Origin of the sequence: Cupriavidus yeoncheonensis (genome assembly GCF_905397275.1) — a bacterium.
GTDB classification, from domain to species: Bacteria; Pseudomonadota; Gammaproteobacteria; order Burkholderiales; family Burkholderiaceae; genus Cupriavidus; species Cupriavidus yeoncheonensis.
In genome coordinates this window covers 56085-112595 of sequence record NZ_CAJPUY010000005.1, presented here as the reverse complement: position 1 = coordinate 112595, position 56511 = coordinate 56085, and the positions used below count along the sequence as shown (strand labels likewise).

Below are 56511 nucleotides of genomic sequence, written 5' to 3'. Positions count from 1 at the left end.
AGAAATCATCGCCGACCACAGCCTGGGACTGCTTGCACCCATGGAATGCCACATGGACCTTGCACGCCGCGCCCTGATCGCATGACTTGGGCACATAGAGGAATCCCGTGTCTGCCATGCCCGTCCCGGCCGCCGCGAATTCGCGCTGGTCGAACGGCACGATTCTCCCCGTCAGACTCTTTGCGGGCGGCTTCAGCGTGCCGTAGATCTGCTGCAGCAACGCGCCAGCCTGGTCGTACTTCTGCTTGCCGACCGCGCAGTGGCTGATATAAGGGGGCGCGTTATCCGCGCATACGTTGCCGAATGCCGGCGTGATGAATGCATGGCCCGCAGCCACGCTGTTCACATACTGCAGGCTGGCCGCCGGGACACCAGCTTCCTTGAAGAATGACACCGTCGCATCGACCGCCTGCTGGTAGACGACCGTATCCTTGGTGCCACTGAATACATAGATCTTCGCCTTCTCCAGATTCGACAGCGGGTCGATCTGACCGAGCGAGGCGAAGCCCGACGCGGCAGCTACCATCAGCGCTGGATTGGGCGGCACGAACGGTACCTGGCCCATGCAGATCGTCGTGTTGAGGATGTTCCCCGCGGCGCAGTAGTATGGCCCTCCTGCGACCACGCCGGCACCGATTACCGAGCCCGAGTACGCGACCTGATACTGGACTGCCATGAAGGCGCCCGATGACAGGCCGGAGACTGAAGTCTGCGAGGGGTCTCCGGCATAGGAGGACAGCGCATTGGCGGCCAGCGCAGCATGGCTAAATGCAGCCAGTGCAAAGGCAGCAAGGATACAGCGGCGAAGCGATCTCATCACGGTAGCTCCTGTGGCACAACGATCGAGGCAAAGATTGGATTCCTCAGCACGATGCCTTTGAAGACGACCGCGTATTCAACACCCCGCCCCAACTCCGTTTCGGCTGCGGCCATGGGTACGCGATAGGCCAAAGATTGCGATGATCGGATTCACTGCACCACGGCCATGCAACGACGCGTGACGTCGCTGAAAACCGGTGAGCAGTTGGGTTCAATGCACCGCTATTGTGCGAGTCTCGTGGCGTACTGCACCGGATCAAGAGTTGCACAGGCAAGGCTTTGTGCTATGCAGCATTATGGGTGCTGGCGAAGCCCGGTGAACTGATATTTGCGTTCGCGTGCGTCCTTGCAACGGTGTCGTCAGCTTGTCATGAAAGCGCCTGGAAATTCGACGCTCGCCAACTACACTTCGAATACCTTGCGGACAGTCCGCGCCAGATCCTCGATGGAATAGGGCTTGCTGAGCAGAACGACGCCTTCATCGAGCCGGCCCTCATGGAAAATCTCGTCCCGCGTATATCCCGATGCGAAGATGACCTTGGCCTTGTAGGGCGGATGGCTTGCGATCCTGGCAAGTTCGCTGCTCCGGACCGTGCCAGGCATGACGACATCCGTAAACAGCAGGTCTACGCCTTCGACGCGCTGCAACACTGCCAGCGCTGCTTCGCCATCCTTTGCTGACAGGACCCTGTGCCCAAGCTGGGCAAACATGTCGATCGCCGCCAGTCGCACGTCAGGATTGTCTTCCACCACAAGGACCGTCAGTTCATCGGCGCTATTGCCCAGGACCGGCCTCTCAGCATCCGGCGCTTCTTCCTTGTGCGTCCTGGGAAAGTAAAGAGAAACCGTGGTGCCCTGGCCGACGGCGGTCTGCAGATCAATTTGGCCCTGGCTCTGCTTGACGAAACCGAAGACCATGCTGAGCCCAAGCCCGGTTCCATGCCCTTCCGGCTTGGTCGAGAAGAAAGGCTCGAACGCACGCGCCTTTACCTCTTCGGACATACCGGTGCCCGCGTCGACCACTGAGAACCTGACGTAGTCTCCCGGCGGAAGCTCGATTGCCGGTTCCTGAGCGCCATCCTGAACGGTCAGATTGGCCACTTCGATGCCTATCACCCCGTTGCCCCGCAAGGCGTCGCGCGAGTTGATGACCAGGTTCAACAGCGCGCTTTCCAGTTGCGTGAGATCGACGAACAGATTCCAGATATCACGAGGGACGGTCAGCTTCAGTTGAATGCTTTCGGGAACCGCACGCCGCAACAACTCCGACATCCCGTCGATCATCTTGCGCGGATTCGCCACTGTCGGGCTAAGCGGCTGCCTGCGCGCAAATGCCAGCAGTTGCTGGGCGAGCTTGGCGCCCCGCGCCACCGCCGCATTGGAGGCATGGATACGGGCCTGGAGCCGGGGATCATCGCCGACGGCGAAGCTCAGGAGTTGCAAGTTCGAGGCAATCACTTGCAGAACGTTGTTGAAATCGTGGGCGACGCCACCGGTCAGGCCACCCACTGCCTCCAGCTTCTGCATCTGGCGCAGGCGGTCCTCCGCGTTCGCCCGGGCTCTTACCTCCTGGGCGACGCGCTCTTCCAGATGTTGGTTCAACACGAACAAGGCTTGCTCGGCCTTGCTTCGCTCAAGCTCCGCTTCGCGCCGCTTTCGCTCCGCAAGCACGCGTTCGGTAATTTCAAAGACAATGGCGATAACGCCCGCGGGAACGCCATCGTCATCCACGACCGGGCTGTAATGGAGATCCAGCCAGACCTCTTCCGGTCTTCCGTGTCGGTGAAGTGTGAGCGGCTTGTCCTTGTATGACAGGGTACCGCCCGCCAGTACCGTATCCACGACATGCCGGTTGAATGCCGCAACCTCCGGCCACCCTTCTTCAACGGGCTTGCCCAACAGAAACGGGTGCCGGCCTCCGGCGAATGCCGCATAGGCGTCGTTGTAGACCATGACGCCGTCCCTGCCCCAAAGCATCACCAGGGGAACGGGGCATCCGAGGAGAAACTGTATGTTGGCATTCAGGCTGCCCGACCAGCCTTCCCGAGCGCCGAGTTCGGTCCCGCGCCAATCGTAGGCGGCGATGCGGTGAGCCATCTCGCCTCGCCATCCCGGGCACAAATTCGTGGATGACGGCCAAGCTGCGGATGCAATCATGTCACTGAGCCAGAATGCGGTTCTACCTACTATACCGCGCCCCGCGGAACACCTCGCTTCCAGTCCACGGCAGTCGGCCCGATGCCGAAGCGAAGTAAGGAGCCTTTTCAGGATCGGAGTCCCCGTCGCGGTCGCCACACTGCCGGCCGGACTGGTGCTTTTTGCCAACGCAACTGATCAGCCCGGCAATTGGCCGGAAGCCGGCAAGCCGCTAATGTCCTTCCGCAACAAGCACAAAAAGACAATGCAAGGAGACAAAAAGCATGGCATCTAAAGACAAGCAGGCCGACGGTCTGGCGTCCGCTTCCCGGCGTGCGCTTCTGGGGGCCGCGGGGGCCGCTGGAGCCGCGTGGGCCGGATTCGGGGCTGGCCTGGCGCTGGGGCTGGGGCTGATGCCGGCCGCCCTCGCCGCCGGCACCTACCCGGCCCGGCCGATCGAGTTCTGGATCCCCTTCCCGCCCGGCGGACCGACCGACGCCTCCCTGCGCGCCCTGGTAGCCGCCGCCGGCAAGGAACTGGACCAGCGCGTCGTGCCCATCAACAAGCCGGGCGCCGGCGCCACGCTGGCCGCATCGGTGATGGCGCAGACCGCCACGCCGGAGGGCTATGTGCTCTCGATGGTCGCGGCCAATATCTTCCGCATGCCGCATCTGCAGAAGACCAGCTACGACCCGCGCAAGGACTTCACCTACATCATCGGCCTGACCAACTACCGCTACGGCCTGGTGGTGCGGGCCGACGCGAGGTGGAAGAACCTGGCCGAGTTCCTCGCCTATGCCAAGGCCAACCCGGGCAAGGTCTCGTATGGCGCGGTCGGGATCGGCAGCTCCGGGCACATCGCGATGGAAAAGCTGGCCAGGGCCGTGGGCACGCAATTCACGTTCGTGCCCTACAAGGGCGGCTCGGAGGAGTTGATGGCGCTGCTGGGTGGCGACATCGATGCCGTGCTGGACCCGGGCTGGAGCCAGTACGCCATCGCCGGGAAGATTCGCCCCCTGGCCATCGTCGGCGACAGCCGCTTCCCGCGCTTCAAGGACGTCCCGACACTGAAGGAACTGGGCTATGACATCACCGCGTCCTCGCTGGTCGGCATCGTCGGCCCGAAAGGCATGGACCCGGCGGTCGTCAGGCGCCTGCACGACGCCTTCAGGGCGGCGACGAAGGATCCGGCCTACATCCAGTCGCTCGAGGCCATCGACCTGGAATCGGTGTACCTGAGCCACGAGGCGTACACCAGGTTCGCCGCCGAGCAGTACGAGCGCGAGAAGCGCACGGTGCAGCAACTCAACATCAGGCTTGACTGAGGGCTTGAATGAGCGCGGTTTGCGGGCCGGTGGCGCGGGCGGGCCGGCTCAGCGCGGGCGGGCTCAGTCGTCGTGCCGGTGCCACCCGTGCTTGCGGTAGCCCCGCTCGCGCCATCTCCGTTCGCCCTGGTCGTCGTCATCGTCGCGCCCGCGCCAATAGGGTGCATGGACGGGCGCCGGAGCGACCACAACCGGTTGCGGGGCCATATAGACCGGCTGGGGTGCAACGTAGACCGGCTGGGGCGCCACATAGACGGGCGCGGGCTCGGCATAGACGACGCCGGGAATCCCGATGCCGATATCGACATTCACCCGTGCCTGGACGCCCGGGGCAATGGTGAGCAGTCCTGCGGCCAGTGCCGCGACGATTGCAAGCTGCTTCAATTCAATCTCCTACTCTGAACGGCAGCCACTGTAGCGGCTCAGAGCTGGCAACTCGCCCCCTATCCTGTAATCATTCGTAACTGTTGCGCGGAGCACTAAGCCGACGCAGCGCTTTTGCCTGCCTTTGTCGCGCCCCGCGGGGCACGCCGCGCTAGACCAAGCCGAAATCGGCCGCCGTTCCCCCCGGAAACACCTGCGCCAGGCGCGCATCGTCCAGGCCGTACAGCCGCCGGAATATCCCCCCGAGCACGGCGCGGTACTCGTTGCGCACCGGGTAGTCGCGATTCTGGTTGAGCGTGCCCGCCTCCACCGCCACCTGTTCGCCGGCAATGCAGCCGCCGCGCACGGCGCCGCCAGCAACCCAGTAGACCGTGCCGTGGCCGTGGTCGGTCCCGCGCGAGCCATTCTCGCGAAACGTGCGGCCGAACTCCGACACCACCACCACGGTGGTCTTGCCCCACGCCGGCCCCATCTCCTGCGCAAACCCGGCAAGCCCGCGGCCAAGGTTGTCGAGCAGGTTCGCCAGTTGCCCCTGCGCGGCGCCCTGGTTGGAGTGCGTGTCCCAGCCCCCCACGTCGACGAAGCCGAGGTTGAACTTGTCGCGCATCAGCCCCGCCATGCGGCGGGCCTCGACCTCGAAGCCGCGCGCGCTCAGTGAACGGCGGTTGGCGGCCTGCATGTCCTGCATGCGCGCGGCCATGGCATCCGTGCCGCCCGCCACGGCGGCGCGGGCCTGCATCGCCTGCGCCTGTTCGGCAACGGTCTGGCGCAACTCAAAGCCCTCGTCGATCAGTGACTCGAAGCGCGTGCCGCGGTACATCTGCGCGAGCGCGCGCGTCTGGCGCGCGTCGAACGGCGTGCGGCCCGTGCCCTTGAGCGAGACATTGGGCACATCCTGGCTGCCGGTCAGCACCAGCGGCAAGCCGTCGGTGAAGGCCACCGGCGCGGCGCGCCCGCCCATCGATTGCGCCAGCCGGTTCAGGAAGCCGCTGCCGCGCAGCGATGCCGCGTCATGCCGGCCATCGCCGGTGCCCGACGCGCCGGACTCGATGCTGTCCTGTGTCTCGAAGTGGCTGCGGGACATGTCATGGGTGCCGGCAAACGGCACGAAGGCGAGCTGCTGCCGGTTCCACAGCGGCAGCATGGTGTCGGCCAGGGCCGGATGCAGTGCCCAGCCGCCGATGCCGCGGCGGCCGTCGGCCGCAAATGGCGGCGCCAGCGCAACGGCTGCGGCGGGATCGCGTTCGGCGCCGGCGGGCACCGGCCGCCGGATGGCGATATTGGGCCGCGAGGCGTAGTAGAAATCGCTGCCGGCCGGCACCAGCACGCTGGCGGCGTCATAGGCACCGCGCAGGAACACCAGCAGGAAACGCGCATCCGCCTGCGCCGGCAGCGCATACACGCGCGACATGGTCGCGGGCAGGGCCAGCGCCAGCCCGGCACTGCCCATCGTCTTGAGCCATTCCCGACGTTTCATCTCGAAGTCCTTGCGTTCGTGTGCGTCGTGTGCGTCGCCTGTACTGCCGGATCAGCGCTGCATCCACTCTGGCGAGCTGAGCAGCAGCGTGTTCCATTCGGCCTGTGTCTCCGCCTGCGCGAGCGACGCGCGCGTCTGAGGGCCCAAAGTCGCCTCGATGGTGTCGTAGTAGGCCTTGCCCGCGACCACGGGAAAACGCGCCGGCCCCGGCGGCAGACTGGCATCGCCGGCAAACAGCCCCGCCGGGCCGGAGCCGATGGCGCGCGCGATCTCGAAGCGCTTGACCATCTGCCCGGAACTCGCCCAGGCGCCTTCCGCCGCCGGGTAGCCGTCCGGCGTGACATGCCCGTAGAGCGGCTCGCCAAGCTGGTTCAGCCAGTTCATGACCGGACGCAGGTTGCTGACGGTGCGGCCGTCATAGGCCAGGCGCATCGACGCCATCACAAAAGCCATCGGGTCCCGGAACTTGCGCCCTGGCGCGTCCAGCACGCGGTCGAGCTCGGGCGACAGGAACATGGTGGTCAGCACGGCGGCAATGTCGCCGTCGGTGCGCGTGAAGGTAGCGGCCATGCGGTCGACCAGCGAAGCCGGCGGATTGTCCGCGACGAAGTAGGCGGCGAGCTTCGCACTGATGAAGCGGGCCGTGGCCGGCTCGCGCGCCAGGATCGCGACGGCGCGCGCGGCTTCGTCGAAGCCGGTCGGTTCGATGCGCCGTCCGAGCAGCGTCTTGGCGCCAAAGTCGTGCCGGTTCGGATTGAACTCGAACAGCCCATCGCCGCGGTACAGCGCCGCGCGCGCCGGCGCCAGCCGCGGCGGCTCGCCGCGCGCGTTGATGCCGAAGCCCGTCAGCACGCGCGCCAGTTCCTGCACGTCCTGCTGGGTGTAGCGCGAGCCGCTGGGCCCGCCCGACACGCCGAGCGTATGCAGCTCCATCAGCTCGCGCGCGTAGTTTTCGTTGACGCGGTTGGCGCTGCTCTGCATGTTGTCCAGGTATTCCAGCATGGCCGGCGCGGTCACGGTGGCCAGCACCAGGTCGCTGAACTTGCCAAGCGCGCGCGGCCGGATGGTGTGTTCCTCGTAGTCGGGCAAGGCCCAGCGCACCTGCCCCTTGGCGCCATAGACGCTGAAGTGGTTCATCCAGAACCAGGTCATCTGCTCGCGCAACTGGGCCTGGGAATACAGCGCGCGCAGCAGGTGCCGGCGGACGGTGTCGGCAATCGCCTCGCGCCCTTGCCGGTTCAGCGCCTCGCGGGCCTGCTGTCTGGCCATCTCGTCGGGCAGGCCGGCGATGCGCTGGCGTTCCTCGCGTGCCGCGCGCGTGCGCTCGGCGGCGGTGCCCTGCAGGGTTGGCAATGCGGCAACGACAGCGGTCACCGCCGGCGGGTCGGCGGGCGGCATGCGCAGTTGCTCCTCAAGGTAGCGCTTGCGGCCCAGCTCGCGCAGCCGTGCGATGCTGGCCTGGTCGGCACCGAAGCTCACGGTATTGAGCCAATGCAGGTCCGCCGCGCCGAGCGGCCCGGACGCGGCCGGCGGCTGCTGCGCGCAGGACGCCAGCGCCAGCATGCAGGCCGCGGCAGGCAGCATGGCCGTCAGCATCCGCCGCACGCCGCGGATGGCGGCGCCGGCAGGAAAGGTCTGCCGCCCAGGGGTCATGCCAGGCTCCTTGTCTTGCGATGCAGGGACATGGTCCTCTTACGTGGCGGGCGCGCTGCCGGTTGACAGCGCGCCACCTGCCGCACGGTTACGAAAACTTTCACGGCGCCCGGTCCAACGGTCTTATCATGCGTCGCCCAAAGCACCCCATTGCCAGGGCCGATTGCCGGAATCGCCAAGACATCCTCCGGCCCGGGCGTTAGTTTCTGCGGCATGCCGGCACCACGGGTTTCCGTTGCGCCGGGCCCCAGATGAACCACCACCGGCCCCCGGCCGTGAACCCCTATGTCCCGCCCCCAAGATTCCGCCGGCTGGCTGCCCGGCCTGGCCTTTGTCCTGATCTGGTCTACCGGCTTCATCGTCGGCAAGGCCATCGTGCCGCTGGCCGACACCAGCCTGTTCCTGCTCGCGCGCTTTGCGCTGGCCGCGCTCATGTTCTGCATCGCCGCGCTGGCCGCGCGCGCCGCCTGGCCAGCGTGGCATGAAGTCCCGCGCCACCTGCTCGCCGGGGCGCTGATGCAGGGCCTGTACCTGTGCGCCGCCTTCGGCGCGGTGGCGCACGGCCTGCCGCCGGCCGTGATGGCGCTGCTGGGCGCGTTGCAGCCCCTGCTGACGGCATTGCTTGCCATTCCCCTGCTGAAGGAGCTACCTTCCAGACGCACGTGGCAAGGCCTGGCGACCGGCGCCGCAGGCGTGGCGCTGGTCGTGGCGCCGTTAGTGGTGCCGGTCGTGCAGGCCGGCGCCGGCCAGTCCGTATCGCCCTGGGTCTTGCTGGCCGGGCTGCTTGCCATTGTCTCGATCACCATGGGAACCCTGTTGCAGAAAATGTCGATTGCCGCCTCGGACCTCCGTACCAGCTCGGCGTGGCAGAACGCCGGCGCCATGCTGGTGGCCGGCGTGGCCGTGTGGCTGTCGCCGGCGCCGCACTGGCAGCCGGGGCCGGTCCTGTGGACGGCGCTTGGCTGGGCGGCACTGGGAATCTCCGGTGCCGGCACCTGGCTGCTGCTCGGCATCGTGCGGCGCGGGCAGGCGGCCAGTGCCGCGGCGCTGATGTTCCTGGCGCCGCCGCTGGCCGCGGTGCAGGCGTGGCTGCTGTTCGGCGACCGCCTCGGGCCGCTGCAGTGGCTGGGCATGGCCGTCGCCGGCGCGGGGGTCTGGCTGTGCCAGACGCGGGAAAGGCCAAGGCATGCCGCAGCCCACTGAACTGGCGCACGCGGGCGCCGCGAGCCCGCTGGTGGAGTCCCGGCGTTACCACCCGTGGCCCGCGGGGCATGCGCACGACCATCACCAGTTGCTGTTCGGCCTGGATGGGGCCACCGAGCTCGAGATCGATGGCCATCTGTACCGGGTCGATCGCCACCACGGGCTGATCGTGCCGGCCGCCAGCCACCACGAGTTCCTTGGGCTGGCCGGCAACCTGCAGGTGGTTGCGGACTTCCCCGGCGCGTCGGTCGCACTGCCCGCGCGGCTGATGGAACGGCCGCGCGCCTTCGTGCTGGATGGCGCCCTCGGCACGCGCGTCCGGGCACTGGCGGCGCTGCGCCCGGCCGGCACCCGCGCGGCGCACCTGAACTGGACCGTGGCCGCGACGCTGGCCAGCGACCTTGCCGACGCTCTCGGCGCATCGGACGGGCATGGCCCCGCGACCGTGTTCCCGGTCATGGCCATCGATGCCTACCTGCGCGCCAACCTGTCGTCGGCCTTGCATGCGGGCCACCTGGCGGAGCGCTTCGGCTGGAGCGTGCGCCGCTTCCACACACTGTTCGCCGAGGCGTTCGGCGACACGCCCCATCGCTACCAGACGCGCCTGCGGCTGGACCGCTCGGTGCAACTGCTGGCCGGCACCGGCCTGCCGCTGGTGGAGGTGGCGCTGGCCTCGGGCTATCCCGACCAGACCACCTTCACGCGCAGCTTCACGCGCCGCTTCGGCCAGCCGCCGGGGGCATGGCGCGCGGCCGCCGGCCGCTTCAGTCCTCGTCGGAAGCCAGGGCCCGGTTGATCCGCAGCGCGAGCAGCGTGCAGAGCGCGCCGGACATCAGATAAGCACTGACCGCGATCAGCCCGAACTTGGCCGACAGCCCCAGCGCCACCAGCGGCGCGAAGGCCGCGCCGAACAGCCACGCGAAATCCGTGGTCAGCGCGGCGCCGGTATAGCGGTAGCGGCGCTCGAAGTTGGACGTGACCGCGCCCGCCGCCTGTCCGTAGGACAGGCCGAGCAGGCCGAAGCCGATCAGGATGAACAGGTCCTGCGCGACCGGCCCGCCGCCCATCAGCAGCGGCGCGAACAGCGCGAAGACGCCGATCAGCACCGCCATGGTGCCGAGCGTGGTGCGGCGCCCGATACGGTCGGCGATGCGTCCCGAGGCAATGGTGCCCAGGATGCCGATGAACGCTCCGGCCACCTGCACGGTCAGCACGTCGGTGATCGGCTGCGTCTGGTGCAGCTCCACCCACGACAGCGGGAACACCGTGACCAGGTGGAACAGCGCAAAGCTGGCCAGCGCGGCGAAGGCGCCAAGGAAGATGTTGTAGTCCTGCTTGCTGATGAGCTCCAGGGTGCTGATCGGTTCCAGCTCGTCCTCGTCCAGCAGTTGGGTGTACTCATGCGTCACCACCAGCCGCAGCCGCGCGAACAGCGCCACCACGTTGATGGCGAAGGCCACGTAGAACGGGTAGCGCCAGCCCCATTCCAGGAACTCGCCACGATCCAGGCTCAGGTTCAGGAACAGGAACAGCGAGCCCGCGACGATGAAGCCCGTGGGTGCGCCGAGCTGCCCCATCATCGCGTACCAGCCGCGCCGCTCGGGCGGCGCATTGAGTGCGAGCAACGATGGCAACCCGTCCCACGAACCGCCGAAGGCAATGCCCTGCAGCGCACGAAACACGGCCAGCAGCACGATGGCGGTATGCCCCAGCGTGGCATAGCCGGGCAGGAAGGCGATGCCCACCGTGGCCGTGCCAAGCAGGAACAGCGCCGCCGTCAGCTTGATGCCGCGTCCCCAGCGCCGCTGGATGCGCATGAACAGCGCCGTGCCGAACGGCCGTGCGACAAAGGCCAGCGCGAAGACCGAAAACGAGTAGAGCAGGCCGTCGAGCCGGTCGGCGTACGGAAAATACACGCTCGGGAAGACCAGCACCGACGCGATGCCATAGACGAAGAAGTCGAAGTACTCGGACGCCCTGCCGATCACGACGCCGGTGGCGATTTCCGCCGGCGCGATATGCGCGGCCCCTGGCGCGGGAGGTGCAGAAGGAGACGCACGATGCTGATGGGTCACGCTTGCCATCCGTATACCTCCACAGAGAGTAACGGGGCTAGAGAGCAATTTGCCCCCTGGCGATTAGCCCCTGAGCGCCTAAACTGCCATAGTTGCTCAGACCAGTCTAAGTCACGTACGCTTAAGCGTACAGGATGGCAACAGAGGACCCAAGCCTATGCGATCCGACCGTTCGACTCAGGCAGTACCGCGCGCGCCGCGCTGGATCCTGCTGGTTCCGGCACTGGCTGTCCTGTGTGGATGCAGTACGGTGCTGATGTCGCCGAACGGTGATCTCGCGGTCCAGCAGCGCAACCTGATCCTGATCTCGACCGGACTCATGCTGCTGATCATCGTGCCGGTGATCGTGCTGACGCTGCTGTTCGCGTGGCGCTATCGGGCCTCCAATACCGGTGCGCCCTACAACCCCGACTGGGACCACTCCACCGTGCTGGAACTGCTGATCTGGTCGGCGCCGCTGCTGATCATCATCGCGCTGGGCGCGGTCACCTGGGTCAGCACCCACAAGCTCGATCCGTACCGGCCGCTGCAGCGGCTCGATGCGCAACGGCCGCTGCCCGCCGATGTGCAACCGCTGACGGTCGAGGTGGTTGCACTCGACTGGAAGTGGCTTTTCCTTTACCCAGAGCAGGGCATTGCCAGCGTCAACGAAGTCGCCGCGCCGGTGGACCGGCCCATTCGCTTTCGCATCACGGCCTCGAGCGTGATGAATTCCTTCTTCATTCCGTCGCTGGCCGGCCAGGTCTATGCGATGCCTGGCATGGAAACCAAGCTGCATGCGGTGATGAATCAGCCTGGCGACTATGAAGGTTTCTCCGCCAACTACAGCGGCGCGGGCTTCTCGCACATGCGTTTCCGTTTCCACGGCCTGAGCCACGACGACTTTGACCGCTGGGTCCAGCGCGTCAAGAACAGCGGCACGCCGCTGTCGCGCGACGGCTACCTGCAACTGGAGCAGCCCAGCGAGCGCGATCCCGTGCGCCACTACGCCAGTGTCACGCCCGACCTGTTCGATGCCATCCTGAACCGCTGCGTGCGCGCCGGGCAGGTGTGCCAGAAGGACATGCTGGCCATGGACGCACGCCGCCAGCAAGGCGGCGCGCTGGGCGCCGTCTGCACGGCCAGCAATACGCCGAAGGCGCCGTTCGACCCGGCCGCCCCGTACAGCGAGCGCAGCGCGGTGGCGCTGCGGTAGCACAGCCGGGACGCGAGCGCCCCGAGACGAGAGACCTTCACCCTGGCCCTGGAGAACAACATGCAGGAGCGATCCGAACTCGCCACGCTCATCTTCGGCCGCCTGAGCTGGGAGGCCATACCGCTGCACGAGCCGATCCTGCTGGGCACCTTCATCGTCGTGGTCCTCGGCGGCCTGGCGCTGCTGGGCGCGGTGAGCTACTTCGGATTGTGGGGCTATCTGTGGCGCGAGTGGTTCACGAGCATCGACCACAAGCGGATCGGCATCATGTACGTGATCCTCGGGATCATCATGCTGCTGCGCGGCTTTGCCGACGCCGTGATGATGCGCCTGCAGCAGGCCGTCGCGTTCGGCGACAACCTTGGCTACCTGCCGCCGCACCACTACGACCAGATCTTCACCGCCCACGGCATGATCATGATCTTCTTCGTGGCCATGCCGCTCGTGACCGGGCTCATGAACTTCGTGGTGCCGTTGCAGATCGGCGCGCGCGACGTGGCCTTCCCCTTCCTCAACAACTTCAGCTTCTGGATGACCACCGGCGGCGCGGTGCTGGTGATGATGTCGCTGTTCGTCGGCGAGTTCGCGCGCACCGGCTGGCTGGCCTATCCGCCGCTGTCCGGCATCGTCCACAGCCCTGACGTGGGGGTGGACTACTACATATGGTCCTTGCAGGTGGCGGGGGTGGGGACCGTGCTATCGGGCATCAACCTGCTGGTGACCATCGTCAAGATGCGCGCCCCGGGCATGACGCTGATGCGCATGCCGGTCTTCACCTGGACCGCGCTGTGCGCCAACGTGCTGATCATCGCCGCGTTCCCCGTGCTGACCGCGGCGCTGGCCATGCTGGCGCTGGACCGCTACCTGGGCATGAACTTCTTCACGGCCGACCAGGGCGGCAGCGCCATGATGTACGTGAACCTGATCTGGATCTGGGGCCACCCCGAGGTCTATATCCTGGTGCTGCCCGTGTTCGGGGTGTTCTCCGAGGTGGTGGCGACGTTCAGCCAGAAGCGGCTGTTCGGTTATGCGTCGATGGTCTACGCCACGGTCGTGATCACGGTGCTGTCCTACCTGGTCTGGCTGCACCACTTCTTCACGATGGGTTCGGGGGCGAGCGTCAACTCGTTCTTCGGCATCACCACCATGATCATCTCGATCCCGACCGGGGCCAAGCTGTTCAACTGGCTGTTCACCATGTACCACGGGCGCATCCGCTTCGAGGTGCCGATGCTGTGGACGGTCGGCTTCATGATCACCTTCGTGATCGGCGGCATGACCGGCGTGCTGCTGGCCGTGCCGCCCGCCGACTTCTCGCTGCACAACAGCCTGTTCCTGATCGCCCACTTCCACAACGTGATCATCGGCGGCGTGCTGTTCGGGCTGATGGCCGGCATCACGTACTGGTTTCCCAAGGCCTTCGGCTACCGGCTCGAGCCGTTCTGGGGCAAGTGCTCGTTCTGGTTCTGGCTGGTCGGCTTCTACTTTGCGTTCATGCCGCTGTATGTGCTCGGCATGATGGGCGTGACCCGCCGCATGAACCATTTCGAAGACCCCTCGCTGCGAATCTGGTTCCTGCTCGCGGCCTTCGGCGCATTGCTGATCGCGCTGGGCATCGGCAGCTTCCTGATCCAGCTCGTGGTGAGCTTCATGCGCCGCGAATCGCTGCGCGACGTCACCGGCGACCCGTGGGATGGCCGCACGCTCGAATGGTCGACCTCGTCGCCGCCCCCCACCTACAACTTCGCCTTCACGCCCATCGTCCATGACACCGACGCCTGGTGGCAGATGAAGGCGCACGGCTTCCAGCGGCCGTTGCACGGCTTCATACCGATCCACATGCCGAAGAACACGGGCGCGGGCATCATCCTCGCGGGTCTCAGCACGGTGTGCGGCTTTGCGCTGATCTGGCACATCTGGTGGCTGGTGGTGGCGGCGTTCGCGACGCTCATCATCAGCGCGATCGTGCATACCTTCAACTACAAGCGCGACTACTACATCCCGGCCGATACGGTCGGCAACACGGAGGCGGCGCGCTCGGCGCTGCTGGCCCGCCATGCCTGATACCGCTGCCCCGTTCCCCGCCGGCCGCGCGCAGGCCGTACCGTCCGCCCCGCCGCCCGCCGTGCAGTCCGGCCATGGCACCGAGGAAGGCGAACTGCGCTTCTACATGACCAGCGAGTACCACGTGCCCAACGGCACGTTGCTGGGGTTCTGGGTGTACCTGATGAGCGATTGCCTCATCTTCGCCTGCCTGTTTGCAGCCTACGGCGTACTGGGCCGCAACTATGCGGGCGGGCCGACCGGCGCCGAGCTGTTCGACCTGCCGCTGGTGGCGCTCAACACGTCGTTCCTGCTGCTGTCGTCCATTACCTATGGCTTTGCGATGCTGCAGATGCAGCAGGGCCGCGTCGGCGGCACGCAGGGGTGGCTGGCGATCACCGGCCTGCTGGGTGCGGCCTTCCTTGGCGTGGAGATCTTCGAGTTCGTCCACCTGGTCGGCGAAGGCGCCGGCCCGTGGCGCAGCGGCTTCCTGACTTCGTTTTTCTCGCTGGTCAGCACGCACGGGCTGCACGTGACCTTCGGCACCATCTGGCTCATCACGCTGATGGTGCAGGTGAGCCGGCACGGGCTGATCTCCGAGAACCGCCGGCGCCTGATGTGCCTGTCGATGTTCTGGCACTTCCTGGATGTGGTCTGGATCGGCGTCTTCACCTTCGTTTACCTGATGGGAGTGCTGCCATGAGCGCACCGGACCACACGCTCGCCCATGGCCATGACGGCCACGACGGACATGGCCATGACGACAGCCACATCCATATCTCGATGAGCGGTTATGTAACCGGCTTCGTACTGTCAGTGATCCTGACCGCGATTCCGTTCTGGCTGGTCATGACCAAGGTGTTCGAGAAATCCAGCACCACCGCGCTCGTGCTGCTGTCGCTGGGCGCCGTGCAGATCGTCGTGCACATGATCTATTTCCTGCATATGAACGCCAAGTCGGAGGGCGGCTGGAACATGCTGGCGCTGATCTTCACGCTGGTGCTGGTGGTGATCACGCTGAGCGGTACCTTGTGGGTGATGTTCCACCTGAACTCGAACATGATGCCGGGGATGGTGGATGTGAAGAGCCTGCCCTGACAGGCGCTGGCGAAGCGGTGCGGCGCAACGCCGCACCGTCGCCCGATTGAACCGGGTCGTCACCAGTTCAGGATCCGCTCAAGAACCACAAGACTGTCGCCTTCCCGCCTTTGGCGGCCTCAGGGCGCGAGCGCTCTCCTCCCTCCTGACCAACGCCTGCGCCCCCTCACGGGACGCGATGTCCCGCCTCGCCTGCAGGCGGCTTGCATGACTGTGCTCGGTAGAAAATGCGAAGACGGGGTCATCCATCGGCTCCCGCGCGCATAAAAGTGCCCCATTCAGCACCAAAGACAATCTATCGAACAATTCCGTTCAAATTGAGCAACAAATGCCAAGACTTTGTCATTAATCTTGCGAGCTATTTTTCGTTTCCGATCCGCCAATTACCAGCACGGGTCAGCGTTCCGGCAGGCTTTTGCGCGACACCATTGCGCGCCCGGCTAAAAGCTGAGCAAAAGTGCGCCGTGCAGACCGGGAACGATCCCTGCACCCGCCACCCCACAAGGGCCAGCGGGCCTTTCAGTTGAACGGAGACAACGACAAATGAGTGCAAGTACCGAGCATTTGCAGCGCGGACTGGGCGAGCGCCACATCCGCCTGATGGCGCTGGGATCGGCCATCGGCGTAGGGCTGTTCCTCGGCTCGGCCAATGCGATCAGGATGGCGGGCCCGGCCATCATGCTGGCTTACCTGATTGGCGGCGCCATGATCTTCCTGATCATGCGCGCGCTCGGCGAAATGGCCGTCCACAACCCCGTGGCGGGATCCTTCTGCCGCTATGCGCAGGACCACATGGGCCCGCTGGCCGGCTACCTGACGGGCTGGAACTACTGGTTCCTGTGGCTGGTGACCTGCGTGGCCGAGATCACGGCCGTGGCCATCTATATGGGCGTCTGGTTCCCGGACGTGCCGCGCTGGATCTGGGCGCTCGCGGCACTGGGAGCGATGGGCTCGGTCAACCTGCTGGCGGTCAAGGCCTATGGCGAGTTCGAATTCTGGTTCGCCATGATCAAGATCGTGACCATCGTGCTGATGCTGTTCGGCGGCGGGGCCATGATCGCGTTCGGCCTGGGCAACGGCGGCGTGGCTACCGGCATCAGCAACCTGTGGGCGCATGGCGGCTTCCTGCCCAATGGCGCCAGCGGCGTGCTGATGTCGCTGCAGATGGTGATGTTCGCCTACCTGGGCGTGGAAATGATCGGCCTGACCGCCGGCGAGGCGAAGAATCCGCGCAAGTCGATCCCGGATGCCATCAACTCGGTGTTCTGGCGCATCCTGATCTTCTACGTCGGCGCGCTGTTCGTGATTCTCTCGCTCTACCCGTGGAACGAGATCGGCGCGCAGGGCAGCCCGTTCGTGATGACGTTCGAGCGCCTGGGCATCAAGACCGCCGCGGGCATCATCAACTTCGTCGTGCTGACCGCGGCGCTGTCTTCGTGCAACGGCGGCATCTTCAGCACCGGCCGCATGCTCTACAACCTGGCGCAGCAAGGCCAGGCGCCCGCCGCCTTTGCCAGGGTGGACGGCAACGGCGTGCCGCGCCGCGCGCTGCTGGTCTCGATCGCCGCGCTGCTGTGCGGCGTGCTGCTGAACTACCTGGTGCCCGAGAAGGTGTTCGTGTGGGTGACGTCGATCTCCACCTTCGGCGCGATCTGGACCTGGGCCATCATCCTCGTCACGCAGATCCAGTTCCGCCGCGGCCTGTCGGCGGCCGAGCGCGACAAGCTGGCTTTCCGCATGCCGTTCTGGCCGTATGGCTCGTGGATCGCCCTGGCCTTCCTGGCGCTGGTGATCGCGCTGATGGCCTACTTCCCGGACACGCGCGTGGCGCTGTACGTGGGCCCGGCCTGGCTGGTGCTGCTGACGGTGCTGTACTACCGCCTGGGCGTCCGGGCGCGCGGCCCGGTCACCTACCAGGCCTGACCGGCGCTTGCGACGGGTGCGCCAGCGGGCGCCCGCCGCTACAATGGCCCCCGGGCAATCCACTGCCAGGGGGCCAGATGTCCGAACTCTACGCTGCGCCGCCCCGCCATGACGGGGCCACCGACCCGGACGCCGGCCACGCCGGCGTCATCGCAAATTCAGCCGAAGATGCCGTGGCGCGCGCCACCGCCGTGGCCGACACGGTCGCACGCACGGCGATGGAGCAGGCGGACCACGCCATGCGCCACTGGACCGACCCGACGCCGGGCCCGGTACGCATCGGCTCCCCGCAGCACCTGCGCATGTTCTGCAACATGCTGCTGCAGACCCACAACCCCTACAAGCCGGCCGTGATCGAATGGCCGAAGCTCTCGCCGGACGCGCTGCAGCGTGTCACCTCGTTGCCGATCTGGGACATTGCCGTGCAGACCGAGGGCCGTGCCTCGATCCGCGTGAAGACCTTTGCCAAGGCGGTCACCGACCCACTGCTGCGCAGCGCGCTCGACATGAACGGCGGCGAGGAAGCGCGCCACAAGGTCGTGCTGTCCAGGCTGGTGGAGGCCTACGACATCCCGCTCGCGCCGGAGCCCGACTACCCGCCCCCGGCCGACCCCGAGTGGGGCTGGCTCGTGACGGGCTACAGCGAGTGCATCGACAGCTTCTTCGCCTTTGGCCTGTTCACCATGGCAAAGCGCTCCGGCTATTTCCCGGCGGATCTCGTGGAGACCTTCGAGCCGGTGATCCAGGAAGAAGGCCGCCATATCCTCTTCTTCGTCAACTGGGCGGCCTGGTATCGCAGCAACCTGCCCTGGTGGCGCCGGCCGCTGTTCGCGCTGAAAGTGGCGCGGGTGTGGGCCTTCCTGGTCTGGGAGCGCATCGGCATCGCGCGCGGCATCGACGCCGACGGCGCGGCGCAGGATGCCAACTTCACCATGAACGGCTCCGAAGCGCTTGGCGAATCGCTGTCGCCGGGCGCGATGATCGACCTGTGCCTGGCCGAGAACGACCGTCGCATGGCCGGTTACGACGAACGCCTGCTGCGGCCCGAGACGGTGCCACGCCTGGCCCGGCTGGCGCGCCGCTTCCTCAAGTGACCATGACTGCCGCGTTCGCGCTATCCCTGCTGTCGCTGGCGGTCTGGTGCGGGCTGCTGTGCGGCCGCGCGGGCTTCTGGCGCGTGCGCAAGCCTGCGCCGGCCCCGGCACCTGCCGCATGGCCCGAGGTGGTGGCCATTGTCCCGGCGCGCAACGAGGCCGACGTGATCGGCCGGTGCGTGGCGGGCGTGCTTGGACAGCAGTACCCGGGAAAGCTGTCACTGGTCGTCGTCGATGACCACAGCCACGACGGCACCGCGCAGATCGCAGCCAGCGCGGCGGCCGGGACGCCACGGTCCGGGGCCCTGACCGTCGTCCCCGCCCGCGATCTGCCGGCAGGATGGAGCGGCAAGGTCTGGGCCCAGTCGGAAGGACTCGCCGCCGCAGGCCATGTGGCGCCCGGGGCCGCCTATGTCTGGCTGACCGATGCCGATATCTGGCACGGCCCCGGCGTGCTGGCCGGGCTGGTCGCCCGCGCCGTGCAGGAGCGGCGCGACCTGGTCTCGCTGATGGTACGGTTGCGCTGCGCCTCGCCCTGGGAACGGCTCATCGTGCCGGCTTTTGTTTTCTTCTTTGCCAAACTCTATCCGTTCGAGCGCGTCCGTGACCCGCGCAGCAAGGTAGCTGCCGCGGCGGGCGGCTGCATGCTGGCGAGCCGCGCCGCGTTGTCGCGTATCGGCGGATTCGCCGCCATCCGCGGCGAGTTGATCGACGATTGCAGCCTGGCCGCGAAGATCAAGCCCGGCGGCCCGATCAGCCTGGATCTCGCCGATGACAGCGTGTCGCTGCGGCCCTATGACGACTGGCGCAGCCTGTGGGACATGATTGCCCGCAGTGCGTATACCCAGTTGCGCTACTCGCCGCTGCTGCTGGCCGGCACGGTCGTGGCGATGACCCTGACCTATCTGGCGCCGCCGCTCCTGGCGCTGGCCGGCGGCGCGCGGCAGTGGCCGGCCTGGCTCGCCTGGGCGGCCATGACCCTGGTCTACCTGCCGATGCTGCGCGAATACCGCCAGCCCCGCTGGCTCGCGCCGCTGTTGCCGCTGACGGCGCTGTTCTACCTCTGCGCCACGCTGGATTCGGCGCGGCGCTACTGGCTGCGCCGTGGCGGGCAATGGAAAGGCCGCAGCCAGGCGCCGGTGCGGTCCTGACGCTTCAGCGCAGGTATCCCGCCTCGCGGAACCAGGCCAGCGCGTCGCGCAGGCCTTCTGTATAGGGGCGCGGCTGGTAGCCCAGTTCCCGCCTCGCCTTGTCGCAGCGGAAGAACATCTTGTACTTCGACATCGTCAGCCCGTCCACGGTGATGAACGGCTCCTTGCGCGTCAGGCGCGCCACGGCTTCGGCCGCGTGGGCGAGCGGATACAACGGCCAGCGCGGCAGCTGCACGGTCGGCGGCCGACGGCCACAGAGACCGGCGATATCACGCAGCATCTGCTGCAGCATGACGTCATCACCGCCCAGGATGTAGCGTTCGCCGGTCCGGCCGTGCTCCAGCGCCTGGATATGGCCCGCGGCGACATCGTCCACGTGGGCCAGGTTGAGCCCGGTCTCGACAAAGGCGGGGATCTTGCCGGTGGCGGCTTCGACAATGATGCGGCCCGTCGGCGTGGGGCGTACGTCGCGCGGGCCAATCGGCGTGGAGGGGTTGACGATCACCGCCGGCAGTCCACGCTCGGCCACCATGCGCTCGACCACGCGCTCGGCCAGCACCTTGCTGCGCTTGTAGGCGCCGATGGCCTCGTGCGGGGTCAGGGCGGCCGTCTCGTCGACCGGTGCGCTGGCTCCCGCCACGCGCAGCGTGGCCACGCTGCTGGTATAGACCACGCGCTCCACGCCCGCCTGTTGCGCGGCCTCCATGACGGCCATGGTGCCATCGACATTGGTCCGGACGATCTCCTCGGGGTCGGGCGCCCACAGCCGGTAATCGGCCGCCACGTGGAACAGGTAACGCACGCCCTGCATGGCGGCCGCGACCGCGGCCGGGTCCCGCATATCGCCCAGCACGACCTCGACCGGCAAGTCCGCAAGGTTGGCGCGCGGGCTCGATGCGCGCACCAGCGCGCGCACGCGCCAGCCACGCGCCAGTGCCTGCCGCAGCACCGCGGATCCGAGAAAACCCGATGCACCCGTCACCAGAACGTAATCGTTTACTGTCATAAACCCGCTTCACGATGAGATGGAAACGCCGCGTCGGGAAAACGCCTGCCAGACATTTCCGGCGCGACCGGTATATAGTAACCACCATGTGTCGGAAATGTGATTTCTGTACACCTTCCCAATCACTGAAACCCGTTGAAGGGTCGGGGGGCCTAACCGTATGCAGGTGATTCTTGCTCAACCCCGAGGCTTCTGTGCCGGCGTCGTGCGTGCGATCGAGATTGTCGACCGCGCGCTCGTCAAGCATGGGGCTCCGGTGTTCGTGCGACACGAGATCGTGCACAACAAGCATGTTGTGGAGGGATTGAAGAACAAGGGCGCGCGCTTTGTCGAAGAACTCGACGAGGTCCCCGCGGGCGCCGTGACCATCTTCAGCGCCCACGGCGTTTCACGCGCCGTGGTGGCGGATGCCGGGCAGCGGCAGTTGCACGCGATCGACGCGACCTGCCCGCTGGTGATCAAGGTGCACAACCAGGGCCGGCAGTACGCGGCCAGCGGCCGCACCGTCATCCTCATCGGCCATGCCGGCCACCCGGAGGTCGAAGGCACCATGGGCCAGATCCCCGGCAAGGTGATCCTGGTCCAGAACGAGGCCGAGGTCGCCAGGCTGGACCTGCCCGCCGACACCCCCGTGGCCTATGTCACGCAGACCACGCTCAGCGTGGACGACACGCGCAATATCATTGCCGCGCTGGCGCGCCGTTTCAGCAACCTGGTCGGCCCCGACACGCGCGACATCTGCTACGCCACGCAAAACCGGCAGAGCGCCGTGCGCGACCTGTGCAAGCTTGCCGATGTGATCCTGGTCATTGGCGCCACCAACAGCTCCAATTCCAACCGGCTGCGCGAGATCGGCACCGAAAGCGGCGTACCGAGCTATTTGATCGCCGATGGCAGCGAACTCGACCCGGCCTGGGTTGCGGGCGCCAATATCGTCGGCATTACCGCCGGCGCCTCCGCACCTGAAGAAATGGTCGAGGACGTCATTGCCGCGCTGCGCCGCCTGGGCCCCGTGGAAGTCACGACCATGGAAGGCCGCGAGGAGCATGCCGAGTTCCGCCTGCCCGCCGAGCTGGCCGATGTCCGCCCCACGGCGGCCGCGCCCGAGCCCGTCGAGAAGGTCGCCGGCTGAACCCATAAAAAAGAAGGAAGTCCCTTTGCCTATTCCGTTCCTGCAGGTCGCCCGCGTGGGCGCCTACATCGTCGGCAAGCATCTGGCGCGCCAGAAGCGCTATCCGCTCGCGCTCATGCTGGAACCGCTGTTCCGCTGCAACCTTGCCTGCAATGGCTGCGGCAAGATCGACTACCCGGACCCGATCCTGAACCAGCGCCTGTCCGTCGACGAGTGCCTGGGCGCGGTCGACGAATGCGGCGCGCCGGTGGTGTCGATCGCCGGTGGCGAGCCGCTGCTGCACAAGGATATGCCCGAGATCGTGCGCGGCATCATCGCGCGGCGCAAGTTCGTCTACCTGTGCACCAATGCGCTGCTGATGGAGAAAAAGCTGGACCAGTACGAGCCCAGCCCCTACTTCGTCTGGTCGGTGCACCTGGACGGCGACCGCGAGATGCACGACCACTCGGTCAGCCAGGAAGGCGTCTATGACCGCGCTGTCGAAGCCATTCAGGCGGCCAAGGCGCGCGGCTTCCGCGTCAACATCAACTGCACGCTGTTCAATGATGCCAAACCCGAGCGCGTGGCCGCATTCTTCGACACGGTCAGGGCGATGGGCGTGGACGGCATCACGGTTTCGCCGGGCTACGCCTACGAGCGCGCGCCGGACCAGCAGCACTTCCTGAACCGCGGCAAGACCAAGCAGTTGTTCCGCGACATCCTGAGCCGCGGCCGCGGCAAGAAATGGTCGTTCAGCCAGTCGACCATGTTCCTCGACTTCCTGGCCGGCAACCAGACCTACCACTGCACGCCCTGGGGCAACCCCGCGCGCACGGTGTTCGGCTGGCAGCGGCCCTGCTACCTGGTCGGCGAAGGCTATGTGCAGACCTTCAGGGAACTGATGGAAGAGACCGACTGGGACGCCTACGGCACCGGCAACTACGAGAAGTGCGCCGACTGCATGGTCCACAGCGGCTACGAGGCCACCGCCGTGGCCGACACGTTCGCGCATCCGCTCAAGGCGCTCGGCGTGAGCCTGCGCGGCGTGAAGACCGATGGGGCGATGGCCCCGGACATCTCGCTCGACAACCAGCGCCCCGCCGATTACGTGTTCTCGCGCCACGTCGAGATCAAGCTGGCCGAGATCGGCCGGGCCCAGCCGCGCAAGGAACGGCCCGCCAGGGCGGAGACCACGGCGACCCACTGATCACCGATGCCCGCGGAAGCTGCGGCCATGGCCGCGACCCTGCTTGGCAGCGCGCTGACCTGCGTGTCGGCGGGCTATGCCATGGCCGCCGCCGTGCTGACGCGGCGCGCGAGCACGCGCGCCGCGCCCCCGGCCAAAGCCGGCGAAGTGCGCGCCAGCGTGCTCAAGCCGCTGTGCGGGGACGAGCCGCGCCTGTACGACAACCTGGCCACGCTGTGCCGGCAATCGGTCACTGGCCAGCAGATCGTATGCGGCGTGCGTGACCCGGACGATCCCGCCATCGCCGTCGTGCGGCGCTTGCAGCAGGACTTCCCCGGCACCGACATCCAGCTGGTCATCGACCCGCGCGTGCACGGCAGCAACCTCAAGGTCAGCAACCTGATCAACCTGGCGGCACAGGCGCGCCATGACCTGCTGGTCGTGGCGGACAGCGACATCGCCGTACCGCCCGACTACCTGGCGCATGTCACCGCGCCGCTGGCCGACGCCGGCGTCGGCATCGTCACCTGCCTGTATCGCGGGCGCCCCGTCGATGCCTTCTGGGCAAAGCTCGGCGCGCAGTTCATCGACGACTGGTTCGCGCCGTCGGTGCGCATCGCGCACGCCGGCGGTTCGCGCCGCTTTGCCTTCGGCGCCACCATCGCGCTACGCCGCGACACCCTGACGCAGATCGGCGGCTTCGCGTCGCTGTCCGACCGGCTCGCCGATGACTTCTGGCTGGGCGAACTGACCCGGCAGGCGGGACTGCGCACGATGCTGTCCGACGTGGTGGTCAGCACCGACGTGACCGAGACGCGGCTGTCCGAGCTCTGGACGCACGAACTGCGCTGGCTGCGCACCATCCGCTCGCTGAACCCGGCGGGCTTCGCATTTACCTTCATCACCTTCACCTGGCCGATGCTGGCGCTGGGCTTGGCGTTGTCGCCGACGCCGGCGTTATTCGCCGTCGCGCTGGCCGGCGTCATCGCGCGCGGCTCGACGGCCGGCACGCTCGCGGCCGCCCTGCGGGCGCCGCTGCGCGACATGCTGCTGTTCGCGGGATGGCTTTGCGCCCTCGCCGGCACACGCGTGCAATGGCGCGAGCAGGTGATGTCGGTGCGGGATCCGCAATCCGCCGAGCGGACCAGATCCCCGTCCCCCCTATCGTCATCCAACGGCATCACGAAAAAGCGGCCGCTATGAAAAAAACACTGTTCCTCCAGGCCCCCTCCTTCGATGGCTTCGACGGCGGCGCCGGTTCGCGCTACCAGGCCAAGCGCGAGATCAAGTCGTTCTGGTACCCGACCTGGCTGGCACAGCCCGCCGCGCTGGTGCCCGGCAGCCGCGTGCTCGACGCGCCCGCCGACGAACTGACGCCGCAGCAGACGCTGGACATCGCCGTCGACTACGACCTGGTCATCCTCCACACCAGCACGCCGTCGTTCCCGACCGACGCCAGGTTCGCCGAGGAATTGAAGAAGCGCAAACCCGGCGTGATGATCGGCATGGTCGGCGCCAAGCCCGCGGTCGACCCGGGCGGCACGCTCGGCGCGAGCGAAGCGATCGACTTCGTCTGCCGCGAGGAATTCGACTACACCTGCCAGGACGTTGCCGCCGGCAAGCCGCTCAAGGACATCCTGGGGCTGTCGTACCGGCTGCCCGACGGGTCGCTCGAGCACAACGGCCAGCGCCCGATGATCGAGAACATGGACGAGCTGCCCTTCGTGGCGCCTGTCTACCAGCGCGACCTGAAGATCGAGAACTACTTCATCGGCTACCTGAAGCACCCCTACGTGTCGATCTACACGGGGCGCGGCTGCCGTTCGCGCTGCACGTTCTGCCTGTGGCCGCAGACGGTTGGCGGGCACCGCTACCGCACGCGCTCGGCCGAAAGCGTGATCGCCGAGGTGAAATGGATCAAGGAGAACATGCCCGAGGTAAAGGAGATCATGTTCGACGACGATACCTTCACCGACTTCAAGCCGCGCGTGGAGGAGATCGCGCGCGGGCTCGGCAAGCTGGGCGTGACCTGGTCGTGCAACGCCAAGGCCAACGTGCCGTACGGCACGCTCAAGATCATGAAGGAGAACGGCCTGCGCCTGCTGCTGGTCGGCTATGAGTCGGGCGACGACCAGATTCTGCTGAACATCAAGAAGGGCCTGCGCACGGACATCGCGCGCCGCTTCACCGAAGACTGCCGCAAGCTTGGCATCCAGATCCACGGCACCTTCATCCTTGGCCTTCCGGGCGAGACACAGGAGACCATCGAGAAGACCATCGCCTACGCCAAGGAGATCAACCCGCACACCATCCAGGTGTCGCTGGCGGCGCCCTACCCCGGCACCACGCTGTACCGGCAGGCGGTCGACAACGGCTGGCTCGAGGAGAACAAGGTCATCAACCTCGTCAACGACAAGGGCGTGCAGCTGGCGGCGATCAGTTACCCGCACCTGTCGAAGGAAGAGATCTACGGTGGCGTGGAGCGCTTCTATAAACAGTTCTACTTCCGTCCCGGCAAGATCTGGGAGATCGTGCGCGAGATGCTCGGCAGCTGGGACATGATGAAGCGGCGCCTGCGCGAAGGCGTGGAGTTCTTCCGCTTCCTGCGTTCGCGCGAGGCCTGATCCTGCTGCCGCAAAGCACCGCCACCGCCGCGCGTCCCGCGCGCGGCCTGATCATCACCGCCGACGACTTCGGCCTGCATACCGCCGTCAACGAGGCGGTGGAGCTCGCGCATCGCGACGGCGTGCTCAACGCGGCCAGCCTGATGGTGTCCGCGCCCGAAGCCGCCGACGCCGTGGCGCGCGCGCGGCGCCTGCCTTCGCTGCGCGTGGGCCTGCATGTGGTGCTGGCCGATGGCCCGGCGATGCTGCCGCGCGCGGCCATTCCCGACCTCGTCGATGCGCACGGCCGCTTCGGTTCGGCCATGGCGCGCGACGGTTGCCGTTTCTTCTTCCTGCCGCATGTGCGCCGCCAGCTCGCCGCGGAGATCCGCGCGCAGTTCGAGGCGTTTGCCGCGACCGGCCTGCCGCTGGACCACGTCAATACGCACAAGCATTTCCACCTGCATCCGACCGTGCTGTCGCTGATCCTGTCGATCGGCCGTGAATTCGGCCTGCGCGCCGTGCGGCTGCCGCTGGAATCCGACGCGCCGCTGCTGCTGCGCCCGTGGCTGGCGCTGCTGCGCCGGCGGCTGCGGCGCGCCGGCATCGCGCACAATGACTACGTGGTCGGCATGGCGCGCAGCGGTGCCATGGACGAGGCGGTGCTGCTCGCCACGCTGGCGAAGCTGCCTTACGGCATCGGGGAAATCTACCTGCATCCGGCTGTCACATCGGGCGCGGCCATCGCGCCGACCATGGCCGGCTACCGCCACGCCGACGAACTGGCTGCGCTGCTGTCGCCGCGCGTGCGCGCGGCCCTCGATGCGGCCGGGGTGCGGCGCGGCGGCTTTGCCGACGTGCTGGCCACGGCCTGATTCCTCTCACATGAAACGCATCGCCTATCTGACTGGCCTGCTGGGCCTGCTCGCGTTCACCGCCCTGGTCGTGCACGAGGGCATCGGCGACATCGCCACGGTGATGGCGCAGGGCGGCTGGCTGCTCTTGCTACTGGTGCCGCTACATGCGCTGCCCCTGGCGCTGGACGCGCAGGGCTGGCGCGTGCTGCTGACCTCGGCCGACCCCGAGGAAAAAGCGGGCCTCGGCTTCCTGACGTGGGTAGCCGCCGTGCGCGAAGCCGTGGGCCGCCTGCTGCCCACCATGAGCGTGGGCGGCGAACTGGTCGGCGTGCGGCTGAGCCGCCTGCGCCTGCAGGACACCACGGCGGTCACGGCCACCATCGTCGTTGAAGTGATGATCACGATCTTCGCCCAGTACCTGTTCTCGGCGCTGGGCGTGCTGATGCTGCTCGCCGCGCTGCAGGACCGTGCCCAGGCGTGGGTCATCCTGACCGGGCTGGCGCTGTCCCTGCCGGTGCCGGTAGCGTTCGCGCTGTCGCTGCGGCATACGTCGGTGTTCGAGAAACTGGAAGGCGCGGCGCGCAAGCTGTTTGGCGAGGATCACCGCATCGTCGCGATGATCGACGGTGCACGGCTCGATGCCCAGATCCGCGCGCTCAACCGGCGCCGGCGCGAACTGCTGGGGGCATTGGGCTGGCAACTGGCCGGAATGGTCAGCGGCACGCTGGAGGTCTGGTTCGCGCTGATGCTGCTGGGGCACCCCGTGCCGTTCTGGCAGGCCATCGCGATCGAGGCGCTGACCCAGGCCGTGCGACACATGGCCTTCTTCGTGCCGGCCGGGCTGGGCGTGCAGGAAGCCGTGGTGATGCTGCTCGGCCAGGCGCTGGGCCTGGACGCCCAGGTGTCGCTGGCACTGGCCCTGGTCAAGCGCGCGCGCGAAGTCCTGTTCGGCGTGCCCGCGCTGCTGTCGTGGCAATGGGTGGAACTGCGGCGCTGGCGGCGTGGGACGGCCGGCGGCACCGCGCAGTGAGCGCTGCAGCCTAGCCCGCCTGCCGCGCGTTATGGTCGACGAGGTACTTCACCAGCCCGTCGACACCGCCGCGCGCGACGATATCGGCAAACTGCTTGCGGTACACCTCGATCAGCCACGCGCCCATCATGTTGATGTCGTAGATCTTCCAGCCGCCGGGCGTACGCTGCAGGCGGTAGTCGATCTGCATCTCGTCGCCGTTGTTGAGCACGCGCGACTCGACCACCATGTCGCCCGATCCGCCCCCGGCCTGCGCCGGCTTGAAGCGGAACTTGACGTTCTGCTCGCGCAGCTGCGACAACGACACCGCGTAGCTGCGCACCAGCAGCGTCGTGAATTGCTCGTGGAGTTGCTTCTGCTGTTCCGGCGTGGCATTGCGCCATGCGCTGCCGACCGCCAGCCGCGTGGTGCGGCCGAAATCCGTATAGGGCAGGAATTGCTTCTGGACCACCGCGGTGATCTTCGCCAGGTCGCCGCCGCGGGTTTCGGGGTTGGTCTGGATCGTCGTGATCGTGCCTTCCACCGCCGCCTGCACCAGTCGTTCCGGCGCGGCCTTGAGGTCGCCGGGCTGCACCGTCTGCGCCTGCACCGTGGCCACCATGGCGACCGCCGCAATCGGCGCAAGGGAAATCAAACCGAATCTGTTCATGCCGATGTGTACTGCAAGATGCGTTTGAAAAAGGCTCCGGGCCCCGCTCCGCATGGCGCCCGGGGATGCCGGGCCAGTATAGCGGAACGAGGTTGCCGCTCCGGCTGCGCCGCATGCGCCACGCGACCGGGCCAACCGCGCGCCAGCCGGTATACTCGCGGCTCAAGCCCTGTCCCGAGCACTCCATGCTGACTTCGCTGCTGACCCGCCTCGTCAGGCTCGCCACGATCCGCGCCTGGCTGGTGATCGTGGCGGCCCTGCTGCTCACCGCCGCCAGCGGCTTCTATGTGGCCCGGCACTTCGCCATCAACACGGACATCAATCGCCTGCTCGAATCCGACGCGCCGTGGGCCAGGCGCGATACCGCCATTGGCGCGGCCTTTCCGCAGCGCGGGCAGATGGTGCTGGCCGTGGTGCAGGCGCCCGCGTCGGAACTGGCCGATGCCGCGGCCAACGAACTCGCCGACGCGCTGCGGCGCCATCCGGAGCACTTCCATTCGGTCAGCCAGCCCGGCGCGGGTGAGTTCTTTGCCCGCAACGGCCTGCTGTTCGCACGCACGGCCGAAGTCGAACAGGTCACGCAGCAACTGGTCCAGGCGCGCCCGCTGCTGAACCAGCTGGCGCACGACCCGACGCTGCGCGGGCTTTCCGACACGCTTGCCGCCACGCTTGGCCTGCCGCTGACGATGGGCCAGGTCAAGCTGGCCGATATGGACGACCTGCTGGGCGCCAGCGCGGGCGCGCTGGAGCAGGTGCTGGCGGGCAAGCCGGCCGCGATGTCGTGGGCCGGACTGCTCGACGACAGCTTCAAGCCGGACAAGGAAGGGCGTGCCTTCAGCTTTGTCTCGGTCAGCCCGGTGCTCGACTACAGCGACCTGCAGGCAGGCGCGGCCGCCGCCGATTCCATCCGCGCCGCGGCTGCCGAACTGAAACTGGCCCAGCGCTACCAGGCCAGCGTGCGCCTGACGGGCCCGCAGCCGCTGGCCGACGACGAATTCGCCTCGGTCAGCGATGGCGCCGCGCTCAATGGCCTGCTGACGGTGCTGGTGGTGGTGCTGATCCTCTGGATGGCGTTGCGCTCCGTCCGCCTGATCCTGGCGGTGCTGGCCAGCCTGTTCACGGGCTTGCTGATGACCGCCGCGCTGGGCCTGGCCATGGTGGGCGCGCTGAACATGATCTCGGTCGCCTTCGCGGTGCTCTTTGTCGGCCTCGGCGTGGACTTCGGCATCCAGTTCGGCGTGCGCTATCGCGCCGAGCGCCACGACCGCGACCATATTGCCGAGGCGCTGGAGCACGCCGCACAGGCGACCGCGCTGCCGCTCACGCTGGCGGCCGCGGCCACGGCGGCCGCCTTCTTCTGCTTCCTCCCGACCGACTTCCGCGGCGTCGCGGAGCTGGGGCAGATTGCCGGCGTCGGCATGATGGTGGCGTTCCTGACGACGTTCACGATGCTGCCCGCGCTGATCCAGGTCCTCAAGCCCCGCGGCGAAGCCGAGGCACCGGGCTTTGGCTGGCTGGCTCCGGCCGACGCATTCTTCGAGCGCTACCGCAAGCCGGTGCTGCTGTTCACCTGCGCCGCCATCCTGCTGGCGTCGCCGCTGCTGCTGCGCCTGCGCTTCGACTTCGACCCGCTGCACCTGAAAGACCCGCACTCGGAATCGATGGCGACGCTGCTGGCGCTCAAGGATGCGCCGGAAGCGGGCACCGACGATGTCACCGTGCTGGCACCGTCGCTCGATGCCGCGCGCGCGATCGCGGCCAAGGTGTCGCCGCTGCCCGAAGTGGCGCGCGTTGTCACGCTGCAGGCCTTCATTCCCGACGACCAGCCGGCCAAGCTCGCGGCGATCGGCACGGCGCGCACCGCGTTGATGCCCGTGCTCACGCAGCAGACCGCCACGCCGGCCAGCGACATGGCACGCGTCAGCGCGCTGCGCAACGCCTCGCGCCAGCTCGCCATCGCGGCCGACGAGCACCCCGAAACCGGCGCCGCGCAGGCAACGCGCCTGTCCAAGGTGCTGAAGCGGCTCGCGGACGCCGATGCCGCCACGCGCGACCGCGCCGAGCTGGCCATTGCCCTGCCCTTGCGCCTGGCGCTGGGCCGCCTGCGCCAGATGCTCGACCCCCGGCCCGTCACGCAGCAAACCCTGCCGCACGAGATCGCGCGCGACTGGCTGACCCCCGATGGACGCGCGCTGGTCAGCATCACCCCAAGGCTGCCGCAAGAGCACGGCATTGAACGCGAAGCCGCGCTCAACCTGTTCATGGATGCCGTGCTGCGCGTGGAGCCGAACGCCACTGGCGGCCCGATCGCCATCCGCGGCTCCGCCGATACGATCATGGGGGCCTTTGCGCAGGCCGGCGCCTGGGCCGTGCTCTCCATCACGGTCCTGCTGTGGATTGCACTGCGCCGTTTCGGCGATGTGCTGCGCACGCTCGTGCCGCTGCTGGTGTCGGCCATCGTCACGCTGGAACTGTGCGCGGCGTTCGGCATTGCGCTGAACTTCGCCAACGTGATCGCGCTGCCGCTGCTGCTGGGCATTGGCGTGGCCTTCAAGATCTACTATGTGATTGCATGGCGCCACGGCAAGACCAAGCTGCTGCAGTCCAGCCTCACGCACGCCGTGCTCTACAGCGCCGCCACCACCGCCACGGCGTTCGGCAGCCTGTGGCTGTCGCAGCATCCCGGCACCGCGAGCATGGGCAAGCTGCTGGCGCTGGCACTGATGTGCACGCTGGCCGGCGCGGTGTTCTTCCAGCCGATCCTGATGGGCCGCCCGCGCGAACCCGCGCACCGGCCTCACGCTACGCCCGCTGAATAACGATAAACAACCCCCGACTCATTCGCCGCACCATGCCGCTCCCCTCACTGACGCGCCGGCCCCTACGGCCGGCTTTCCTCGCTCTCGCTGCGCTGCTTGCGGCCGGCTGCGCCACCGGCCCGCAGGCCAACCCCGACGACCCGCTCGAACCGATGAACCGCGTGGTCTTCAAGGTCAATGACAAGCTCGACCAATACGTCGCCACGCCGGTCGCCAAGGGCTACAAGGCGGTCACGCCGCAACCGGTGCGCACCGCGGTGACCAACTTCTATTCGAATATCGCGGACGTGGGCAACTTCGCCAACAACCTGCTGCAGGGCAAGGGCGTGGACGCGGCCGAAAGCCTGATGCGGGTGGCGATCAATTCCGTGCTGGGGATTGGCGGGCTGATCGACATTGCCACGCCGGCCGGCCTGCAGAAGCATTCGCAGGACTTCGGGCTGACGCTTGGAACGTGGGGCGTGCCATCGGGGCCCTACCTGGTGCTGCCGTTTTTCGGCCCGAGCTCGTTCCGGGACGGCGTAGGCCTGTATGTGAATTTCCAGTTCGACCCGACCACCTACATGGATCCGGCGTGGCGCAATTCGCTGTTTGCCATGAACGTGGTGGACGTGCGCACCAACCTGCTCGGCGCGACCGACCTGCTCTCGCTGGCGGCGCTGGACAAGTACGCGTTCGTGCGCGATGCCTACGTGCAGCGCCGGCGCTACCTGCTCGACGGCGGCAGCGGCAAGCTGCCCAACTATGGCGACGACGAGGAAACGGAAGGCGCCGCCATGCCAGCGCCATCGCCGGCATCCGCGCCGGCCGCGGAGCCGGCAGTGCCTGCGGCGCCCGCCTCCGGGGCACCGCAGCAATAAGGGCGAAAACTCAGCCGCCGATGCCCAGCAACACCACCTCGAACGTAAGCGTGGCGTTCGGCGGAATCGTGCCCGGCACGCCGCGCGCACCGTAGGCGGTAGCCGCCGGGCACGTCAGCTTGGCCTTGCCGCCGACCTGCATGGCCTGCACACCTTCGGTCCAGCATGGGATCACGCGGTTCAGCGGGAACGAGATCGGCTGGCCGCGCTTGTACGAACTGTCGAACTCCGTGCCATCGGCCAGCGTGCCGCGGTAGTGCACCTGGACCGTGTCGGTGGCCTTGGGCGACGGACCGGTGCCCTTGACCAGGTGCTGGATGGTCATGCCCGAAGGCAGCGTCTGCGGCGCTGCGGCAGCCGCCGGTGCCGAGGCGCCCGTGGCGGCCGGGGTGGCTGCCACGGCGGCGCAGGCGAAGGTCATGGCGCTGAGGAGCAGAGCGATTCGTTTCATGGGGAATCCGGTTGCGGCGGCGTAGTGGAATGAGCGGGCAGTGTAACCGACACTCGCGCCAGCGGCGCTTGGCGCACAGGCTGCCGGCCCATGCGCCGCCGAGGCGGCATTCGCGTTGCCGCACGTTGCATCCTGCGCATGCCGGCCTAGGATGGTTCCACACGTACGGAGGATGCCATGGCAACAGTCGATTCCCGCGGCCTGGAAGTCTCGACGGGCAATGCCCGTTCGCTGGAACAGTTCGACGCGGCGCTGCACCTGTTCAACGGCTACTACGGCGATCCGCTCGCGCTCATCGATGAGGCGCTGGCCGAGGCACCGGACTTTGCCATGGGCCACGCGCTGCGCGCCGGGCTGGTGGTGACCTCGGGCGATGGCACGGCCGCACCGATGCTGCGCGAGAGCGTCGAGGCCGGCGAGGCGCTGCATGAAGGCGCCAACGAGCGCGAGCGCCGCCATATCGCCGCCGCGCGTGCGTGGCTGGACGGGTCGTTCACGCGCGCCATCGAGCGCTACGGCGATATCGCCATCGACTATCCGCTCGACCTGCTCGCGGTGCAGGTCGCGCACATCGGTGACTTTCTGCTTGGCCAGTCCGGCATGCTGCGCGACCGCATCGCCCAGGTGCTGCCGCACTGGGACGCCGAGATGCCGGGCTTCAGCTACCTGCTCGGCATGCATGCGTTCGGCCTGGAGGAAACCCAGTTCTACGAGCGCGCCGAGGACCGCGGCCGCAGCGCGCTGGACCTGAATCCGCGCGATCCGTGGGCCATACACGCGGTCGCGCACGTGATGGAGATGCAGGGGCGGCTCGACGACGGCATCAACTGGCTCGCCTCGCACCGCGAGGACTGGGCCGAGGACAATATGCTGGCCGTGCACAACTGGTGGCACCTGGCCCTGTTCGAACTGGAGCAGGGCGATACCGACGCGGTACTGGCGCTCTATGACGCGCATGTTTGCCGCCCGGCGCCGGCCATTGCGCTGGACCTCGTCGATGCCTCGGCACTGCTGTGGCGGCTGCACCTGCGCGGCGTGGACGCGGGCGCGCGCTGGCAGCCGCTGGCGAGCGACTGGCAGACACGCGGCGCCGCCGGCTACTACGCGTTCAACGATGTGCACGCGATCATGGCCAGCCTTGGCGCCGGGCAGCCCGAGGCCGCGGCGGAGTTGCTCGCCGCCCTGCTCGGCGCCGCGGCCGGCGCGGGCACCAACGCGATGATGGCGCGCGATGTCGGCGTGCCCGTGGCAGAGGCGCTGATTGCCTTCGAACAGGGCGACTACGACACCACCATCGAGCGGCTGATGCCGGCGCGCCTGATCGCCAGCCGCTTCGGCGGCAGCCATGCGCAGCGCGACGTCATCAACCTGACGCTGATCGAGGCCGCCTTGCGCGCCGGCCGCAGGAGCCTGGCCCAGGCGCTATGCGCCGAACGCGCGGCACTCAGGCCGATGAACCCGAGCCTGCGCCGGCTGATGCATCGCGCCGACGCTGGCGGCGCGGCCGCCGCCAGGCATTGAGGAGAGGCGAGCACCGACCCGGTTCCTGCAGCGGCCCTGCAGGCTTACGCCAGGAACATCCGGTAGGCCGGATTCGCGCTCTCGTCCCAATGCGGATAGCCGAGTCCGGCCAGCACGCTGTCGCAGGCGAGCCGCGCGGCCTCGGGCACCTGAATGCCGACCAGCACCGATGCCGCATCGCCACCATCGTTGCGGTAATGGAAGAGGCTGATGTTCCAGTCTTGCGGCAACGCGCGCAGGAAGGTCATCAGCGCGCCGGGCCGCTCCGGGAACGCAAAGCGGAACAGGCGCTCGCCGCCGGCCAGCGCGGAACGCCCGCCCACCATATGCCGCAGGTGCTGCTTGGCCAGTTCATCGCCGGTGAGGTTCACGGTGGCAAACCCCTGCGTGGTGAACGCCCCGGCGATCTGCGCGGACTCGGCGCGGTCACGGATGCGCATGCCGACGAATACATGCGCGGTGTGCGCATCGGCGATGCGGTAGCTGAACTCGGTAATGCTGCGGCTGCCCGCGAGGTCGCAGAAGCGCAGGAAGCTGCCACGCGCCTCGGGCATCGTCACGGCGAACACGGCCTCGCGCGCATCGCCGATCTCGGCGCGGTCGGCAACGAAGCGCAGGCGTTCGAAATTGATATTGGCGCCGGACGTCACCGCCACCAGCGTCCCGCCCTGCATGCCGTGCTGTTGCGCGTATTGCTTGGCGGCGGCAACGGCCAGCGCGCCGGCGGGCTCCAGCACGCTGCGCGTGTCCTCGAACACGTCCTTGATGGCGGCGCACACGGCATCCGTGCTCACGGTCATGACATCGTCGAGATAGAGGCGGCACAGGCGGAAGGTTTCCTCGCCGACCAGTTTCACGGCGGTGCCGTCCGAGAACAGGCCGACATCATCCAGCTCCACGCGCCGGCCCGCGCGCAGCGATTGCGCCATCGCGCACGAGTCCTGCGTCTGCACGCCGATCACGCGGACTTCCGGGCGCACGGCCTTGACATAGGTGGCCACGCCCGCGGCAAGGCTGCCGCCGCCGATCGGTACGAAGATGGCATCCAGCGGCCCGCGATGGCGCGCCAGGATCTCCGCGCCCACCGTGCCCTGGCCCGCGATCACGTCCGGATCGTCGAAGGCCGGGATAAAGGTCAGGTCCAGTTCCTTCTGCAATTGCATGGCGTGGCGCCACGCCTCGGTATAGGACGCTCCCGCCTGGACCACCTCGACCGTGGGACCGCCGTGCGCGCGCACGGCATCGACCTTGACCTGCGGCGCCGTGGTCGGCACCACGATCACGGCGCGCACGCCCAGGTGCGCCGCCGACAGCGCGACGCCCTGCGCGTGGTTGCCGGCCGAAGCCGTGATCACGCCGCGCTGCAGTGCCTGCGGATCCAGGTTGGCCATCCGGTTGTACGCGCCGCGGATCTTGAAGGAGAACACGGGCTGGTTGTCCTCGCGCTTGAGCCAGATCGCGTTGCCGGTGCGCGTGGACAGGTTGCGCGCAAGCTCCAGCTCGGTCTCGCGCGCCACGTCGTAGACGCGCGCGTTCAGGATGCGCTTGAGATAGCTGTTCTGGTCAAGGACGTCTGGCGAACAGGCATCACGGTGTTCGGTGGCGGGCTCGACGGCGTGTGCCGGCATGACGGGACTCCTGTGCTGGATTCGTGCCCAGGAGACGGAAACAAAAAACCCGCCTCAGGGGCGGGTTTTTGCGGAAACTGATCTGAGGACGCGCGCTAACCCACCATTCCAGGAATGGTGATAATAATCTGCGCGATGTCGTTGTGACGGCGGTCCATGGACGAAAGCTTGTCGGACCCGGGGCGATTTGTCAATCTTCCGATCGACAAGTGATATGGCGATGTGGCCCGCCGCGAAACGCGCGGGCCGGTCGGAGACTCAGGTAAGGACGTTGAAGACCAGGCCCAGCGCAATGGCCGCGCCGATCGTTTCCACTGCTGCCAGCGCGAGCAGATTCTTCACAATGAACGCATCTTCCTGCTTGGTCACCATGTTGTAGTCTCCGTAGGAATCCATATCCGACCAGAAAGCGATGGGCCAACACTTGCAGCCCGATCTTCCATCCAGCCACGTCTTGTGCGTGATTCCAGTAGACTCCAACGCCATCGCTCGCGAAAGCTGGCACAAACCCGAATACTGCGGCGGCGCGAATGGGCAGAAAGTATGGTGATGCCGCAAGACGCCTGGCATCAAGAATTTGCCGGAAAGACCGTAATTGTTTGAGGCGGCCTCTGGCCTGTATTTGCCCTTCCCGATATTCCAACCGGCATGGAACCCATCCCATTCGAATTCGTTTCCGTCGAGGAAGCGAAACAGATCCTGGACGGCGCACCGCCTGCGCAGGCGCAACCGGACTGGCCCAGCTTGCGGCGGCCCGTGCCGCCCGACACGATGGCGCTCACCCCTACGGCCATGCGCTGGCTGGCCTCGCTGCCGGCTGAAGCACGGCCCCTGGAACTGTGCCGCCGCTATCCGCGCATCGGCAACCAGCTCGCTGCGTTGTGGAGCCATCCCGATGGCATCCTCGCCTATCTCGAAGACCTGCTGATCGACAAGCGGGGGGACCGCCGGGGTTTTCCGGGCGGCATCGCACTGGAGCTCTCGCGCCTGCAGGAACACCTGCAACAACAACAGCCTTAGCGCGCAGATTGGTCTTCGCGGCGCACCGCTTGCATTCTCCGAATCCTCTGGTAGAATGCGCAGCTCACTTGCCCAGGTGGCGGAATTGGTAGACGCACTAGGTTCAGGTCCTAGCGGTGGCAACACTGTGGAGGTTCGAGTCCTCTCCTGGGCACCAAGATTTGGAAAAGGCTTGCTTCGGCAAGCCTTTTTTCATTGGCGCGCGCGATATCGGCAGCCCCTTAACTGCCACCCTCCCCCCTGCGAATTCCCGTTCTGCGCCGCCATAGCCGCAGCACTCGCTACCTGCCTCTCCACGACCCCCACCGCCTGCTTCGGTTGAATTTCAACCTTCCCGGCAACACCCGAAAGCCGATCCGGCATGCCGCCAAAGGTGTCGGATCGCGGCGGTTACGCCAGCGTCGCATGTTGGCTCGCGACCATCACCATGCCGCGATCTCGCCCCGATTTGCGCCAGCACCGGCACTTTCCGCCATCGCATCCGGTGGCACGCGGCGTGCGTAAAAGGAAGAGAACGTTCGATGCGTTCTGCCCCCTCTCCTCCTCCCTTCCAAGCCAAGGAGTTCCGACATGACCCGCAAACTGGCCACGATGTTTCTCGCCGCCTCGACCATCGCCACCGCGCTCGGCATAGCGTCCGCCCATGCAACCGATCCACGCGACAGCCCGTTCCCCGGCGACAAGTACGGCTACAACTTCCGCACCGACGCGCGCGACGTGTATGGCAGCGGCGCCCGCGTCGGCCGCTACGACCCATACACCGATGGCGCCCGCGATGTCGCTCCCGCCACACGCGATATCGACAACTCGCGCTCGCTGTCCGGCATGGACCGCCGTGGCGTGTCCGCCGAGCCGTCGCGCGCGCTCGACCTCTATACCGACGGCGCACTTGCCGGCATGGACCGCCGCGGCGTGTCCGCCGAGCCGTCGCGCTCGTTCGACATCCACACCGACAGCACACTTGCCGGCATGGACCGCCGCGGCGTGTCCGCCGAACCGTCGCGCTCGTTCGACATCTACACCGACGGCACACTTGCCGGCATGGACCGCCGCGGCGTGTCCGCCGAGCCGTCGCGCATGGTCGATGTCTATACCGACGGCGGCATCGCCTGATGTGCCTGCCGGGCGCCTGGTTCCGGCGTCCGGCCCTTTCGCCGACTTCCCGGCACGTGAGCGCCGCGCGCGGCTAAGCGCGGCTAAGATAGGGGGCCCCGTCCCCACCACGGCCACCCCAATGAGAATCCGCATCGGCGAAGAGATCACCTTCCGCAAGCTTGAAGCGCTGCTGGCGTTCATGGAGTCGGGCAACCTGGCCAAGGCCGCCGAGATCCTGGAAACCAGCACGGTCAGCGTGCACCGCGCGCTGCACTCGCTGGAGGAAGGCACGAGCTGCGCGCTGTTCCGGCACGAAGGCCGCAACCTGATCCCGACCGATGCGGCCCATGTGCTGGCGGACACGGCGCGTGAAGTGCTCAAGGCCATGGCCGACGGCATCCGCGCCACGCGCGAGGCCGCCGGCTATCTGGCCGACCGTCTCAAGATCGGCTCGCTGTATTCGCTGACGGCGCATACGGTGCCGCGGATCGTCATCGACCTCAAGGCCCGCCGCCCGGAGCTGCACACCGAACTCGTGCTGGGCTCGAACGCCGACCTGCTGCAGATGCTCAAGCAAGGCTCGATCGATGCGACCCTGATGGCCACGCCCGAGCCGGACCCGGAGATCGAATCCATTCCGCTGTTCGAGGACGAGATCTTCTTCGCCGCGCCGGCCGACTCGCCCTACGCCGCGATGCCGGCCGTGGACCTGCGCACATGCCGAGACGAGCCCTTCGTCTCGCTGAGCGAAGGGTTCGCCACCTCGCGCGGCTTCGTCGAAGCGTTCCGGATCGCGGATTTCCAGCCGAAGCTGGTGATGAAGGTCGGCGACATCTTCTCCCTGATGAACCTGGTCGGCGGCGGCGTCGGCTACACGCTGCTCCCGGGCCGCGTGAAGGGCGTGTCGCCGCGCAATGTGGCATTCGTGCCGCTTACGGCCGACTACGACAACATCCGCCAGACCATCGCCCTGAGCTTCCTGCGCCGGCGTGAGCGCGATCCCAATCTGCTGGCGCTGGCCGCGGTCTGCCGCATGGCCATGCGGCAAGGACAGTAGGCTCCGGCTCGCTTCCGCCAAGCGTAACGATCCTGCCGCCCGCGTGATTGTTCCGCGGTCTCCGCCTGTTTATGGTTGACACCATCAGACAGACCCAAGCCGGAGACACGATGACCAGCACCACCCCGGGGCGTCAGTGGAACACCCGCAGAGAAGCCAAGGCGCGGCGCAAGCAGCAAGGCGCCGCCATCGCGCAGGGCAAGCGCATACCGACCGGCGATATCGTGGCCTTCCTGGAGGCCGTGCTGCTCCCGGGCGATCGCGTGGTGGTCGAAGGCAACAACCAGAAGCAGGCCGATTTCCTGTCGCGCTCGCTGGCGCAGGTCAGCCCCGGGCGCGTCAACGGCCTGCACATGATCATCCCGAGCGTCAGCCGCGTGGAGCACCTGGACCTGTTCGAGCGCGGCATCGCCCGCAAGCTCGACTTCTCGTATGCGGGCGCGCAGAGCATCCGGATCTCGCAGTTCCTGGAAGACGGCCTGCTCGAGGTCGGCGCGATCCACACCTACATCGAGCTGTACGCGCGCCTGTATGTGGACCTGGTGCCCAACGTCGTGCTGATCGCCGGCTACAAGGCGGACCGCGACGGCAACCTGTACACCGGCCCGAGCACCGAGGACACGCCCGCGCTGGTCGAAGCGGCGGCGTTCCGCGATGGCCTCGTGATCGCGCAGGTCAACGAGATCGTCGACGACCCGGCCGACCTGCCGCGCGTGGATGTGCCGGGCTCCTGGGTCGACTACGTGGTGCAGGCCGACCAGCCGTTCTTCTGCGAGCCGCTGTTCACGCGTGACCCGCGCCTGATCAAGCCGGTGCACGTGCTGATGGCGATGATGGCGATCCGCGGCATCTACGAGCGCCACCAGGTGCAGTCGCTGAACCACGGCATCGGCTTCAATACGGCCGCGATCGAACTCATCCTGCCGACCTACGGCGAGTCGCTGGGCCTCAAAGGCAAGATCTGCAAGTACTGGACGCTGAACCCGCACCCGACGCTGATCCCGGCGATCGAGACCGGCTGGGTCGAAAGCGTGCACAGCTTCGGCAGCGAACTCGGCATGGAGCCGTATGTGGCGGCGCGGCCCGATATCTTCTTCACCGGCGCGGACGGCTCGATGCGCTCGAACCGCGCGTTCTGCCAGCTTGCGGGCCAGTACGCGGTGGACCTGTTCATCGGTTCGACGCTGCAGATCGACGGCGACGGGCACTCGTCCACGGTGACGCGCGGCCGGCTGTCCGGCTTTGGCGGCGCGCCCAATATGGGCCACAACCCGGGCGGCCGCCGCCACCCGACGCCCGCGTGGCTGGACCTGATCGAGACCGACGATCCGCTCGCGCGCGGCCGCAAGCTCGTGGTGCAGATGGTCGAGACCTTCCAGGCCGGCGGCAAGCCGACCTTCGTCGAATCGATGGACGCCGTGGACGTCGCGCGTGAAAGCGGCATGCCGCTGGCGCCGGTCATGATCTACGGCGACGATGTCACGCATGTGCTGACCGAGGAAGGCATCGCCTACCTCTACAAGGCGCAATCGATCGAAGAGCGGCGCCGGATGATCGCCGCGGTCGCCGGCGTCACGCCGATCGGCCTCAAGCACGATCCCGCGCAGACGCGCCGGATGCGCAGCGATGGCCTGATCGCGCTGCCCGAGGATCTTGGCGTGCAGCGCAGCCAGGCCACGCGCAGCCTGCTCGCGGCCAGGAGCATGGCCGACCTGGTCGAATGGTCCGGTGGCCTGTACGCGCCGCCGGCCCGCTTCCGGAGCTGGTGATGGGCGGCGCAGCGGCAAGAATCCTGTGGACCGCGGACGCGGTCCCGGCAACGGCCCCGGCAATGGGTGGCCCGTCCGCGCACGCGCGGATGCTGGCCGGTCTGGCGGTCGACGCCATCGTCGAAGAGGCGCGGCTGTCGCCCAAGCCCGGGCTGGTCGACAGCCGCGGCAGCGGCGCGCACGCCGACCTGACGCTGGCACTGATGCTGCGCTCCGCGCAGGCGCTGGGGCCAGCGTTCGCCGCCATGGCCATGGCTGGCCAGCGTGCGGCACGCGTCGGCTACGGGCTGCGCGAGCGGCTCGGCGCGCTCGGGCGCGAAGCCGAAGCGGCCATGCTGGCTGCCACCGGCGGCGTGAACACGCATCGCGGCGCGATCTGGTGCCTCGGCCTGCTGGTCGGCGCGGCCGCGCAGGTCGCGGCCACCGGCGAACGGGCCAGCGCCAGCGCCGTCACCCATGCGGCCGGCGCGATCGCGCGGCTGCCTGACCGGCATCGCCCCGCCATCACCGGCAACAAGGGCGAGCTGGCCTGCCTGGCGTATGGCGTGGGCGGAGCCAGGGCGCAGGCGCGCTCGGGCTTTCCGCATGTCATGCGGCGCGCATTGCCCGTCCTGCAACACAGCCGCGCGCGTGGCGACGGCGAAGCCGCCGCACGGCTCAATGCCTTGCTCGCACTGATGAGCGGGCTGGACGATACCTGCGTGCTGGCCCGCACGGGCCGCGCGGGCCTGGCCTATATGCAGGCCGGTGCGCAGGCCGTGCTGGCGGCGGGCGGCACCGGCACGGTCGCGGGACGGCGCCTGCTGCGCGAACTCGACGCCGGCATGCTGGCCCGGCGCGCCTCGCCGGGCGGCGCGGCGGACCTGCTCGCCGCGACGATCTTCCTCGACCGGCTGCCACGGGTAAGCGACATCGGCACCGGCACCGGCACCGGCACCGGCACCGGCACCGCGCAAATTTAGGAGGCACCATGGAACAACTGCGATTTGAATTTCCGGCGGGACCGCCCGCCGCGACCCGCGTGCTCGTCGGCGTGGTGGGATCGGGCGATCTCGAAGTCCTGCTCGAACCCGGCGCCGGCGGCGTCACCACCGTCGATATCACCACTTCCGTCAACGGCTACGCACGCGTCTGGGACGCGCAGCTCGCGCGCGTGTTCGCGGCGCAGCCGCGTGCATCCATGCAGATCCGCATCCATGACTTCGGCGCCACGCCGGGGGTGGTTGGCATGCGGCTCGCGGAGGCCTTTGAGGCGCTCGATGCGCACGGACAGCAGGAGCGCCCATGAACACGCCGACCAGCACCGCATCCTTGCTGACCCGCGACAGCTTCATCGAACTGGGCGCGCGCGAACGTGCCCGCGCGCTGCTGGACGCCGGCACCTTCCGCGAGCTTGCCGGGCCGTTCGACGGCCTGCAGTCGCCGTGGCTTGCGCGCCAGGGCATCGTGCCGCAAAGCGACGACGGCGTGATCGTGGCGAAAGGGCAGATCGACGGGCAGCCCGTGGTGGTGCTCGCCATCGAGGGCGCGTTCCAGGGCGGCAGCCTCGGCGAGGTCGGCGGGGCGAAGCTTGCCGGCGCGCTGGAGCTTGCCGCCGAAGACAACCGCCGCGGCGTGCCGACGCGGGCCGTGCTGCTGCTCGAAACCGGTGGCGTGCGGCTGCAGGAGGCCAACCTGGGCCTGGCGGCCATCGCGGATATCCACGCCGCCATCGTCGACCTGCGGCGCTACCAGCCGGTAGTCGGCGTGATTGCCGGGCAGGTCGGATGCTTTGGCGGCATGTCGATCGCCGCCGGGCTGTGCACATCGCTGGTGATGACGCAGGAAGGCCGCCTGGGCCTGAACGGGCCCGCCGTGATCGAACAGGAAGCGGGCATCGCGGAATACGATTCGCGAGACCGGCCGTTCATCTGGAGCTTCACGGGAGGCGCGCAACGCGTGGCCACGGGCTTCGCCGACGTGTACGTCGCCGACGACTGCGCCGCCCTGCGCGACGCGGTTGCCAGCGAACTGCGCGCACCGGCAGGCGCCACGCCGCGCAGCGAGCGTTGTCGCGAAGCGCTGGCCGCGCTGCAGGACTATGACGCCGGCGTCCAGCCGACGCCGGCCGAGGCGCGGCGCCTTTTTGTCCGTTTCCATCGGGAGTCCGACGCATGAACGCCACCGTCCAAACCTTGCCCCAGCAGGACCCAAGCCGCGGCGCGCACTGGTTGCGCGCGCTGGCGCCAGCCGCGTCGTATCGCGAAGGCTTTCCGCACTCGGTGACGGTCGCCGATGGCGATCTGGCCGGCACGCTGGTCCGCTGGATCGCCGTGGTGCCCGATGCACAGAGCCGCTTCCCGCGCGCGCGCAACGGCGAAGTCGGGCTGGTCGAAGGCTGGTCGCTGGCCCAGGCCGTGCGCGAGGTGGTGGAAGCGGACCGCGATACCGCGGTCAAGCGCGCCATCGTCGCGGTGGTGGACACCCCGAGCCAGGCCTATGGCCGGCGCGAGGAAGCGCTGGGCATCCACCAGTCGCTCGCCGCCGCCGCCGCGGCGTATGCGCAGGCGCGGCTGGCCGGGCATCCGGTGGTGGCGCTGATCGTCGGCAAGGCCATGTCGGGCGCGTTCCTGGCCCATGGCTACCAAGCCAGCCGCATCATCGCGCTGCGCGACAGCGGCGTGCTGGTGCACGCGATGGGCAAGGACGCCGCGGCCCGCATCACCATGCGCACGGTCGAGGACCTGGAAGCGCTGGCCGCCACCGTGCCGCCGATGGCCTACGACATCGAGAATTTTTCCACGCTCGGCATCCTGTGGCGGCTGATCGACGTGGCATCGGCCGATGCGCCGCAGCCCGCGGACATCCACCTGGCGCGCGACACCATCCTGGCGGCGCTCGCGGATATCCAGCGCGACCGTGCGCGTGACCTCTCCGGCCGGCGCAACGGCAAGAATCGCCAGGCGTCGCGCGCAGTGCGCGACTGCCTCCAGCGGCAATGGCAAGCCTGAGCACGGCCCGCCCGGCGCCGCACGACCTGCTCTGGCTGGCCGATCCCCGGCGCAGCCTGGCTGGCGTCGCACTGCCGGACTGGGTGTCGCCGGCTGCGCTGGCCACCACGCCGGTGGTCGTGCGCCGCGATGCAGGTCGCGCGGATGCCATTCCGATCGGGCTGCGCGGTGCCTCGCGTGCCGAGCGCTTTGGCACGTGGATTGTCCCCGCCGATGTGGCACGCGTGGTCACGCCTGTGGAGATCGCCAGCTCTCGTGCGTGGCGGCGTCCGGAACTGGCCACCCTCGCGGCCATGCGCACGCTTGATGCAGCGGCCGACGCGCTCGACGCGCACCGGATCCGCTGGGGCGTGGGCGGCAGTGCCGGCTTCACGCTCGCCAGCCGCGTCAATGTCCTCCATGCGCAGAGCGACCTCGACCTGGTGGTCTATGCGGACCATCCGCTGCCGCAGGCCGATATCGACCTGCTGGCCGCGCTGCAGGACGCCGGACCGGCACGGCTCGACATCCAGGTCGACACCCCGCAGGGCGGCTTCTCGTTCCTCGAATGGCGGCGCCAGCGCGGCAAGGTCCTGCTGAAGACAGCGCACGGGCCAAGGATGTGCGCCAACCCCTGGCAGCCAGCGCCATGAACGCGCTGCTTGCCTTCCCGGGCCAGGGCTCGCAGCGGGCCGGCATGCTCGCGGACCTTCCCGGCCATCCGGCCGTCGCCGCCGTGCTCGCGGAAGCGGCCGATGTCCTGCATGTGCCCGCTGCCGACATGGACACGCCTGCGCGCCTGCGCTCGACGATCTGGGTGCAGCTCTGCCTGCTGACTTCGGGCGTGGCCATGGCGCGCTGCCTGGCGCACGAGGGCGGCCACCCCGACGCGGTCGCCGGGCTTTCCATCGGTGCCTACGCGGCGGCCGTCACGGCCGGGGTGCTGTCGTTTGCCGACGCGTTGCGGCTCGTCAGGCTGCGGGGCGAACTCATGGAGCAAGCCTATCCGCGCGGCTACGGCATGACGGCAATCCTGGGCCTGGATCGCGCCCGGCTCGAACCGCTGGTGGCACAGGTCCACACGCCGCAAAGCCCGGTCTATCTCGCGAATTTCAATGCGCCCACGCAGATCGTGGTCGCCGGCAGCCGCGCGGCCATGGAGGCAGTATCGGCATTGGCACTGGCGGCCGGCGCGCAGGCGGCAAAGCCTGTCGCCATACACGTGCCTTCGCATTGCGCCTTGCTCGATGATGCAGCTGCCCGGCTGGCCAACGCCATGGCGGCCGTGCCACTGTCACCGCCCCGCCTGCGCTATTTCAGCGCGAGCCTTGCGCGCGAACTGCGCGACCCGCGCCGGATCGCCGACGACCTGGCCCGCAACATGGCCATCCCCGTGCGCTGGCACGAGACCATGCTGCTGGCCCGCGCCACCGGTGCGCGCGTGGTGATCGAAGCGCCGCCGGGCGATGTGCTGACGCGGCTGGCGCAGCCGGTATTTGCGGATGGCATCGTCATGGCCGCCGACCGGACGCGCGTGGATACGCTGGCCGCGATCATGCGGCGCGGGCGGCAGATGGAGTGAAGCCGCCTCCCTTAGAACCCATTTCAGAATGAGGAAGGGGCGCGAAGGCTGTTGCCGGGCCGCAGGGCTAGGCGTGGCCGACGCCGCGTGGTCATTCACGCAAGGAGGCCACAACGACGCCATGCGGCCCGGCAACAGCCTTCCCTTCGGGTTCCATCCAGGCGTGGCGCATGATGCGTCGTTGCGGGCCTTGACCTTGGAATGACCAAGGCCGGCGGCCCACGCCTAGCCTGCGCCACGCCTGGATGGAACGCGTCCCCTTCCTCATGCTGAAATGGGTTCTTAGGCGTGCCAGTCCTGCAGCGGATTGCAGGCCATGTACCGCGGCGCCTCGCCGATGCCGAGCCGCGCACGCGCGGCGCCCAGCGGCTCGTGCAGCAGGGCCTCGTAATCCTCGCCCAGCAGCCAGTTCGCCGCGCGGCCAAGGCGGTAGCCTTCCAGCACCGCGCGCGCAAAGGCCAGGCTGCGGGACACACGCAGGCTCTTCAGCGACGCCGCCACCGCGATGAACGCCCAGCCCAGGCCGCCGGTCTGCGCATAGCTGAACGCCACCAGCGCGGCCTCGCCCAGGCTCTCGTCGGCACGGTAGCCGGTCAGGACGTGCCAGATGTCGTGGATATCGCGCGTGCGGCGGCCGAACCACATGTAGGCGTCCTCGACCAGCGGCTCACGGCCGAGGTTGGAGACCTCGGCCAGGCCGTCGGCGCTGTAGCCCGTGTTCCGCAGGAAGTCCCGGTATGCCGCGCCCACCGTGCCAGGCGCAAAGCTCGCCACGTAGGCCGGGTCGCACAGCCGCACCGCCAGTTCGGTGCGCTGGTAGACCAGCCGCCGGCCGTCGGGCGTGCCCAGCAGGCGTGCGAAATTCTTCGGCATGGAAGGACCGTTCAGCGCGCGCATGATCAGGAACACCTGCGTGGTGTCGTGCCCGTCCCTGAGCAGCTTGCGGATGGCACTGAAGGCGGTGGAGAAATCGCGCTTGTAGGGATCAGGGGCAATCGCGGCAGCCATCGGCGTCTTCCTTTCGAAAGTGGTTCAGTGCCACGGGCGGCGGGCGTTTACCGGCCACGCATGGGGTCCGGACGGGCCTGCGCCACACATTCTCATGTAGCATGCAGCGTCGCATCCACAAAGGGAAATTGCATGTCCGCAACCCGCATCCTCCTGCTCGCCGCCGTGGCGGTGCCATGGCTGGCCGCCTGCGCCACCGGCGCCAACGTGGAGTACCTCGAGGCCCAGGACGCCAGACGGATTCACTCCGACGCCAGCGTCGGCGACCTGACGCTGTGCCTGAAAAGCAGGCTCGGGGAAGCCGCCAATATCGTCGCCTACCCGGAACCGGGCAAGGTGGATGTGCGCATCGGTTCCGCAACCCGCGCCGACACCGCCTATTTCTACCTTGTGAACCTGCGCCAGGCGCAACAGGGAACGGATGTCGAGATCCGCGGTTCCGGCGAATGGCGCCCGACGATGAGCCCGAGCCGGGTCGCCGGCTGGGTGCAGGACTGCAAGCCGGGCATGGCGCACTGAGGCCGCACGCGTAGCCCGGCCGCTTGGTTTCCGCTTCATGGGTTCACCACCTCGGCATCGCGCAGCCGCACCGCGGTCTCGCGCACGAAGTCCACGCAAGTGCCGGGCGCCGTGATCGGCAGCATGTGCCCGCCGGACACCATGGTCAGCGTGGCGCCCGGTACCTTGGCAACGAACGCCTCGCCATTGGCCGCCGGATCGAGGATGCGGTCTTCGCGGCCGAACAGAATGCTCACCGGCGCCTGCAACTCCGCGTAGCGCGCGACCAGTGGTGCCAGGCTCGGCGCACCGGCGACCAGGTCCTCCGATGCCGCCACGAAATGGCTGGGCCGCAAGGCCAGCATGCCGCCGCCGCGCATGGCAAAGTCCGCCGGCACGGAATCGGGGCCGAACACGATCTCCAGTACCTCGTCGCGCCGCAGGTCCGACATCGGCACCGCCAGCGTCCATGCCACGAACTGGCGCACCCAGTGCCGCCGCAGCGTCAGCGGCCGGAATACCAGCGGGATCGCCTCGGCCGGGTGCGTCAGCGGCGCCAGCAGCGCCAGCCCTCCGACGCGGTCCGGGTGGTTTGCGGCCAGTGCCAGCGCAATCGCGCCCCCCAGCGAATGGCCGACCACGAGCGGGCGCTGCAGGCCGAGCTTTTCGATCAGCGCCGCCAGCACATCGGCCTGCGCGGCCAGGTCCGCGCGCGCGCCGGGGGTGCGCACGGAATAGCCCGAGCCCGGCCGGTCCACCGCCACCACGCGGAAATCGCGCGCCAGCGGCTCGATCATGCCGTAGCCGAAATTGCCGAGCTGGCCCGAGAGGCCGTGCACCAGCAGCAGCGCCGGCCCCTGGCCACGCTCAACCACGTGCAGGCGCGCGCCGGGCACATCGACAAAGCGCCCGTCGGGCGGCAGCGCGGCCTCGACGCGCCGCACCTTGCGCAGGGTGTAGGCAAAGAGGCCGGCGAACAGCGCCGCCAGGGCCAGCGCCGCGTAGAACAGGATCATCATGACTGGACCTCGCCGGACAGGGTTACCGGCGTTTCGCGCTGCATCGGTGCGCCGCGCGGCATGTCGAACTGCAGCACGCCATCGGCAATGCGGCCGTGGCGGATAGTGAGCATGTCCAGGATGTAGTTCTGGTACACGCGCCACGGCCTGCGGTCGCCCTGCCGGGGCAGCACGCTGGCGGCGCGCTGCACATAGCCCGACGTGAAATCCAGGAACGGCGCGGGCTGCACGGACGCATCGCGCCGCGGCATGGCCACGTGGTGTCCGTGGCGGTCCATGTACCGCAGCAGCCGGCACACGTATTCGGCGGTCAGGTCCGCCTTCAGCGTCCATGAGGCATTGGTATAGCCGAAGGCCAGCACCAGGTTCGGCACGTCATTGAGCATCATGCCCTTGTACGCCATCAGCTCGGCCGGAACCCGGGGCTGGCCGTCGACGCTGACGGCGATGTCGCCGAGCATATTGAGCCTGAGGCCGGTGGCCGTCACGATGATGTCCGCCGGCAGGGTCTGCCCCGAAGCCAGCATGATGCCGCCTTCGGTAAAGCGCTCGATGGTATCGGTGACGACCGACGCGCGGCCGTCGCGGAGCTCGCGGAACAGGTCGCCGTCCGGCACCAGGCACACGCGCTGGTCCCACGGCTTGTAGCGCGGCGTGAAGTGCTTGCCGACATCGAAGCCGGGGCCGAGCTGCGCGGCGGCCATGCCGACCATGCGCTCGCTGACCCGCTCCGGCCGGCGCCGCGCGAGCTGGAAGAAGAACATGCCGAGCAGCACGTTCTTCCAGCGTGTGGCCGCATAGGCCAGCCCTTCCGGCAGCAGACGGCGCAGCCGGGCGGCCATCGCATCCTCGCCGGGTCGGGTCACGACGTAGCTCGGCGAGCGCTGCAGCATGGTCACATGCGCGGCGGTTGCAGCCATGGCCGGCACCATCGTGACGGCCGTGGCGCCGCTGCCGATCACCACCACGCGCTTGCCGGCGTAGTCGAGCGAGGCATCCCAGAACTGTGGGTGGACAATGCGGCCGCGAAAGCTCTCCTCGCCGGGGAAGGCCGGCCGGTGACCCTGCGCATAGCTGTAGTAGCCGGCGCACACGTACAGGAAGCGTGCGCGCCACTGCTGGAGGCTGCCGTCGCCGGTACGCTCCGCCGTGACCGTCCAGCACGCGTCATGGCTGTGCCACGCCGCGCTGACCACCTTGTGCCCGAAGCGGATGTGCCGGGTAATGTCCGCCTCATCCGCGGTCTCGCGGATATAGGACAGGATCGACGGGCCATCGGCAATGGCCTTGGCGCCCTTCCACGGCTTGAAGCGGTAGCCAAGCGTGTACATGTCCGAATCCGAGCGGATGCCCGGATAGCGGAACAGGTCCCAGGTGCCGCCCATGGCCTGCCGCGCTTCCAGGATGGCGTAGCGCTTGCCGGGACAGCGCTGCTGCAACTGCCGCGCGGCGCCGATGCCGGACAGGCCGGCGCCGACGATCAGGACATCGAGCAGCGTGTCTTCGGGTGCAGCAACGGTCATGGCGGGTATCCCGGATGCGGTCACTTCTGACACCATAGGTTGTCAGATGCCATCTGACAATAGGGAATGTCATAATGGCCCATCATGACCGAGCCGACCGAGCCCATGGAGGCCTCCACCGCGCGCCGCTACCGCGGTGCAGCAGCCGACGAGCGGCGCACCCAGCGCCGTTGCCAGCTGATCGCCGCGGCCATCCAGGTCTACGGCGAGCGCGGCTACCAGAACTCCACCGTCAAGGCGGTGTGCGAGGCGGCCGGGCTGACCGAACGCTACTTCTACGAGTCCTTCGCCAACAGCGAAGCCTTGCTGGAGGCTTCGTTCCGCGCCGTGACCGACCTGCTGCTGCAATCGATCGGGCATGCCGCGCAAGACGCCGGACGCGGCCGGCAGCAGCGCGCGCTGGCCATGCTGCGGGCATACTTCGGCGCGCTGCAGCGCGAGCCACGCTCCGCAAGGGTGTTCCTGGTGGAGATCCGCGGCGTCAGCAAGCGCGTGGACGAAGCGCTGGACGAGTCGCTGCGCGCATTCGGCGGCCTGCTCGCACAGGCGCTGCTGCCGCCGGGGCAGACCGCGGACCCATTGCTGCTAGCCGGCATCGCCGGCGGAGTGGTGCACATCGCGCTGCGCTGGATCCGCGACGACTATGTGCCGGATGTCGATACGGTGGCCGCAACGGCGCTGGCGCTGGCGACGGTGCTGACGCGCAAGCCAGCCTGAACCTGTTTCCCCGCTTTCCGGAAGCGCCGGGCGCGAACCGGTGAAGATCCGCGATGCGGCGGCTGCCGACGCCTGACGCATGACACGGCGCCAATGCGTCGGAAGTATTGCGACGGTTGCCCTTATTTCCCCTGGACCGGCTTCGCCGGCCCCAGTACCAGCAGTGTCGATGTGCCATGGGCGAGGACCCGGCCGTCCGCGGCCAGCACGCGTGCCTCGGTCGTGATGATCTGCCGGCCCTGGCTGATCACACGCCCTTCCGCACGCACGCGGCCGGTGTCGGCCTTGATCGGCCGCGAGAAATTGCCCTTGGTCTCGACCGTGGTGTAAGCGGTACCGGCGGGCAGCACGGAATTCGCCGCGCAACCCGTGGCACTGTCGATCAGCGTCAGCGCCCAGCCGCCGTGCACCGTCCCCATCGGGTTGAACAGGTGCGCGCCGGGATCGCCCTCGAACACGGCAAACCCGTCGCCCACCTCGGTGAGCCAGAAACCGAGTACCTGCGAAATCGGCGGTTGCGGCAACCGCCCGTCGATGATGGCCTCCAGGACAGCCTTGCCGCTCATCTCCGCGGTCTCGGCCAGCGATGCCACCCCATAGCGATAGCTTGTCACGTCGATTCTCCCGGTCAATTACATGTAGATACACTGAATGTATTTGCATATACTAGCCGCATGACCAAGCGCAAACAAGGCACCCGGACCCTGCGCACCGATGCAGCCGCGGCGCTCGACGCCGACCTGGGCTTGCTGGCGCGCGTGCTGGCGCGCCGGATCACTTCCGAGCTGGACCGGGCCTTGCAGCCGGCCGGACTCACCAGCACCCAGTTCGGGCTGATGTGCCTGATCGCCGCGGCGCCCGACGACACCATCGCGGGACTCGCGCAACGCGCCGGCCTGAACCAGTCGACCATGTCGCGCAACGTCGATCAGCTGGTCGGCGCCGGCCTTGCGGAAGTCGTAGCCTCCGAGGCGGACCGGCGCCGCCGCGCGGTGTGGCTGACGGAAGCGGGAGCGACGCGTCTGGCGCACGCGCATGCCTTGTGGCAGCCGGCCAATCTGGCGCTGGGAGAGCGGTTGGGGTTCTCCAGAGCTGACGCCCTGGTCGGGGCCGCTGCCGAATTGGGCGAGTAACTCGGCGAGTCAGGGATTGTCCGGTCGTCAGGCGCCGGCAAGTGCACCGTGTAGGTGACACCGACGCCGGCATCGTTCACTACGCACGAGGTTCGTCCTCGGCGCCGGTCTCTTCGAAGCGATAACCGTGCGAATAGACGGAGGTCAGCCGCACGCCGTTCTCGGGGCGCAGCGCGAGCTTGATGCGCAGGCGTGACATGTGCGTGTCGACCGTGCGCGAACCCGCGCCGATGGCGCGGCCCCACACGGCCTGCTCCACTACGTCGCGCGACAGCAGGCGGCCCATGTTACGGAACAGGAAGAGCGCAAGCTCATACTCGCGCGGCGACACCGTGACGACCTCGCCCCCCAGCGTGATGGTGCGCGCGCGCGGATCCACGCAGTAGCTGCCGCGCCGGATGACGTCGGCATCCTGCGTGGCCTCGGGGTAGGCGCGCCGCAGCAGCGAGCGCGCGCGTGCCAGCAGTTCGCCGGCCCGGATCGGCTTGAGCATGTAGTCGTCGGCCCCGACGTCGAGCCCGGCAACGATGTCCTCTTCGGCGGTGCGGCTGGTCAGGAACAGGATGGGCGGCATGGCGCCGGACGTCTGGCGCACCCAGCTCACCAGTTCAATGCCGCTGGTATCCGGCAACTGCCAGTCCACCACCAGCAGGTCGAACGCCTGCTCGCGCAGCGCGCGCAGCAAGGCCGCGCCCGTGGCATAGGATTCGCATTCGAATCCCGCCTCGACCAGTATTTTCCGGATCAGTCGAGCCTGGTCCGGATCGTCTTCCACCGAGGCAATCCTCATCCTCACACCCTTCTGCCTGCTGCGACTGCAAATTGCTTCCGCGAATCGTGCGTAATTGATCCTCTGTATTCGCCCTCTGAACAACCACGGCGGCGCGGCCATCGGGTATGCACAAATGCACGGCGGCGAGCTGGCCGAAGCATCGCCACAATCCGCAATGTTACTCAACAGCTACTTACGCCATCAACTTGCAAAACATATGGCTTGCCAGCCCGCCCCAGAGATTGACAAACGGATCCCCGGGAACTCGGCGCAGATGGACGAGAAACCGCCAACTCCGCGCAAGCGCCAGGCCGCTTTGCGCAGGGAAATGTGACTCCGCCATGCTTGACTGGCTAGAGCTCGAACTTGTTGGCAAATTAATACAACTGCCTGGCAACTGTTTGATTCCTGTGCCGTTTTGAGTGGATAATCACTCGCCTCCAGCTGCCCGGTCGCCGGCCTCAGCCACCTCGTGTGGCCCGGACTGCAGCTTAGCGGCCGCAACCGTAAAGGCGACGCAGTCAGGCTTTCGTCCAATCCACGGCCCCCCTCCGTTTCGGTGTTCACGCCTGGCTGGATTCGTTGTGACTCGGATTCCGATGTCGGAACAATGGCTCACCTGCTCCGCTGCAGCGCCGGCAAAGGTTTCTTCCGGGCCATGCCCGGCCCAGCCTGCCAAGGTTGATGACATACAACAGAGAATAAAAACAGGATCACATGGCAGAAGTGGGAAACGCGGACACGTCCCGCATCTACGTCCCGGTGCGTATCAAATTTTTCATTGCGCTGTGCATCGCGATCGGCTGGACTGCCTTCTCCGTTTGGGCCGCACAGACCTGGCTGTCTGAACTCAGCGCCAGGATCGGAACAATTCCAGCCCTTTTGCTGGTGGGCGGCATCGCCATTGTTCCAGGCTTTATGAATGCCTTCGTGATCGCAAGCCTGACATTGGACCGGCGACCTCCGCGCCGCTCGCTGGACAGCTACCCGCCACTGACAATCCTGATCGCGGCCTACAACGAGGAAGGCTCGATCCTGGATACCCTTGCCGGCATTGAGCGCCAGAACTATCCGGCCCCGCTCCAGGTGATTGTGATCAACGACGGTTCACGGGATCGCACGGCAAGCCTGGTGCGCGAGGCCGAGGCCAGACATGCCTGGTTGCGCCTGCTCGACATGCCCCGCAATGGCGGCAAGGCCAGGGCCCTGAACGAGGGGCTGAAACTCGCATCTCACGACTTTGTCGTGACCGTGGACGCCGACTCCTATCTGCATCGGATGGCGCTGACCAGCATTGTCGAGCGTTACCGCCAGGACCCTCCCGGCACGCGTGCCGTGGCCGGCAAGATCCTGGTCCGCAATTCGCGCAAGAACTGGCTCACGCGCTGCCAGGAGTGGGACTATTTCCAGGGCATTGCCGCGATCAAGCGCATGCAGTCGCTGTACCACGGTACGCTGGTCGCCCAGGGCGCGTTCTCGCTCTACGACCGCAGTGCGCTGATCGAAGTCGGCGGCTGGGCGGAATGCGTGGGAGAAGACATCGTGCTGACCTGGGCCTTGCTGAAGGCCGGCTACCGGGTCGGACACTGCGAGGATGCCTGCATCTTCACCAACGTGCCCGAGAATGCGCGCCAGTTTGTACGTCAGCGACAGCGCTGGGCGCGCGGCATGATGGAGGCGTTTCGGCAGCACCCGGACATCCTGCTGACACCCCGCATGTCGACCTTCTTCATCTACTGGAACCTGTTCTATCCCTGGCTGGACCTGGCCTTCACGCTGGGCTTTGTACCGGGGATGGTGCTGGCCCTGTTTGGCTGCTACTGGATCGCGGGGCCAATGACCCTGGCGCTGCTGCCGCTGGCCTTCCTCATGAGCTACCTGATGTTCACGATCGAAAGGAAGATGTTCGATGACGTGGGCCTCAAGGTCAGGCGCAACCGCCGTGGCCTGTGCATGTACATGATTTTCTACAGCCTGTTGCTGCAGCCGGCGAGCGTGCTGGGCTATATCGACGAAATCTTCAAGACACGAAAGACCTGGGGTACCAAGTGAGGCGCTACGCATTCGCGTTACTGAACACCGTGCTGGCGTTGACGATCACAAGAACAGCAGCAGCCGAAGAGGAGAAGGTACTGGACCAGGGCGCAGGCCCGGAATTCCTGGCCAGTTACGACAGCGAGAAATTCTCGATCCGCAAGCTGTCGGTCGAGTACCTTCCCAGCATGTCGAACGCAGACAACCTGTTCGGCCTGCGAGCGAGTGACTATCGCTACAACCAGGACGGCTGGACACGCCACGGGCAAAAGCTGAGCGTGCTTGGCCGGCAACTCGACCCTGCGACGTTGAATGGCTGGGCCATGGAAGGTGGCGTCTTTACTCAAGGCGGACACACCCTTGCAACGCTCGATGGCAGTTACCGGCTGGCGCTGGCCAAGCGCACTTCGCTCGAGGTTTTCATCAACCGCGACTGGGTGGAAACACAGACCGCACTGGACCGGGGTATCCACTACACCTTCGGTGGCGTGGCCCTCGACCAGGGCATCGGTCCACATGTCACACTGGTGGGCGTGGCCGGTCAGCAGTACTTCTCTGACGGCAATCGTCGTGATCACGGACGCCTGCGACTGATCTACCAGCCTTCACTGGACCTGGGGTTGACCCTGCAGGCGCGATTCCGCGCTTACCGCAGTTCGCAGGAGGATGTGGGCCGCGCCTACTTCAACCCGGATCGCTACTCGGAAACGATGCTCGCAGTGGGCTGGCGCCAGCGCTACCAGGGCTGGACAGGAACGTTCGTCGCTGGTCTCGGCAGGGAAAAGGTTGCCGACGCCCCACTCGAACCGACCCGGCTTTTTGAGATCGGCCTGCAAAGCCCGATTCGCGCCTCACAATCTCTGCGCATTCGCGCCGGGTATAACCGCAGCGCATCCTTCAACGGCCCCAACTACCACTACCGTTACGCGCTCGGCGAGTGGATTATCCGCTTCTGAGGACTCGCTGTGGTGCGATGGGCCGTTGCCGAACCCTCGCGCCCTCGTTTCCAATCGGTATTTTTTGGGTGCCGGGGTTATCAGGATATCCCTGCCTGTGCGCAGGTATATCCCCCAAACGCGGTATGCGAAAAACGAGTAAATAATTGTAAAAGCAGTGGCCGGTTAATGCATTGTAAGGCAGACATTATGCCCGGGCGACGGGCTTCGGTGACGCATCTGCGCAAACTGCAATTCAGTCAATACCCGGGCGATGCGCCGTAGCCGCACAAAAAGGGGCGTCTCTCAGGGAATTCACTGAATCGACGGTGATGTAGAAACCGCTAATATCTCGTGTCGGAACATCTCATCATGATTTGGCGCTTTGCCTGATTGACACGCCGGGAAAATTCGTCAGAATGCTTCCCGCATGTGCAACGCCTTTCGATGTGTCGTTCCGCGGTGTTTTTCGTTTGTCATACCAGCGACATTTGGAAGGCATAAACAATGCGCAAAGGAATCGGCATTCACCAACCCTTGCGCGGTTCCTGCATTGAGCACGATGTACAGCGGGCAATTAAGCTCATTTGAAATTCAAGGTTGAAAAGATATGGAAACCGGTACCGTTAAGTGGTTCAACGACGCCAAGGGCTTCGGCTTCATCACCCCGGACGCAGGCGGCAACGATCTGTTCGCGCACTTCTCGGCGATTGAAGGCAACGGCTTCAAGTCGCTGAAGGAAGGCCAGAAGGTCCGCTACGTCAAGGCAATGGGCCAGAAGGGCGAACAAGCCACGAAGATCCAGGCGGTCTGATCCGGTTTGGTCACCGCAGGCGCGCGCCCATGCACGTGCCCGCCACCGAAGAGCCCCGCGCAAGCGGGGCTTTTTGTTTTTGGCGACCCGCGCCGGCGCCTTTCATGGCGCGACGTAGCTCCGTACCCGGCTGCGTCAAGGCACTTTCCGTCGCCCTCTCGCTGCTGCTGCCGCTGGAACTGGCCCGCGCCCAGGCCGTGGCCAACTACGGCCACGACCCCTTCGTGCAGGTATCGACCCGCATTGCCGATTGCCCGGAGCCGGCCGGCCCGCGCGTGAGCGAGGCCGAATGGCGCCGCGAGGCGCACCATCGCATCGAACAGGGCAACCACTGCTGGACCGAGGGACGCTGCCGCCTTGCCAATGCGTTCCAGTACGACAACGAAATCGCCGAAAGCCTGCAACGGCGCCTGCAGACCCTGGCCGCAACCATGCCGGCCTGGCAGGACAGCACGCTCTGGATCACCGTACGGGGACGCTGGCTGACGGTGCAGGGATGCGTCCGTCCGGGCTTTGCCGTTGCGCCGTTCCTCACCGCGCTGCGCGAGGTCGCCGACGTCGAGAAGGTGATCGACCAGACCACCTCCACCCCCACACGGGGCGTGCCCTACGTGCGCTATGCGCCGGGCCGATGAGGCACTTCGGCCCGGCCGGCCTGTTACGAGGTTATTGCTATAATCGGCCGACCCCCAATCCACCGTGAGCGTGGCTCGGCACCGTGGTCCGCCGATGCCGCACGACGGAAAAAAAGCGTGTCGAGGAGTTACGTGGCCGGTACTCAAATCGCAACGCCAGATGCCCCCATCGCCGGTGCAGCCACGCCGGCCGCATCGTCAGGCAGTTCCTTCCACGCGGCCATGCGCATCCTGCCCGCGGCCCAGCGGCAGGCCATGTTCGAGATCTATGCCTTCTGCCGTGCCGTCGACGATATCGCCGACTGCGACGCACCGCATGCCGAACGGCTTGCCGGCCTGGATGCCTGGCGCCGCGATATCGGCCTCTGCTATGTGGGCATGGCCCCGGCCGCGCTGCGGTCCCTGGCACAGCAGATTGACGCATTCCATCTGCGCCAGCAGGACTTCCTGGACGTGATCGACGGCATGACCATGGACGTGGTCGCCGATATTCGCGCGCCCGATGCCGCCACGCTGGACCTGTACTGCGACCGCGTCGCGAGCGCGGTGGGCCGGCTTGCCGTGCGCGTGTTCGGCATGGACGAGGCCCCCGGCCTGGCGCTGGCCCATCATCTCGGGCGGGCGCTGCAACTCA

At 67.4% G+C, this 56511-nt stretch carries 52 protein-coding genes and 1 tRNA gene (2 of these 53 running past the window's edge); 38 read left to right on the top strand and 15 right to left on the bottom strand.

Annotated elements, in window-relative coordinates; genetic code table 11:
• Together KHO22_RS08460 and KHO22_RS08455 are read right to left on the bottom strand one after the other, a co-directional pair.
• Window positions 1-817, bottom strand: partial view of an extracellular catalytic domain type 2 short-chain-length polyhydroxyalkanoate depolymerase gene (locus tag KHO22_RS08460; RefSeq protein ID WP_211946669.1) — the 5' portion only. Its footprint begins 203 nt before the window's first position; the window shows 817 of its 1020 coding nt (coding positions 1-817); the start codon lies at window positions 815-817; its stop codon lies off the left edge, out of view.
• A gap of 404 nt (window positions 818-1221) precedes the next feature.
• Window positions 1222-2916 (bottom strand): ATP-binding protein, encoded by a 1695-nt coding sequence (locus tag KHO22_RS08455; protein ID WP_211946668.1) that lies wholly within the window; start codon window positions 2914-2916, stop codon window positions 1222-1224.
• A gap of 323 nt (window positions 2917-3239) precedes the next feature.
• On the opposite strand from KHO22_RS08455, the gene KHO22_RS08450 reads away from it, so the two are divergent.
• Complete coding sequence (locus tag KHO22_RS08450) at window positions 3240-4280, top strand: tripartite tricarboxylate transporter substrate binding protein (RefSeq protein WP_230426793.1); 1041 nt, start codon at window positions 3240-3242, stop codon at window positions 4278-4280.
• A gap of 63 nt (window positions 4281-4343) precedes the next feature.
• On the opposite strand, the gene KHO22_RS08445 is transcribed toward KHO22_RS08450, so the two are convergent.
• From KHO22_RS08445 to KHO22_RS08435, 3 genes are all read right to left on the bottom strand, one after another.
• Entirely contained in the window at window positions 4344-4664 is a 321-nt protein-coding gene (locus KHO22_RS08445; protein ID WP_211946667.1) for a hypothetical protein, read from the bottom strand.
• A gap of 151 nt (window positions 4665-4815) precedes the next feature.
• Window positions 4816-6141 (bottom strand): DUF1501 domain-containing protein, encoded by a 1326-nt coding sequence (locus tag KHO22_RS08440; protein WP_211946666.1) that lies wholly within the window; start codon window positions 6139-6141, stop codon window positions 4816-4818.
• A gap of 51 nt (window positions 6142-6192) precedes the next feature.
• The gene (locus KHO22_RS08435; RefSeq protein ID WP_230426810.1) at window positions 6193-7737 is read right to left on the bottom strand and encodes a DUF1800 domain-containing protein; all 1545 of its coding nucleotides are present in this window, start codon (window positions 7735-7737) and stop codon (window positions 6193-6195) included.
• A gap of 342 nt (window positions 7738-8079) precedes the next feature.
• Here KHO22_RS08435 and KHO22_RS08430 point away from each other — a divergent pair, with 342 nt between their 5' ends.
• Together KHO22_RS08430 and KHO22_RS08425 are read left to right on the top strand one after the other, a co-directional pair.
• Window positions 8080-8997 carry a DMT family transporter gene (locus KHO22_RS08430; RefSeq protein WP_211946664.1) on the top strand — a complete coding sequence of 306 codons (918 nt, stop codon included), beginning with the start codon at window positions 8080-8082 and terminating at the stop codon, window positions 8995-8997.
• Window positions 8981-9793 (top strand): helix-turn-helix transcriptional regulator, encoded by an 813-nt coding sequence (locus KHO22_RS08425; RefSeq protein WP_211946663.1) that lies wholly within the window; start codon window positions 8981-8983, stop codon window positions 9791-9793. The genes KHO22_RS08430 and KHO22_RS08425 overlap by 17 nt, the downstream gene beginning before the upstream one ends.
• Here the strand turns inward: KHO22_RS08425 and KHO22_RS08420 are convergent.
• A complete protein-coding gene (locus tag KHO22_RS08420) occupies window positions 9762-11081 on the bottom strand; it encodes an MFS transporter (RefSeq protein WP_211946662.1) in 1320 nt (439 codons plus the stop codon). The genes KHO22_RS08425 and KHO22_RS08420 overlap by 32 nt on opposite strands.
• A gap of 148 nt (window positions 11082-11229) precedes the next feature.
• On the opposite strand from KHO22_RS08420, the gene cyoA reads away from it, so the two are divergent.
• The 7 genes from cyoA to KHO22_RS08385 all read left to right on the top strand — a co-directional run bounded on the left by cyoA (window position 11230) and on the right by KHO22_RS08385 (window position 19576).
• Window positions 11230-12267, top strand: a complete 1038-nt coding sequence (gene cyoA, locus KHO22_RS08415; RefSeq protein ID WP_211946661.1) for a ubiquinol oxidase subunit II — start codon at window positions 11230-11232, stop codon at window positions 12265-12267.
• Window positions 12268-12327: 60 nt separating this feature from the next.
• Window positions 12328-14331 carry a cytochrome o ubiquinol oxidase subunit I gene (cyoB, locus tag KHO22_RS08410; protein ID WP_211946660.1) on the top strand — a complete coding sequence of 668 codons (2004 nt, stop codon included), beginning with the start codon at window positions 12328-12330 and terminating at the stop codon, window positions 14329-14331.
• The gene (gene cyoC / locus KHO22_RS08405; protein WP_211946659.1) at window positions 14324-15013 is read left to right on the top strand and encodes a cytochrome o ubiquinol oxidase subunit III; all 690 of its coding nucleotides are present in this window, start codon (window positions 14324-14326) and stop codon (window positions 15011-15013) included. The genes cyoB and cyoC overlap by 8 nt, the downstream gene beginning before the upstream one ends.
• Window positions 15010-15408, top strand: a complete 399-nt coding sequence (gene cyoD, locus KHO22_RS08400; RefSeq protein WP_211946658.1) for a cytochrome o ubiquinol oxidase subunit IV — start codon at window positions 15010-15012, stop codon at window positions 15406-15408. Before cyoC ends, cyoD begins: the two co-directional genes overlap by 4 nt.
• Window positions 15409-15951: 543 nt before the next feature.
• Window positions 15952-17331, top strand: a complete 1380-nt coding sequence (locus KHO22_RS08395; RefSeq protein WP_211946657.1) for an amino acid permease — start codon at window positions 15952-15954, stop codon at window positions 17329-17331.
• A 218-nt stretch (window positions 17332-17549) separates the two neighbouring features.
• A complete protein-coding gene (locus tag KHO22_RS08390) occupies window positions 17550-18425 on the top strand; it encodes a ferritin-like domain-containing protein (RefSeq protein ID WP_211946847.1) in 876 nt (291 codons plus the stop codon).
• A 2-nt stretch (window positions 18426-18427) separates the two neighbouring features.
• Entirely contained in the window at window positions 18428-19576 is a 1149-nt protein-coding gene (locus KHO22_RS08385; protein WP_211946656.1) for a glycosyltransferase, read from the top strand.
• A 4-nt stretch (window positions 19577-19580) separates the two neighbouring features.
• Here the strand turns inward: KHO22_RS08385 and hpnA are convergent, their stop codons facing one another.
• On the bottom strand, window positions 19581-20582 hold the full coding sequence (hpnA, locus tag KHO22_RS08380; protein WP_211946655.1) for a hopanoid-associated sugar epimerase: 1002 nt from the start codon (window positions 20580-20582) through the stop codon (window positions 19581-19583).
• A gap of 160 nt (window positions 20583-20742) precedes the next feature.
• Between hpnA and ispH the strand changes: the two genes are divergently transcribed.
• The 6 genes from ispH to KHO22_RS08350 are packed head-to-tail and all read left to right on the top strand — an operon-like array spanning window position 20743 to window position 27369.
• On the top strand, window positions 20743-21714 hold the full coding sequence (gene ispH, locus KHO22_RS08375; protein ID WP_211946654.1) for a 4-hydroxy-3-methylbut-2-enyl diphosphate reductase: 972 nt from the start codon (window positions 20743-20745) through the stop codon (window positions 21712-21714).
• Between the two features lie 25 nt (window positions 21715-21739).
• Entirely contained in the window at window positions 21740-22900 is a 1161-nt protein-coding gene (hpnH, locus tag KHO22_RS08370) for an adenosyl-hopene transferase HpnH (protein ID WP_211946653.1), read from the top strand.
• A 27-nt stretch (window positions 22901-22927) separates the two neighbouring features.
• Entirely contained in the window at window positions 22928-24082 is a 1155-nt protein-coding gene (hpnI, locus tag KHO22_RS08365) for a bacteriohopanetetrol glucosamine biosynthesis glycosyltransferase HpnI (RefSeq protein WP_230426792.1), read from the top strand.
• Window positions 24079-25503: a hopanoid biosynthesis associated radical SAM protein HpnJ gene (gene hpnJ, locus KHO22_RS08360; protein WP_211946651.1), complete on the top strand. Its 1425-nt coding sequence runs from the start codon at window positions 24079-24081 to the stop codon at window positions 25501-25503. The genes hpnI and hpnJ overlap by 4 nt, the downstream gene beginning before the upstream one ends.
• Window positions 25504-25550: 47 nt before the next feature.
• Window positions 25551-26357, top strand: coding sequence for a hopanoid biosynthesis-associated protein HpnK (gene hpnK, locus KHO22_RS08355; RefSeq protein ID WP_211946846.1), 807 nt, complete (start codon window positions 25551-25553; stop codon window positions 26355-26357).
• A gap of 10 nt (window positions 26358-26367) precedes the next feature.
• Window positions 26368-27369: an HpnL family protein gene (locus KHO22_RS08350; protein WP_211946650.1), complete on the top strand. Its 1002-nt coding sequence runs from the start codon at window positions 26368-26370 to the stop codon at window positions 27367-27369.
• Between the two features lie 10 nt (window positions 27370-27379).
• Here the strand turns inward: KHO22_RS08350 and KHO22_RS08345 are convergent, their stop codons facing one another.
• Window positions 27380-28018, bottom strand: coding sequence for an MlaC/ttg2D family ABC transporter substrate-binding protein (locus tag KHO22_RS08345; RefSeq protein ID WP_211946649.1), 639 nt, complete (start codon window positions 28016-28018; stop codon window positions 27380-27382).
• Window positions 28019-28203: 185 nt separating this feature from the next.
• Here KHO22_RS08345 and hpnN point away from each other — a divergent pair, with 185 nt between their 5' ends.
• Both hpnN and KHO22_RS08335 read left to right on the top strand, forming a co-directional pair.
• Entirely contained in the window at window positions 28204-30837 is a 2634-nt protein-coding gene (hpnN, locus tag KHO22_RS08340; RefSeq protein WP_211946648.1) for a hopanoid transporter HpnN, read from the top strand.
• 32 nt (window positions 30838-30869) lie between these two features.
• Window positions 30870-31697 carry an MlaA family lipoprotein gene (locus tag KHO22_RS08335; protein ID WP_211946647.1) on the top strand — a complete coding sequence of 276 codons (828 nt, stop codon included), beginning with the start codon at window positions 30870-30872 and terminating at the stop codon, window positions 31695-31697.
• A 10-nt stretch (window positions 31698-31707) separates the two neighbouring features.
• Here KHO22_RS08335 and KHO22_RS08330 read toward each other — a convergent pair whose 3' ends face one another.
• Window positions 31708-32148: an FKBP-type peptidyl-prolyl cis-trans isomerase gene (locus KHO22_RS08330; protein WP_211946646.1), complete on the bottom strand. Its 441-nt coding sequence runs from the start codon at window positions 32146-32148 to the stop codon at window positions 31708-31710.
• A gap of 177 nt (window positions 32149-32325) precedes the next feature.
• Here KHO22_RS08330 and KHO22_RS08325 point away from each other — a divergent pair, with 177 nt between their 5' ends.
• Complete coding sequence (locus KHO22_RS08325) at window positions 32326-33669, top strand: tetratricopeptide repeat protein (RefSeq protein WP_211946645.1); 1344 nt, start codon at window positions 32326-32328, stop codon at window positions 33667-33669.
• 44 nt (window positions 33670-33713) lie between these two features.
• Here the strand turns inward: KHO22_RS08325 and ilvA are convergent, their stop codons facing one another.
• Window positions 33714-35297, bottom strand: a complete 1584-nt coding sequence (gene ilvA / locus KHO22_RS08320; RefSeq protein WP_211946644.1) for a threonine ammonia-lyase, biosynthetic — start codon at window positions 35295-35297, stop codon at window positions 33714-33716.
• 648 nt (window positions 35298-35945) lie between these two features.
• Between ilvA and KHO22_RS08315 the strand changes: the two genes are divergently transcribed.
• From KHO22_RS08315 to mdcH, 11 genes are all read left to right on the top strand, one after another.
• The gene (locus KHO22_RS08315; RefSeq protein WP_211946643.1) at window positions 35946-36317 is read left to right on the top strand and encodes a hypothetical protein; all 372 of its coding nucleotides are present in this window, start codon (window positions 35946-35948) and stop codon (window positions 36315-36317) included.
• Between the two features lie 70 nt (window positions 36318-36387).
• Window positions 36388-36474: transfer RNA gene (locus KHO22_RS08310), tRNA-Leu, on the top strand.
• Between the two features lie 413 nt (window positions 36475-36887).
• Complete coding sequence (locus KHO22_RS08305; protein ID WP_230426791.1) at window positions 36888-37430, top strand: hypothetical protein; 543 nt, start codon at window positions 36888-36890, stop codon at window positions 37428-37430.
• A gap of 121 nt (window positions 37431-37551) precedes the next feature.
• A complete protein-coding gene (locus tag KHO22_RS08300) occupies window positions 37552-38469 on the top strand; it encodes a LysR family transcriptional regulator (protein ID WP_211946642.1) in 918 nt (305 codons plus the stop codon).
• A gap of 110 nt (window positions 38470-38579) precedes the next feature.
• Window positions 38580-40238, top strand: a complete 1659-nt coding sequence (gene mdcA, locus KHO22_RS08295; RefSeq protein WP_211946641.1) for a malonate decarboxylase subunit alpha — start codon at window positions 38580-38582, stop codon at window positions 40236-40238.
• Window positions 40238-41200 (top strand): triphosphoribosyl-dephospho-CoA synthase, encoded by a 963-nt coding sequence (locus KHO22_RS08290; protein ID WP_211946640.1) that lies wholly within the window; start codon window positions 40238-40240, stop codon window positions 41198-41200. The genes mdcA and KHO22_RS08290 overlap by 1 nt, the downstream gene beginning before the upstream one ends.
• A gap of 8 nt (window positions 41201-41208) precedes the next feature.
• Window positions 41209-41526 carry a malonate decarboxylase subunit delta gene (locus KHO22_RS08285; protein ID WP_211946639.1) on the top strand — a complete coding sequence of 106 codons (318 nt, stop codon included), beginning with the start codon at window positions 41209-41211 and terminating at the stop codon, window positions 41524-41526.
• Window positions 41523-42395 (top strand): biotin-independent malonate decarboxylase subunit beta, encoded by an 873-nt coding sequence (locus tag KHO22_RS08280; RefSeq protein ID WP_211946638.1) that lies wholly within the window; start codon window positions 41523-41525, stop codon window positions 42393-42395. The genes KHO22_RS08285 and KHO22_RS08280 overlap by 4 nt, the downstream gene beginning before the upstream one ends.
• Complete coding sequence (gene mdcE / locus KHO22_RS08275) at window positions 42392-43228, top strand: biotin-independent malonate decarboxylase subunit gamma (protein ID WP_211946637.1); 837 nt, start codon at window positions 42392-42394, stop codon at window positions 43226-43228. Before KHO22_RS08280 ends, mdcE begins: the two co-directional genes overlap by 4 nt.
• Window positions 43216-43860: a malonate decarboxylase holo-ACP synthase gene (locus KHO22_RS08270; protein WP_211946636.1), complete on the top strand. Its 645-nt coding sequence runs from the start codon at window positions 43216-43218 to the stop codon at window positions 43858-43860. Before mdcE ends, KHO22_RS08270 begins: the two co-directional genes overlap by 13 nt.
• Window positions 43857-44789: a malonate decarboxylase subunit epsilon gene (mdcH, locus tag KHO22_RS08265; protein ID WP_211946635.1), complete on the top strand. Its 933-nt coding sequence runs from the start codon at window positions 43857-43859 to the stop codon at window positions 44787-44789. The genes KHO22_RS08270 and mdcH overlap by 4 nt, the downstream gene beginning before the upstream one ends.
• 282 nt (window positions 44790-45071) lie before the next feature.
• On the opposite strand, the gene KHO22_RS08260 is transcribed toward mdcH, so the two are convergent.
• Window positions 45072-45797: a Coq4 family protein gene (locus tag KHO22_RS08260; RefSeq protein ID WP_211946634.1), complete on the bottom strand. Its 726-nt coding sequence runs from the start codon at window positions 45795-45797 to the stop codon at window positions 45072-45074.
• 132 nt (window positions 45798-45929) lie between these two features.
• Here KHO22_RS08260 and KHO22_RS08255 point away from each other — a divergent pair, with 132 nt between their 5' ends.
• Entirely contained in the window at window positions 45930-46316 is a 387-nt protein-coding gene (locus KHO22_RS08255) for a hypothetical protein (RefSeq protein ID WP_211946633.1), read from the top strand.
• Window positions 46317-46351: 35 nt separating this feature from the next.
• On the opposite strand, the gene KHO22_RS08250 is transcribed toward KHO22_RS08255, so the two are convergent.
• Entirely contained in the window at window positions 46352-47314 is a 963-nt protein-coding gene (locus tag KHO22_RS08250) for an alpha/beta fold hydrolase (protein ID WP_211946632.1), read from the bottom strand.
• A complete protein-coding gene (locus KHO22_RS08245) occupies window positions 47311-48837 on the bottom strand; it encodes a flavin-containing monooxygenase (RefSeq protein WP_211946631.1) in 1527 nt (508 codons plus the stop codon). Before KHO22_RS08245 ends, KHO22_RS08250 begins: the two co-directional genes overlap by 4 nt.
• Window positions 48838-48921: 84 nt before the next feature.
• Between KHO22_RS08245 and KHO22_RS08240 the strand changes: the two genes are divergently transcribed.
• The gene (locus KHO22_RS08240) at window positions 48922-49554 is read left to right on the top strand and encodes a TetR/AcrR family transcriptional regulator (protein WP_230426790.1); all 633 of its coding nucleotides are present in this window, start codon (window positions 48922-48924) and stop codon (window positions 49552-49554) included.
• Between the two features lie 122 nt (window positions 49555-49676).
• On the opposite strand, the gene KHO22_RS08235 is transcribed toward KHO22_RS08240, so the two are convergent.
• Complete coding sequence (locus KHO22_RS08235) at window positions 49677-50168, bottom strand: PaaI family thioesterase (protein WP_211946630.1); 492 nt, start codon at window positions 50166-50168, stop codon at window positions 49677-49679.
• 60 nt (window positions 50169-50228) lie between these two features.
• Here KHO22_RS08235 and KHO22_RS08230 point away from each other — a divergent pair, with 60 nt between their 5' ends.
• Window positions 50229-50687 carry a MarR family winged helix-turn-helix transcriptional regulator gene (locus KHO22_RS08230; RefSeq protein ID WP_211946629.1) on the top strand — a complete coding sequence of 153 codons (459 nt, stop codon included), beginning with the start codon at window positions 50229-50231 and terminating at the stop codon, window positions 50685-50687.
• A gap of 79 nt (window positions 50688-50766) precedes the next feature.
• On the opposite strand, the gene KHO22_RS08225 is transcribed toward KHO22_RS08230, so the two are convergent.
• Entirely contained in the window at window positions 50767-51477 is a 711-nt protein-coding gene (locus KHO22_RS08225; protein WP_211946844.1) for a response regulator transcription factor, read from the bottom strand.
• Between the two features lie 912 nt (window positions 51478-52389).
• On the opposite strand from KHO22_RS08225, the gene KHO22_RS08220 reads away from it, so the two are divergent.
• From KHO22_RS08220 to hpnD, 5 genes are all read left to right on the top strand, one after another.
• Complete coding sequence (locus tag KHO22_RS08220) at window positions 52390-53511, top strand: glycosyltransferase family 2 protein (protein ID WP_230426789.1); 1122 nt, start codon at window positions 52390-52392, stop codon at window positions 53509-53511.
• Window positions 53508-54449, top strand: coding sequence for a hypothetical protein (locus tag KHO22_RS08215; protein ID WP_211946627.1), 942 nt, complete (start codon window positions 53508-53510; stop codon window positions 54447-54449). Before KHO22_RS08220 ends, KHO22_RS08215 begins: the two co-directional genes overlap by 4 nt.
• A 589-nt stretch (window positions 54450-55038) precedes the next feature.
• Window positions 55039-55242 (top strand): cold-shock protein, encoded by a 204-nt coding sequence (locus KHO22_RS08210; protein WP_039009350.1) that lies wholly within the window; start codon window positions 55039-55041, stop codon window positions 55240-55242.
• Window positions 55243-55346: 104 nt separating this feature from the next.
• Window positions 55347-55877, top strand: coding sequence for a BON domain-containing protein (locus tag KHO22_RS08205; protein WP_211946626.1), 531 nt, complete (start codon window positions 55347-55349; stop codon window positions 55875-55877).
• A 132-nt stretch (window positions 55878-56009) separates the two neighbouring features.
• On the top strand, window positions 56010-56511 hold the 5' portion of the coding sequence (hpnD, locus tag KHO22_RS08200) for a presqualene diphosphate synthase HpnD (protein WP_211946625.1). The gene runs 365 nt beyond the window's last position; 502 of the gene's 867 nt are visible here — the first part of the coding sequence; the start codon lies at window positions 56010-56012; its stop codon lies beyond the right edge, outside the window.

Excerpts from the sequence above, each read along its gene's own strand:
- KHO22_RS08455 (WP_211946668.1), bottom strand. The coding sequence starts at position 2,916 with ATGGCTCACCGCATCGCCGCCTACGATTGGCGCGGGACCGAACTCGGC.
- KHO22_RS08450 (WP_230426793.1), top strand. The coding sequence starts at position 3,240 with ATGGCATCTAAAGACAAGCAGGCCGACGGTCTGGCGTCCGCTTCCCGG.
- KHO22_RS08440 (WP_211946666.1), bottom strand. The coding sequence starts at position 6,141 with ATGAAACGTCGGGAATGGCTCAAGACGATGGGCAGTGCCGGGCTGGCG.
- KHO22_RS08435 (WP_230426810.1), bottom strand. The coding sequence starts at position 7,737 with ATGCTGACGGCCATGCTGCCTGCCGCGGCCTGCATGCTGGCGCTGGCG.
- KHO22_RS08430 (WP_211946664.1), top strand. The coding sequence starts at position 8,080 with ATGTCCCGCCCCCAAGATTCCGCCGGCTGGCTGCCCGGCCTGGCCTTT.
- KHO22_RS08425 (WP_211946663.1), top strand. The coding sequence starts at position 8,981 with ATGCCGCAGCCCACTGAACTGGCGCACGCGGGCGCCGCGAGCCCGCTG.
- KHO22_RS08420 (WP_211946662.1), bottom strand. The coding sequence starts at position 11,081 with ATGGCAAGCGTGACCCATCAGCATCGTGCGTCTCCTTCTGCACCTCCC.
- cyoA (WP_211946661.1), top strand. The coding sequence starts at position 11,230 with ATGCGATCCGACCGTTCGACTCAGGCAGTACCGCGCGCGCCGCGCTGG.
- cyoB (WP_211946660.1), top strand. The coding sequence starts at position 12,328 with ATGCAGGAGCGATCCGAACTCGCCACGCTCATCTTCGGCCGCCTGAGC.
- cyoC (WP_211946659.1), top strand. The coding sequence starts at position 14,324 with ATGCCTGATACCGCTGCCCCGTTCCCCGCCGGCCGCGCGCAGGCCGTA.
- cyoD (WP_211946658.1), top strand. The coding sequence starts at position 15,010 with ATGAGCGCACCGGACCACACGCTCGCCCATGGCCATGACGGCCACGAC.
- KHO22_RS08395 (WP_211946657.1), top strand. The coding sequence starts at position 15,952 with ATGAGTGCAAGTACCGAGCATTTGCAGCGCGGACTGGGCGAGCGCCAC.
- KHO22_RS08390 (WP_211946847.1), top strand. The coding sequence starts at position 17,550 with ATGGAGCAGGCGGACCACGCCATGCGCCACTGGACCGACCCGACGCCG.
- KHO22_RS08385 (WP_211946656.1), top strand. The coding sequence starts at position 18,428 with ATGACTGCCGCGTTCGCGCTATCCCTGCTGTCGCTGGCGGTCTGGTGC.
- hpnA (WP_211946655.1), bottom strand. The coding sequence starts at position 20,582 with ATGACAGTAAACGATTACGTTCTGGTGACGGGTGCATCGGGTTTTCTC.
- ispH (WP_211946654.1), top strand. The coding sequence starts at position 20,743 with ATGCAGGTGATTCTTGCTCAACCCCGAGGCTTCTGTGCCGGCGTCGTG.
- hpnI (WP_230426792.1), top strand. The coding sequence starts at position 22,928 with ATGGCCGCGACCCTGCTTGGCAGCGCGCTGACCTGCGTGTCGGCGGGC.
- hpnJ (WP_211946651.1), top strand. The coding sequence starts at position 24,079 with ATGAAAAAAACACTGTTCCTCCAGGCCCCCTCCTTCGATGGCTTCGAC.
- KHO22_RS08350 (WP_211946650.1), top strand. The coding sequence starts at position 26,368 with ATGAAACGCATCGCCTATCTGACTGGCCTGCTGGGCCTGCTCGCGTTC.
- KHO22_RS08345 (WP_211946649.1), bottom strand. The coding sequence starts at position 28,018 with ATGAACAGATTCGGTTTGATTTCCCTTGCGCCGATTGCGGCGGTCGCC.
- hpnN (WP_211946648.1), top strand. The coding sequence starts at position 28,204 with ATGCTGACTTCGCTGCTGACCCGCCTCGTCAGGCTCGCCACGATCCGC.
- KHO22_RS08335 (WP_211946647.1), top strand. The coding sequence starts at position 30,870 with ATGCCGCTCCCCTCACTGACGCGCCGGCCCCTACGGCCGGCTTTCCTC.
- KHO22_RS08330 (WP_211946646.1), bottom strand. The coding sequence starts at position 32,148 with ATGAAACGAATCGCTCTGCTCCTCAGCGCCATGACCTTCGCCTGCGCC.
- KHO22_RS08325 (WP_211946645.1), top strand. The coding sequence starts at position 32,326 with ATGGCAACAGTCGATTCCCGCGGCCTGGAAGTCTCGACGGGCAATGCC.
- ilvA (WP_211946644.1), bottom strand. The coding sequence starts at position 35,297 with ATGCCGGCACACGCCGTCGAGCCCGCCACCGAACACCGTGATGCCTGT.
- KHO22_RS08315 (WP_211946643.1), top strand. The coding sequence starts at position 35,946 with ATGGAACCCATCCCATTCGAATTCGTTTCCGTCGAGGAAGCGAAACAG.
- KHO22_RS08305 (WP_230426791.1), top strand. The coding sequence starts at position 36,888 with ATGACCCGCAAACTGGCCACGATGTTTCTCGCCGCCTCGACCATCGCC.
- KHO22_RS08300 (WP_211946642.1), top strand. The coding sequence starts at position 37,552 with ATGAGAATCCGCATCGGCGAAGAGATCACCTTCCGCAAGCTTGAAGCG.
- mdcA (WP_211946641.1), top strand. The coding sequence starts at position 38,580 with ATGACCAGCACCACCCCGGGGCGTCAGTGGAACACCCGCAGAGAAGCC.
- KHO22_RS08290 (WP_211946640.1), top strand. The coding sequence starts at position 40,238 with ATGGGCGGCGCAGCGGCAAGAATCCTGTGGACCGCGGACGCGGTCCCG.
- KHO22_RS08285 (WP_211946639.1), top strand. The coding sequence starts at position 41,209 with ATGGAACAACTGCGATTTGAATTTCCGGCGGGACCGCCCGCCGCGACC.
- KHO22_RS08280 (WP_211946638.1), top strand. The coding sequence starts at position 41,523 with ATGAACACGCCGACCAGCACCGCATCCTTGCTGACCCGCGACAGCTTC.
- mdcE (WP_211946637.1), top strand. The coding sequence starts at position 42,392 with ATGAACGCCACCGTCCAAACCTTGCCCCAGCAGGACCCAAGCCGCGGC.
- KHO22_RS08270 (WP_211946636.1), top strand. The coding sequence starts at position 43,216 with ATGGCAAGCCTGAGCACGGCCCGCCCGGCGCCGCACGACCTGCTCTGG.
- mdcH (WP_211946635.1), top strand. The coding sequence starts at position 43,857 with ATGAACGCGCTGCTTGCCTTCCCGGGCCAGGGCTCGCAGCGGGCCGGC.
- KHO22_RS08260 (WP_211946634.1), bottom strand. The coding sequence starts at position 45,797 with ATGGCTGCCGCGATTGCCCCTGATCCCTACAAGCGCGATTTCTCCACC.
- KHO22_RS08255 (WP_211946633.1), top strand. The coding sequence starts at position 45,930 with ATGTCCGCAACCCGCATCCTCCTGCTCGCCGCCGTGGCGGTGCCATGG.
- KHO22_RS08250 (WP_211946632.1), bottom strand. The coding sequence starts at position 47,314 with ATGATGATCCTGTTCTACGCGGCGCTGGCCCTGGCGGCGCTGTTCGCC.
- KHO22_RS08245 (WP_211946631.1), bottom strand. The coding sequence starts at position 48,837 with ATGACCGTTGCTGCACCCGAAGACACGCTGCTCGATGTCCTGATCGTC.
- KHO22_RS08240 (WP_230426790.1), top strand. The coding sequence starts at position 48,922 with ATGACCGAGCCGACCGAGCCCATGGAGGCCTCCACCGCGCGCCGCTAC.
- KHO22_RS08230 (WP_211946629.1), top strand. The coding sequence starts at position 50,229 with ATGACCAAGCGCAAACAAGGCACCCGGACCCTGCGCACCGATGCAGCC.
- KHO22_RS08225 (WP_211946844.1), bottom strand. The coding sequence starts at position 51,477 with ATGAGGATTGCCTCGGTGGAAGACGATCCGGACCAGGCTCGACTGATC.
- KHO22_RS08210 (WP_039009350.1), top strand. The coding sequence starts at position 55,039 with ATGGAAACCGGTACCGTTAAGTGGTTCAACGACGCCAAGGGCTTCGGC.
- KHO22_RS08205 (WP_211946626.1), top strand. The coding sequence starts at position 55,347 with ATGGCGCGACGTAGCTCCGTACCCGGCTGCGTCAAGGCACTTTCCGTC.